71 protein-coding genes are annotated in these 52,653 nt (G+C 65.7%); 55 read left to right on the top strand and 16 right to left on the bottom strand.

Annotated elements, in window-relative coordinates:
• The first annotated feature begins 90 nt into the window (after positions 1-90).
• The 27 genes from Q8R75_RS14020 to Q8R75_RS13890 all read left to right on the top strand — a co-directional run bounded on the left by Q8R75_RS14020 (position 91) and on the right by Q8R75_RS13890 (position 16,552).
• Entirely contained in the window at positions 91-288 is a 198-nt protein-coding gene (locus tag Q8R75_RS14020) for a hypothetical protein (protein WP_305663762.1), read from the top strand.
• 9 nt (positions 289-297) lie between these two features.
• Positions 298-765, top strand: a complete 468-nt coding sequence (locus tag Q8R75_RS14015) for a head completion/stabilization protein (RefSeq protein WP_305663761.1) — start codon at positions 298-300, stop codon at positions 763-765.
• A complete protein-coding gene (locus tag Q8R75_RS14010; RefSeq protein ID WP_305663760.1) occupies positions 765-989 on the top strand; it encodes a tail protein X in 225 nt (74 codons plus the stop codon). The genes Q8R75_RS14015 and Q8R75_RS14010 overlap by 1 nt, the downstream gene beginning before the upstream one ends.
• 5 nt (positions 990-994) lie before the next feature.
• Positions 995-1,318 carry a hypothetical protein gene (locus Q8R75_RS14005; protein WP_305663759.1) on the top strand — a complete coding sequence of 108 codons (324 nt, stop codon included), beginning with the start codon at positions 995-997 and terminating at the stop codon, positions 1,316-1,318.
• A complete protein-coding gene (locus tag Q8R75_RS14000; RefSeq protein WP_305663758.1) occupies positions 1,315-1,659 on the top strand; it encodes a hypothetical protein in 345 nt (114 codons plus the stop codon). The genes Q8R75_RS14005 and Q8R75_RS14000 overlap by 4 nt, the downstream gene beginning before the upstream one ends.
• On the top strand, positions 1,656-2,162 hold the full coding sequence (locus tag Q8R75_RS13995) for a DUF5675 family protein (RefSeq protein ID WP_305663757.1): 507 nt from the start codon (positions 1,656-1,658) through the stop codon (positions 2,160-2,162). The genes Q8R75_RS14000 and Q8R75_RS13995 overlap by 4 nt, the downstream gene beginning before the upstream one ends.
• Positions 2,159-2,395: a hypothetical protein gene (locus Q8R75_RS13990; protein WP_305663756.1), complete on the top strand. Its 237-nt coding sequence runs from the start codon at positions 2,159-2,161 to the stop codon at positions 2,393-2,395. Before Q8R75_RS13995 ends, Q8R75_RS13990 begins: the two co-directional genes overlap by 4 nt.
• Entirely contained in the window at positions 2,392-2,967 is a 576-nt protein-coding gene (locus Q8R75_RS13985) for a hypothetical protein (RefSeq protein WP_305663755.1), read from the top strand. Before Q8R75_RS13990 ends, Q8R75_RS13985 begins: the two co-directional genes overlap by 4 nt.
• The gene (locus Q8R75_RS13980) at positions 2,964-3,161 is read left to right on the top strand and encodes a hypothetical protein (RefSeq protein ID WP_305663754.1); all 198 of its coding nucleotides are present in this window, start codon (positions 2,964-2,966) and stop codon (positions 3,159-3,161) included. The genes Q8R75_RS13985 and Q8R75_RS13980 overlap by 4 nt, the downstream gene beginning before the upstream one ends.
• Complete coding sequence (locus tag Q8R75_RS13975; RefSeq protein WP_305663753.1) at positions 3,155-3,649, top strand: phage tail protein; 495 nt, start codon at positions 3,155-3,157, stop codon at positions 3,647-3,649. The genes Q8R75_RS13980 and Q8R75_RS13975 overlap by 7 nt, the downstream gene beginning before the upstream one ends.
• A gap of 2 nt (positions 3,650-3,651) precedes the next feature.
• The gene (locus Q8R75_RS13970; protein ID WP_305663752.1) at positions 3,652-3,861 is read left to right on the top strand and encodes a hypothetical protein; all 210 of its coding nucleotides are present in this window, start codon (positions 3,652-3,654) and stop codon (positions 3,859-3,861) included.
• The gene (locus tag Q8R75_RS13965) at positions 3,858-4,316 is read left to right on the top strand and encodes a phage virion morphogenesis protein (protein WP_305663751.1); all 459 of its coding nucleotides are present in this window, start codon (positions 3,858-3,860) and stop codon (positions 4,314-4,316) included. Before Q8R75_RS13970 ends, Q8R75_RS13965 begins: the two co-directional genes overlap by 4 nt.
• A 68-nt stretch (positions 4,317-4,384) precedes the next feature.
• Positions 4,385-5,017 carry a phage baseplate assembly protein V gene (locus Q8R75_RS13960; RefSeq protein ID WP_305663750.1) on the top strand — a complete coding sequence of 211 codons (633 nt, stop codon included), beginning with the start codon at positions 4,385-4,387 and terminating at the stop codon, positions 5,015-5,017.
• Between the two features lie 14 nt (positions 5,018-5,031).
• Positions 5,032-5,379, top strand: a complete 348-nt coding sequence (locus Q8R75_RS13955; protein WP_305663749.1) for a GPW/gp25 family protein — start codon at positions 5,032-5,034, stop codon at positions 5,377-5,379.
• Positions 5,380-5,382: 3 nt separating this feature from the next.
• Positions 5,383-6,294, top strand: coding sequence for a baseplate J/gp47 family protein (locus tag Q8R75_RS13950; RefSeq protein WP_305663748.1), 912 nt, complete (start codon positions 5,383-5,385; stop codon positions 6,292-6,294).
• Positions 6,291-6,872, top strand: coding sequence for a phage tail protein I (locus tag Q8R75_RS13945; protein ID WP_305663747.1), 582 nt, complete (start codon positions 6,291-6,293; stop codon positions 6,870-6,872). Before Q8R75_RS13950 ends, Q8R75_RS13945 begins: the two co-directional genes overlap by 4 nt.
• Before the next feature lies 1 nt (position 6,873).
• Positions 6,874-7,761, top strand: coding sequence for a hypothetical protein (locus tag Q8R75_RS13940; RefSeq protein ID WP_305663746.1), 888 nt, complete (start codon positions 6,874-6,876; stop codon positions 7,759-7,761).
• Positions 7,762-7,774: 13 nt separating this feature from the next.
• Positions 7,775-8,296, top strand: coding sequence for a DUF4376 domain-containing protein (locus Q8R75_RS13935; RefSeq protein WP_305663745.1), 522 nt, complete (start codon positions 7,775-7,777; stop codon positions 8,294-8,296).
• 126 nt (positions 8,297-8,422) lie between these two features.
• A complete protein-coding gene (locus Q8R75_RS13930) occupies positions 8,423-9,595 on the top strand; it encodes a phage tail sheath protein (RefSeq protein ID WP_305663744.1) in 1,173 nt (390 codons plus the stop codon).
• 46 nt (positions 9,596-9,641) lie between these two features.
• A complete protein-coding gene (locus tag Q8R75_RS13925) occupies positions 9,642-10,148 on the top strand; it encodes a phage major tail tube protein (RefSeq protein WP_305663743.1) in 507 nt (168 codons plus the stop codon).
• Between the two features lie 24 nt (positions 10,149-10,172).
• Complete coding sequence (locus Q8R75_RS13920; protein WP_305663742.1) at positions 10,173-10,772, top strand: hypothetical protein; 600 nt, start codon at positions 10,173-10,175, stop codon at positions 10,770-10,772.
• 8 nt (positions 10,773-10,780) lie between these two features.
• Positions 10,781-11,875: a hypothetical protein gene (locus tag Q8R75_RS13915; RefSeq protein ID WP_305663741.1), complete on the top strand. Its 1,095-nt coding sequence runs from the start codon at positions 10,781-10,783 to the stop codon at positions 11,873-11,875.
• Between the two features lie 7 nt (positions 11,876-11,882).
• Positions 11,883-12,203 (top strand): phage tail assembly protein, encoded by a 321-nt coding sequence (locus Q8R75_RS13910; RefSeq protein ID WP_305663740.1) that lies wholly within the window; start codon positions 11,883-11,885, stop codon positions 12,201-12,203.
• 8 nt (positions 12,204-12,211) lie between these two features.
• Positions 12,212-12,328, top strand: a complete 117-nt coding sequence (locus tag Q8R75_RS13905) for a GpE family phage tail protein (RefSeq protein WP_305663739.1) — start codon at positions 12,212-12,214, stop codon at positions 12,326-12,328.
• Positions 12,329-12,374: 46 nt separating this feature from the next.
• Entirely contained in the window at positions 12,375-14,570 is a 2,196-nt protein-coding gene (locus tag Q8R75_RS13900; RefSeq protein ID WP_305663738.1) for a phage tail tape measure protein, read from the top strand.
• A gap of 6 nt (positions 14,571-14,576) precedes the next feature.
• On the top strand, positions 14,577-15,290 hold the full coding sequence (locus tag Q8R75_RS13895) for a phage tail protein (RefSeq protein ID WP_305663737.1): 714 nt from the start codon (positions 14,577-14,579) through the stop codon (positions 15,288-15,290).
• Entirely contained in the window at positions 15,287-16,552 is a 1,266-nt protein-coding gene (locus Q8R75_RS13890) for a phage late control D family protein (protein WP_305663736.1), read from the top strand. Before Q8R75_RS13895 ends, Q8R75_RS13890 begins: the two co-directional genes overlap by 4 nt.
• Positions 16,553-16,770: 218 nt before the next feature.
• On the opposite strand, the gene Q8R75_RS13885 is transcribed toward Q8R75_RS13890, so the two are convergent.
• Positions 16,771-17,016 carry a hypothetical protein gene (locus Q8R75_RS13885; protein ID WP_305663735.1) on the bottom strand — a complete coding sequence of 82 codons (246 nt, stop codon included), beginning with the start codon at positions 17,014-17,016 and terminating at the stop codon, positions 16,771-16,773.
• Between the two features lie 150 nt (positions 17,017-17,166).
• Here Q8R75_RS13885 and Q8R75_RS13880 point away from each other — a divergent pair, with 150 nt between their 5' ends.
• On the top strand, positions 17,167-17,424 hold the full coding sequence (locus tag Q8R75_RS13880) for a hypothetical protein (protein WP_305663734.1): 258 nt from the start codon (positions 17,167-17,169) through the stop codon (positions 17,422-17,424).
• On the opposite strand, the gene Q8R75_RS13875 is transcribed toward Q8R75_RS13880, so the two are convergent.
• On the bottom strand, positions 17,421-17,921 hold the full coding sequence (locus Q8R75_RS13875) for a helix-turn-helix transcriptional regulator (protein WP_305663733.1): 501 nt from the start codon (positions 17,919-17,921) through the stop codon (positions 17,421-17,423). The two genes, Q8R75_RS13880 and Q8R75_RS13875, sit on opposite strands and share 4 nt — an antisense overlap.
• Positions 17,922-17,985: 64 nt before the next feature.
• On the opposite strand from Q8R75_RS13875, the gene Q8R75_RS13870 reads away from it, so the two are divergent.
• The 20 genes from Q8R75_RS13870 to Q8R75_RS13775 all read left to right on the top strand — a co-directional run bounded on the left by Q8R75_RS13870 (position 17,986) and on the right by Q8R75_RS13775 (position 32,199).
• The gene (locus Q8R75_RS13870; protein ID WP_305663732.1) at positions 17,986-18,171 is read left to right on the top strand and encodes a hypothetical protein; all 186 of its coding nucleotides are present in this window, start codon (positions 17,986-17,988) and stop codon (positions 18,169-18,171) included.
• A gap of 55 nt (positions 18,172-18,226) precedes the next feature.
• Positions 18,227-18,709 carry a phage regulatory CII family protein gene (locus Q8R75_RS13865; RefSeq protein WP_305663731.1) on the top strand — a complete coding sequence of 161 codons (483 nt, stop codon included), beginning with the start codon at positions 18,227-18,229 and terminating at the stop codon, positions 18,707-18,709.
• 2 nt (positions 18,710-18,711) lie between these two features.
• Positions 18,712-18,993 carry an ogr/Delta-like zinc finger family protein gene (locus Q8R75_RS13860; protein ID WP_305663771.1) on the top strand — a complete coding sequence of 94 codons (282 nt, stop codon included), beginning with the start codon at positions 18,712-18,714 and terminating at the stop codon, positions 18,991-18,993.
• 92 nt (positions 18,994-19,085) lie between these two features.
• Complete coding sequence (locus Q8R75_RS13855) at positions 19,086-21,782, top strand: toprim domain-containing protein (RefSeq protein WP_305663730.1); 2,697 nt, start codon at positions 19,086-19,088, stop codon at positions 21,780-21,782.
• 5 nt (positions 21,783-21,787) lie between these two features.
• Positions 21,788-22,075, top strand: a complete 288-nt coding sequence (locus Q8R75_RS13850) for a hypothetical protein (protein ID WP_305663729.1) — start codon at positions 21,788-21,790, stop codon at positions 22,073-22,075.
• On the top strand, positions 22,072-22,932 hold the full coding sequence (locus Q8R75_RS13845; protein WP_305663728.1) for a DNA adenine methylase: 861 nt from the start codon (positions 22,072-22,074) through the stop codon (positions 22,930-22,932). The genes Q8R75_RS13850 and Q8R75_RS13845 overlap by 4 nt, the downstream gene beginning before the upstream one ends.
• On the top strand, positions 22,929-23,159 hold the full coding sequence (locus Q8R75_RS13840) for a hypothetical protein (protein ID WP_305663727.1): 231 nt from the start codon (positions 22,929-22,931) through the stop codon (positions 23,157-23,159). The genes Q8R75_RS13845 and Q8R75_RS13840 overlap by 4 nt, the downstream gene beginning before the upstream one ends.
• A 19-nt stretch (positions 23,160-23,178) precedes the next feature.
• Entirely contained in the window at positions 23,179-23,742 is a 564-nt protein-coding gene (locus Q8R75_RS13835; RefSeq protein ID WP_305663726.1) for a hypothetical protein, read from the top strand.
• Between the two features lie 47 nt (positions 23,743-23,789).
• The gene (locus Q8R75_RS13830; RefSeq protein ID WP_305663725.1) at positions 23,790-24,224 is read left to right on the top strand and encodes a hypothetical protein; all 435 of its coding nucleotides are present in this window, start codon (positions 23,790-23,792) and stop codon (positions 24,222-24,224) included.
• Between the two features lie 2 nt (positions 24,225-24,226).
• A complete protein-coding gene (locus Q8R75_RS13825; protein WP_305663724.1) occupies positions 24,227-24,628 on the top strand; it encodes a DUF2528 family protein in 402 nt (133 codons plus the stop codon).
• On the top strand, positions 24,628-25,101 hold the full coding sequence (locus Q8R75_RS13820; RefSeq protein WP_305663723.1) for a hypothetical protein: 474 nt from the start codon (positions 24,628-24,630) through the stop codon (positions 25,099-25,101). The genes Q8R75_RS13825 and Q8R75_RS13820 overlap by 1 nt, the downstream gene beginning before the upstream one ends.
• Positions 25,098-25,601, top strand: coding sequence for a hypothetical protein (locus Q8R75_RS13815; protein ID WP_305663722.1), 504 nt, complete (start codon positions 25,098-25,100; stop codon positions 25,599-25,601). The genes Q8R75_RS13820 and Q8R75_RS13815 overlap by 4 nt, the downstream gene beginning before the upstream one ends.
• Positions 25,598-26,020 (top strand): hypothetical protein, encoded by a 423-nt coding sequence (locus Q8R75_RS13810; RefSeq protein ID WP_305663721.1) that lies wholly within the window; start codon positions 25,598-25,600, stop codon positions 26,018-26,020. The genes Q8R75_RS13815 and Q8R75_RS13810 overlap by 4 nt, the downstream gene beginning before the upstream one ends.
• The gene (locus Q8R75_RS13805; RefSeq protein WP_305663720.1) at positions 26,017-27,948 is read left to right on the top strand and encodes a DNA cytosine methyltransferase; all 1,932 of its coding nucleotides are present in this window, start codon (positions 26,017-26,019) and stop codon (positions 27,946-27,948) included. Before Q8R75_RS13810 ends, Q8R75_RS13805 begins: the two co-directional genes overlap by 4 nt.
• Entirely contained in the window at positions 27,941-28,645 is a 705-nt protein-coding gene (locus Q8R75_RS13800; protein WP_305663719.1) for a hypothetical protein, read from the top strand. Before Q8R75_RS13805 ends, Q8R75_RS13800 begins: the two co-directional genes overlap by 8 nt.
• The gene (locus Q8R75_RS13795) at positions 28,642-28,965 is read left to right on the top strand and encodes a hypothetical protein (protein ID WP_305663718.1); all 324 of its coding nucleotides are present in this window, start codon (positions 28,642-28,644) and stop codon (positions 28,963-28,965) included. The genes Q8R75_RS13800 and Q8R75_RS13795 overlap by 4 nt, the downstream gene beginning before the upstream one ends.
• 286 nt (positions 28,966-29,251) lie before the next feature.
• Positions 29,252-30,490: a phosphoadenosine phosphosulfate reductase family protein gene (locus Q8R75_RS13790; protein WP_305663717.1), complete on the top strand. Its 1,239-nt coding sequence runs from the start codon at positions 29,252-29,254 to the stop codon at positions 30,488-30,490.
• A complete protein-coding gene (locus Q8R75_RS13785) occupies positions 30,487-30,864 on the top strand; it encodes an ASCH domain-containing protein (protein ID WP_305663716.1) in 378 nt (125 codons plus the stop codon). Before Q8R75_RS13790 ends, Q8R75_RS13785 begins: the two co-directional genes overlap by 4 nt.
• Complete coding sequence (locus Q8R75_RS13780; RefSeq protein WP_305663715.1) at positions 30,864-31,130, top strand: DUF4224 domain-containing protein; 267 nt, start codon at positions 30,864-30,866, stop codon at positions 31,128-31,130. The genes Q8R75_RS13785 and Q8R75_RS13780 overlap by 1 nt, the downstream gene beginning before the upstream one ends.
• 1 nt (position 31,131) lies before the next feature.
• Positions 31,132-32,199, top strand: a complete 1,068-nt coding sequence (locus tag Q8R75_RS13775) for a tyrosine-type recombinase/integrase (RefSeq protein WP_305663714.1) — start codon at positions 31,132-31,134, stop codon at positions 32,197-32,199.
• A 328-nt stretch (positions 32,200-32,527) separates the two neighbouring features.
• On the opposite strand, the gene cueR is transcribed toward Q8R75_RS13775, so the two are convergent.
• Both cueR and Q8R75_RS13765 read right to left on the bottom strand, forming a co-directional pair.
• Complete coding sequence (cueR, locus tag Q8R75_RS13770; RefSeq protein ID WP_336623625.1) at positions 32,528-33,007, bottom strand: Cu(I)-responsive transcriptional regulator; 480 nt, start codon at positions 33,005-33,007, stop codon at positions 32,528-32,530.
• Positions 33,004-35,457 (bottom strand): heavy metal translocating P-type ATPase, encoded by a 2,454-nt coding sequence (locus Q8R75_RS13765; RefSeq protein WP_305611367.1) that lies wholly within the window; start codon positions 35,455-35,457, stop codon positions 33,004-33,006. The genes cueR and Q8R75_RS13765 overlap by 4 nt, the downstream gene beginning before the upstream one ends.
• Positions 35,458-35,627: 170 nt before the next feature.
• Between Q8R75_RS13765 and Q8R75_RS13760 the strand changes: the two genes are divergently transcribed.
• Entirely contained in the window at positions 35,628-35,888 is a 261-nt protein-coding gene (locus tag Q8R75_RS13760; protein WP_305611369.1) for a heavy-metal-associated domain-containing protein, read from the top strand.
• A 302-nt stretch (positions 35,889-36,190) separates the two neighbouring features.
• On the opposite strand, the gene Q8R75_RS13755 is transcribed toward Q8R75_RS13760, so the two are convergent.
• Positions 36,191-36,361 (bottom strand): hypothetical protein, encoded by a 171-nt coding sequence (locus tag Q8R75_RS13755; RefSeq protein ID WP_305611371.1) that lies wholly within the window; start codon positions 36,359-36,361, stop codon positions 36,191-36,193.
• 121 nt (positions 36,362-36,482) lie between these two features.
• On the opposite strand from Q8R75_RS13755, the gene Q8R75_RS13750 reads away from it, so the two are divergent.
• Entirely contained in the window at positions 36,483-37,007 is a 525-nt protein-coding gene (locus Q8R75_RS13750) for a hypothetical protein (protein WP_305611373.1), read from the top strand.
• A 97-nt stretch (positions 37,008-37,104) separates the two neighbouring features.
• On the opposite strand, the gene Q8R75_RS13745 is transcribed toward Q8R75_RS13750, so the two are convergent.
• The 7 genes from Q8R75_RS13745 to Q8R75_RS13715 form a co-directional block, all read right to left on the bottom strand.
• Positions 37,105-37,317: a DUF6496 domain-containing protein gene (locus Q8R75_RS13745; RefSeq protein WP_305611374.1), complete on the bottom strand. Its 213-nt coding sequence runs from the start codon at positions 37,315-37,317 to the stop codon at positions 37,105-37,107.
• A gap of 307 nt (positions 37,318-37,624) precedes the next feature.
• Entirely contained in the window at positions 37,625-37,921 is a 297-nt protein-coding gene (locus Q8R75_RS13740; protein ID WP_305611375.1) for a hypothetical protein, read from the bottom strand.
• Positions 37,922-38,162: 241 nt separating this feature from the next.
• Positions 38,163-38,600 (bottom strand): DUF2846 domain-containing protein, encoded by a 438-nt coding sequence (locus Q8R75_RS13735; RefSeq protein ID WP_305611376.1) that lies wholly within the window; start codon positions 38,598-38,600, stop codon positions 38,163-38,165.
• 200 nt (positions 38,601-38,800) lie between these two features.
• Positions 38,801-40,321, bottom strand: a complete 1,521-nt coding sequence (rmuC, locus tag Q8R75_RS13730) for a DNA recombination protein RmuC (protein ID WP_305611377.1) — start codon at positions 40,319-40,321, stop codon at positions 38,801-38,803.
• 76 nt (positions 40,322-40,397) lie between these two features.
• Positions 40,398-40,850: a copper chaperone PCu(A)C gene (locus Q8R75_RS13725; protein ID WP_305611379.1), complete on the bottom strand. Its 453-nt coding sequence runs from the start codon at positions 40,848-40,850 to the stop codon at positions 40,398-40,400.
• Between the two features lie 70 nt (positions 40,851-40,920).
• Positions 40,921-41,466 (bottom strand): transcription elongation factor GreB, encoded by a 546-nt coding sequence (greB, locus tag Q8R75_RS13720; RefSeq protein ID WP_305611380.1) that lies wholly within the window; start codon positions 41,464-41,466, stop codon positions 40,921-40,923.
• 50 nt (positions 41,467-41,516) lie between these two features.
• The gene (locus tag Q8R75_RS13715) at positions 41,517-41,762 is read right to left on the bottom strand and encodes a hypothetical protein (protein WP_069037890.1); all 246 of its coding nucleotides are present in this window, start codon (positions 41,760-41,762) and stop codon (positions 41,517-41,519) included.
• Positions 41,763-42,001: 239 nt separating this feature from the next.
• Between Q8R75_RS13715 and Q8R75_RS13710 the strand changes: the two genes are divergently transcribed.
• On the top strand, positions 42,002-42,199 hold the full coding sequence (locus Q8R75_RS13710; RefSeq protein ID WP_305631375.1) for a DUF465 domain-containing protein: 198 nt from the start codon (positions 42,002-42,004) through the stop codon (positions 42,197-42,199).
• 15 nt (positions 42,200-42,214) lie between these two features.
• On the opposite strand, the gene Q8R75_RS13705 is transcribed toward Q8R75_RS13710, so the two are convergent.
• Complete coding sequence (locus Q8R75_RS13705; protein ID WP_305611382.1) at positions 42,215-43,066, bottom strand: endonuclease/exonuclease/phosphatase family protein; 852 nt, start codon at positions 43,064-43,066, stop codon at positions 42,215-42,217.
• A gap of 107 nt (positions 43,067-43,173) precedes the next feature.
• Between Q8R75_RS13705 and Q8R75_RS13700 the strand changes: the two genes are divergently transcribed.
• The 3 genes from Q8R75_RS13700 to Q8R75_RS13690 all read left to right on the top strand — a co-directional run bounded on the left by Q8R75_RS13700 (position 43,174) and on the right by Q8R75_RS13690 (position 46,047).
• Positions 43,174-44,301 (top strand): PQQ-dependent sugar dehydrogenase, encoded by a 1,128-nt coding sequence (locus Q8R75_RS13700; RefSeq protein ID WP_305611383.1) that lies wholly within the window; start codon positions 43,174-43,176, stop codon positions 44,299-44,301.
• Between the two features lie 72 nt (positions 44,302-44,373).
• A complete protein-coding gene (locus tag Q8R75_RS13695; protein WP_305626090.1) occupies positions 44,374-45,456 on the top strand; it encodes a 3-deoxy-7-phosphoheptulonate synthase in 1,083 nt (360 codons plus the stop codon).
• A 93-nt stretch (positions 45,457-45,549) separates the two neighbouring features.
• The gene (locus Q8R75_RS13690; protein ID WP_305612912.1) at positions 45,550-46,047 is read left to right on the top strand and encodes an SRPBCC family protein; all 498 of its coding nucleotides are present in this window, start codon (positions 45,550-45,552) and stop codon (positions 46,045-46,047) included.
• Between the two features lie 39 nt (positions 46,048-46,086).
• Here the strand turns inward: Q8R75_RS13690 and Q8R75_RS13685 are convergent, their stop codons facing one another.
• The 3 genes from Q8R75_RS13685 to acnB all read right to left on the bottom strand — a co-directional run bounded on the left by Q8R75_RS13685 (position 46,087) and on the right by acnB (position 51,167).
• Entirely contained in the window at positions 46,087-47,574 is a 1,488-nt protein-coding gene (locus Q8R75_RS13685; protein WP_305626089.1) for an FMN-binding glutamate synthase family protein, read from the bottom strand.
• 25 nt (positions 47,575-47,599) lie between these two features.
• Entirely contained in the window at positions 47,600-48,400 is an 801-nt protein-coding gene (locus tag Q8R75_RS13680) for a response regulator (protein WP_305612909.1), read from the bottom strand.
• 181 nt (positions 48,401-48,581) lie between these two features.
• Positions 48,582-51,167 carry a bifunctional aconitate hydratase 2/2-methylisocitrate dehydratase gene (acnB, locus tag Q8R75_RS13675; RefSeq protein WP_305626088.1) on the bottom strand — a complete coding sequence of 862 codons (2,586 nt, stop codon included), beginning with the start codon at positions 51,165-51,167 and terminating at the stop codon, positions 48,582-48,584.
• A gap of 326 nt (positions 51,168-51,493) precedes the next feature.
• Here acnB and murB point away from each other — a divergent pair, with 326 nt between their 5' ends.
• Positions 51,494-52,519 carry a UDP-N-acetylmuramate dehydrogenase gene (gene murB, locus Q8R75_RS13670; RefSeq protein ID WP_305612906.1) on the top strand — a complete coding sequence of 342 codons (1,026 nt, stop codon included), beginning with the start codon at positions 51,494-51,496 and terminating at the stop codon, positions 52,517-52,519.
• Positions 52,520-52,653 lie beyond the last annotated feature (134 nt).

The raw sequence follows: 52,653 nt of genomic DNA, 5'->3' as shown, positions 1-52,653 counted from the left end.
GCACTGGCGGCGGGCGCGGTCGCGCAGCGGAGTACTCCTCCTCTCGGACTGCAACACCGCGCCCCCACCGCCACCACAGGAGCACCAGCGATGAGCAATAACGCCCTGCCGCCGACCAACACCTTCCTCATTGAGTTCGATTCGAAGAACAGCGCCGGCTACATCAAGGGCGTGAAGGTCACCATCGAGGCAGACATTGTCGATGTCGACGAATCGGTGCGGATCGACCTTGCCGACCACCCGCTCTACCGCGCGCTGCAGCGCTACGTGCTCAACAACCCGCGCTGAGCCGCAACCATGAACGGATTCGTCGCCATCGGCGCCACGCCGACCGATCAAGCGCCCATCACCAGCGGTGCGTTCTGGCCCGCGGTCGATCCTGACGACGCGCTCAAAGACAAGCGCATCGACGGCACCGTCACCCCGCCCCGCCTGCGCGCGGCGCTCATCGACGCGATCGCCACCGTCAATCACGACCTCGCCGGCTGGATGGCTGCTCAGATCGCCCTCGGCTTCGACACCCTCGCCGAGGTGCCCGCCCCGGTGGTGGACGACGAATCCATCCACGTCCATCGCTACCGCCGCGCCGTCTATTGCCTGGCCGCCGCCGATCTCACCGAGCAGTACCGCAGCTTTGACGCCACCGACGCCGGCCACCAGTACGCCGACAAGCTCGAAACCCCCATCGGCGACCTGCGCCGCGCCGCGCACTGGGCACTCAGAGACATCCGCGGCGAGCAGCGCACCACGGTTGATCTCATCTGATGGCCGCCCGCGCCTCATCCACCGTTCGCACCATGCAGGGCGACACCGTCGACCTTGTGTGCTGGCGCTTCTACGGCCGCACCACCGGCGTCACCGAGCAGGTGCTCGAAGCCAATCGCGGCCTCGCACAGCTCGGGCCGGTGCTGCCCGCCGGCACCGCTGTGGTCATGCCCTCGATCGCCGTCGCACCCGAAACGCAGCAGCGCCTGCAGCTCTGGAACTGAAGCCCATGACAGAACCGACCACCGCCTCCATCGTCAAGCTGCTCGGCGCACTGCTGCCGGGCGCAGTGGGTTCGGCCATCGCGCTGCGCTTCAACACCACCGACGCCCGCGCCCTCGATCGCCTGCTGGCCTTCATGGGTGGCGTGGCCCTCGGGCACTACGGCGGCGGTGCGCTCGCCCACTGGTACGGCGTCGACGGCGTGCTGGCTGACGCCATGCGTGTCGCCTCCGGCCTCTTCGGTCTGGCGCTGGTCGCCAACGTCATGGCCGAACTTCCCTCCCTGATCGCCGCTGCGCGACGTCGCATCTTCGGAGATACCCCCCAATGATCACGCCCACCGCCCTGCTGGTGATCCTCTGCCAGATCATCGTTTTCGCCCTGTCCGTCTGGTGCCAGCTCAACCCAAGGCTGCGCACCGGCAGCATTGCGACCCTCGCCCTGGGCTGTCTTGCCATCGCAGCCCTACTCGGCTTGCACCAGCCGGCCGACACCGTGCTGCACCTCGCCTTCTGGCTGGCCGCTGCCGCCCTGCTCATCTTCATCGCAGCTCGTGGGCGGGTACCGCCTGGCATGTCGCACATCGACGATCTGCGCTGGCCACCGCCACGCGAGCACCGGCGATCCACTCAACACCGCGCCACACATGACGCATCAAGGAGCCACCAGTGATCAAACTTCAGCTCGTGCGCACGGCCTACCTGAGCACCTGCGTTCTGGGCACGCTTTACGCCGGTGATGCGGCCTTCGCGACGATCGAACGGCCATGGTTGCCCGATCCGGACGGCATCGGTGGAGTACGCCGCGAGTCGTGCATCCCGGACGGCGACTATCAGGTCTCGAAGCACTCTTCGCAGAAGTTTCCCGACGTCTGGATACTGAGCAATCCGGATCTGGGTGTCTGGGGCATGCCCGGCGAAATACCCAAAGACCAAAAGACGGGTCGATCGGCCGTGCTCATTCACGCCGGAAACCGTGTGCGAGACGTGATCGGCTGCATCGCGGTCGGGCTCAAGCACGGCTCGATGGAAGGCGAGCATGCGGTGATCTCCAGCCAGATCGCGCTCAAGGACATGCGCTCCATTCTGGGCACCGGAAACCACGTCCTTAGTATTCGAACCACGCCTGGCGCATCGCGCGAGCGCCTTCCTTTCGAGAAGGTTCTGCGGCCATGACCGACGTGGTCCCGCACCTGATTTACAACTGCGAAGATCAGCTCAAGGTGCTGGGCCGCTCGCGTGGCAGCAGCTACATCCGCCGCCAGCTCGCGCACTGGCGCAGCCACTACGGTGCCATCGCGGCCGACCGCGTCGCCGCGTCATTGAGCGGCAAGTACGACCTCACCCCACAGCCCGAAACCCCGATGCAGCCCATTCCACGGCCGCGTCAGATCCGGAGCCACCCATGAGCGTGCGCGCACTGGTCATCATCCTGCTGCTCTGTGCTGTCAGCTACGGCGCCTTCACCTGGTGGGTGACTGCAGGCGGCAACCCATCGCAGCCAACGACTGTCGCTGCGCCTGCAGCACCCGCCGCACAGGTCAAAAACGCCGGTTACGAGTTCATCGTCATCACCGAGCCCGTGAAGGCCCGCCCTGCCGCGACCAAGCCCAAGCTCAAGCTGCCGCCCGCCATCGCGGCCGATCCGACCAAGCACGTCATCGACGCCACCACGGTGCCGGCCGGCGAGCGGCCCGTCACCGTCATCCCGGTCATCGACCAGGTCACCGGCGAAACCCAGATCTACACGGTCGCCGAGCCCTTGCCGTGGATCGACACCACCCAGCGCGGTGACGCCGGCCTCTACCTCGGCATCAAGCGCGGCGAACCCGTGCTGCGCGCCCAAGCGCGCCAACAGCTGGTGCAGGTCAAAGCCCTGAAGCTGGGCGCGCTGGCCAGCCTCGACGTACCGCTGCACAGCCGCCCGGGCGGGTCAGACCTCGACGCCTTCGTCGGTCTGGGCGCCTGGGTGAGCTGGTGAAGCGCACCCAGCTCCACCGCGCCATGGTGTTCGCCGTCGCCCTGCACTGGTCGGGTACGCGAGACCGCATCGCCGAAGTCATCCTCATCCTCGCCGCCGAAGTGCGCCGCCTGCGCCGCGACAACGAGCGTGTGCGAGCCGATCGGGCCATCTATCGACGCATGCTCATCGAAGAGAAAAAACGCAAATGCTGAAACCCGAATCGCTGCGCCGCCACCTCGAAGCCACCGCGCCGTGGGTCGCCGCCCACCCCGACCGCCTGCTCACCTTCATCGACGAAGGCGACGTCCGCAGCACGCTGCGCGCGGGCCTGAGCTTCGAGTACCGCTACACCCTCAACCTCATCGCCACCGACTTTGAAGGCCATGCCGACACCCTCATCGTGCCCATCTTGCTGTGGCTGCGCCGGCATCAGCCCGAAATGCTGCAGAACCCCGAACTCATGCGCGCCGGCTTCGCCTTCGAGGCCGACATCCTCACCCACCAGACGATGGACCTCTCCATCAAGCTGCAGCTCACCGAGCGCGTCATCGTCAGCACCGTCGACGGCGCCATGCGCGCCACCCACGCCGATGAACCTGCGCTGGATCCATATGAAGGCGTGGTCGACACCTGGGAGTTGATCAACACCCAGCCCAACACCGCGCCGGACTGGACGGTGCCGATCCCCACACCGGTCTAACCATGGTTGCGCCGATCGACATCTGTTCCGACAAGGCTCTCACCGGCCGCGCGCGCGTCCGCATGGGCTTCCGGCGTCGTCTCGTCCTGCAGGTCGAAGTCACCGTCGTGGTGTATCGGTACTTCAAGCAGGTTGGCGAACGCACACGCTGGCGCGACGCCCGGCCCGAAGACGCTATCGGTCGCACCCTCACGTTGGTGCCCTACGAGTGAGCTACACCGCCCCGCTTGAAACCTGGCTGCAGGCGCTGGTCGCCAACACCCGGCCCGAGGCCCGCCGCCAGTTGGCCTGGCGCGTGGCGCAGCAGCTGCGCAAAGCACAGATCGACCGTGTCCGCGCGCAGCAGAACCCTGACGGCACGCCTTTCGAGCCGCGAAAGCCTCAACCGCCCGCCTTCCGCGACAAGAAAGGCCGGGTGCGCCGGCTCATGTTCGCGCGCATGGCCACGGCCAAACATATGCGCATCAGCGCCACGCCGGCCGCCGCCACCGTCGAGATCAAGGGCCGCGCGGCACGCATCGCCCGCGTGCATCAAGAGGGCCTTGAAGATGGCGTCAATCGCCGAGGCCTGCGCGTGCGATACCCCATCCGGGAAATACTCGGCTTCGCCCGCGACGACGTCGAGCAGATCGCCGCAGCCGTGCTCGACCACATCGACCCGGCTTGATGTAGTAATCCCCTACCGCACAACCCGCCACATCCCAACACCCGCGCGCGCGCGGCACTCTGCCGGGCATGCACACCGCGCCCACTCCCGACGTCGTTGAACTCGCCCGCCGGCTCGACAACCTGATCCGGCCCGGCACCGTCCATTCCGTGAACCACGCCGAGGCGCGCTGCCGCGTGCAGTCCGGCGAACTGGTGAGCGACTGGCTGCCGTGGCTGGCCCCGCGCGCCGGCACCACCCGCGAGTGGTCGCCGCCCACGGTCGGCGAACAGGTGCTGCTGCTCTGCCCCAGCGGCGACCCCGGCGCAGCCTGGGTGCTGCCCGCCGCCTACAGCGACGCCCGGCCCGCCCCCAGCGACAGTGCGAGCGAACACCTCACCATCTATCCGGACGGCGCGGCCGTGCGCTACAACCACAGCACCGGCGCCCTGTCGGTCACAGGCGTGCAAACCGCAGTGATTCAGGCCGAGGTGCAAGTCACCATCGACGCCCCGCACACCCACGTCACCGGCACCCTGACGGTCGACGACCTGCTGAGCTACCACAACGGCATCGCGGGCGACGGTGGCGAAAACGACAACCTGATCAACGGCACCTTCAGCCACGCTGGCGGCACGCTGAGCAGCAACGGCATCGTGCTGCACACCCACACCCACACCGGCGTGCAGCCCGGCAGCGGCAACACGGGCGGGCCGACCTGATGAACGCGACCGGAATGAGCGCCACAACCGGTCGCTCGCTCGGCGGCATCGACCACGTGCGCCAGAGCATCCGCGACATTCTGAGCACCCCCATGGGCACCCGCGTCATGCGCCGCGACTACGGCTCCGAACTGCCCGAGCTGATCGACCAGCCCATGCACCGCGCAACCCTGCTGCGCCTGGCCGCCGCCAGCTACCTCGCGCTGATGCGCTGGGAGCCGCGCCTCAAGGTCACCCGCATCGCCGTGCTGCCCGATACCGCTCAACACGGCCGGCTCACCATCGACCTGCAGGGCAGCTACGCCATGAGCGACGGCAACACCACGCAAGTCGCCCTCACCCTGCCGCTCACCGGAGCCTGACGCATGCCCGCACTGATCGACATGTCGCTGTTGCCCGCGCCGGCCGTCGTCGCGCCGGCCGACTTCGAGGCCATTCTTCTGGCACGCAAGGCGCGCCTGCTCGCGCTCTACAGCGAAGCCGAGCGTCCTTCGATCGCGCTGGCGCTCGCGCTCGAATCCGAGCCCATCGTCAAGCTGCTCGAAGAGTCGGCCTACACCGAGCTGCTGCTGCGCGCCCGCATCAACGACGCCGCCCGCGCCGTCATGCTGCCGTGGTCCACCGGCACAGATCTGGACAACCTCGCCGCGTTCTACGACGTACCGCGCCTGGTCATAACCCCGGCCGACCCCGACGCCATCCCACCCGTGCCGGCGGTGCTCGAATCCGACGCCGACTTTCGCCGTCGCATCCAGCTCGCCCCCGCCGCCATGACCAACGCCGGCACGCGCGATGCCTATCTGTTCCACGCCCTGTCGGCCGATGGCGAGGTGAAGGGCGCCCATGTCGCAAACCCAGAGCCCGGCGAAGTGCTCGTGACTGTGCTCTCCCGCGAGGGCGATGGCGCCGCGTCGCTTGACCTGCAGGGCGTGGTCTATGCCCGGCTGAACGCTGACGACGTTCGCGCCCTCTGCGACAGCCTGGTCGTGCAGAGCGCCACCATCGTCGACTACACCGTTGAGGCCGTCATCGATGTGCTGCCCGGCCCCAGCCCGGCCGCCGTGCTCGAAGCTGCCACCGCAGCGCTCACCGCGACCCTCGCCGATCTGCATAACCTCGGTCGCAATATCACCCGCAGCGCATTGTTCGCCGCCCTGCACCAGCCCGGCGCGCAGGGCGTGAGCCTCACCAGCCCGGCCGCCGACATCGATATCGCCGACGACGAAGCCGGCTACTGCACCACCGTCACCGTCACCCTCGGGAGCATCGGCCTGTGAGCCTGCTGCCGCCCAGCACCACCGAAACCGAGCGCCGCCTTTCGGCCGCGCTCGCCCTCTCGGCGCTGGGCGCGGCGGCTGACCAGGTCGCTCGCCTGTGGCACCCGGACACCTGCCCAGCGCAGTGCCTGCCGGCCTTAGCCTGGTGCCTCCGGGTCGATGAATGGTCTGACGCGTGGCCCGAAGACGTGCGGCGCAAGGTCTGTCGCGACGCCATCTACCTGCACCGACGCCGAGGCACCCGCGCATCGGTCGTTCGCGCCCTGCGATCGGTCGGCCTCATCAACGAGTTGCTCGGCTACGAAGCACATATTGTCGAGGGCATCACCGCGCTGCGTCGCGACGCCACGGCCGTGCGCGACGGCACCCGATCGCGTGGCGAAACATCGAGCTGGGCCACCTACGAGGTGTTGCTCAACCGCCCCATCACCATCGCTCAAGGCCAGAGCGCTCGCCGGGTGCTCGAAGCCACCGCGCCCGCTCGCTGCACCCTGGCCCTGCTCGACTTCTCTGAAACCGCATTCACGCGCGACGGCTCACGCCTGCGCGACGCCACCATCAGCTACGGAGCAACCTGACATGGCAAATCTGACCGAAGTCGAGGAATACACCGAAGGCATCTATCAGTTCGAAGAGACCGACCCGGTGCAAGGTGGCCCCGGCGGCATCGACAACCTGCCAACCAAGCAGCTTGCGAACCGCACCAAATGGCTGAAAGCCAGTTACGACGCGCTTGCCGATGCGTTTTCGGCGATCGACTTCGGGCTCTTCGCACCTAAGGATTCGCCCGCGCTCACCGGCAACCCGCTTGCGCCGACCCCCACACAGTTCGATTCAGACACGTCGATCGCAACAACCGCGTTTGTTCAACGCGCGCTGGGCAACCGGGCCGGGCTGATCGGCATCGAAACAACGCCCTACAACCTGCTGCCAGCCGATGCCGGGAAGTTCTTTTACGGATCGAGTGCGGCGTCTGTCGTGAATCTGCCGTCCGTGTCATCTGTGCCGGCGGGCGCCACTTACACCATCCAGACAGCGGTACCCATCGTCGTTCAGCGCACAGGCAGCGACACGATCTTTGCGAACGGGGGCGGACAGACCTCTATCACGCTCCCCGCGAATACAACTGCGACCTTCACCAAAGGTCCGAACGTGAACAGCTGGGCCGTCGACGGTTCCGCGCGGCTACCGTTCGATGGCAACTTTGTTTCCGCGCTGGGCAGTTCGGGCTATCAGCGTCTGCCCAGCGGATTGATCATCCAGTGGGGCGGCACCACTGCCGGCACCAGCGGCACCATCACATTCCCGATCGCGTGGCCCAACAGCATGATGGCCATCGCCGCGGCCAATCAAATCACTGTCGGCACGCCGACCGATTCGGTCGTGTTCCGCGCCGCCACCACGAGCCAGATTCCGTGGGTGCGCAGTTCCGCCACTGCGTTCCTGTGGATCGCGCTCGGTTTCTAGGGAGGGTATTCACATGCTGTATTCCGCTCAAACCGGTGGCTTCTACAGCCGCGCGATCCATGGCGCGAACGTGCCGAGCGACGTGGTCGAGATCACGCCGCAGCAACACACCTCGCTCTTGCAGGCGCAAGCGCAGGGGCAGCGAATCGTGCCGGGTGTCGGCGGGTTTCCGTCCGCCCAGGCCCAGCACGTCACCATGACCGAATTGCGCGAGTCGAAGATCCGCGAGATCGACGCCGCCCGCGACGCCGCTGCACGCGGCGGCTTTCTGTATGCCGGGGTGCGCTACGACAGCGACACACAATCGATCCAGCGCATCAACGGCGCCGTCACGCTGAGCCTGCTGGACCCGACCTTCGAAACCCCGTGGATCACCGAAGACAACAGCGTGGTCACCCTCGATGCCGAGGCGCTGCGCGGCCTCGGGCAGGCCGCGGGCGAGCATGAGGCGCAGCAGATATTCAAAGCCCGCGCGTTGAAAGACGCCGTGCTGGCCGCCACCACCGAGGCGCAGATTGCCGCGATCGAGTGGTGAATTCGGGTGGATCAACGCGCCGTGATGTAACGCGGCCGCAGACAACCCGCTGAGCACCACGCAGCCGCGCGCGCGCGGCATGCTCCACCCACATCAGCCGGCACCCCCGCCCACCAGGAGCCCGACATGCCCGACACCTACCACCACGGCGTACGCGTCATCGAGATCAACGAGGGCATCCGCCCCATCCGCACCATCGCCACCTCGGTGATCGGCATCGTCGCAACCGCACCCGACGCCGACGACGACGTCTTCCCGATCAACACCCCGGTGCTCGTCACCAGCGTGCTCACCGCCATCGGCGCGGCCGGTGCAACCGGCACGCTCGCCAAGGTGCTCGACGCCATCGCCGACCACGGCAACGCCTTCGTCGTCGTCGTGCGCATCGAGCCCGGCGTCGATGCCGCGGCCACCACCGCGAACGCCATCGGCACTGTCACGGTCGGGGGCCAATACACGGGCCTCAAGGCGCTGCTCGCGGCCGAAGGCAAAGTGGGTGTGCGCCCGCGCATCCTCGCCGCGCCCGGGCTCGATACCCCAGCCGTGGCCGCCGAGCTGGCGATCATCGCTCAGAAGCTGCGCGGCTTCGCCTACATCGCCGCCCACGACTGCGACACGAAGGAAGAGGCCGTCACCTACCGCGACACCTTCGCCGCCCGCGAACTCATGCTCATCTACGGCGACTTTCAGGCGTTCGACACCGTCACCGAAGCCAACGCCACGGCGCTCGCCACCGCCCGCGCGGTCGGCCTGCGCGCCTACATCGACCACACGGTGGGCTGGCACAAGTCGCTGTCGAACGTCGCCGTGCAGGGCGTCACCGGCCTCACGAAAGATGTCTACTTCGACCTGCAGGAAACCGCGACCGACGCCAACTTCCTGAACGGCAGCGACGTCACCTGCCTCATCCGCCGCGATGGCTTCCGCTTCTGGGGTTCGCGCACCTGCAGCGACGATCCGCTGTTCGCGTTTGAGCCCTACACCCGCACCGCCCAGGTGCTGGCCGACACCATCGCCGAAGCCCACATGTGGGCCGTCGACAAGCCGATGCACCCGCAACTCGTGCGCGACATCATCGACGGCGTGAACGCCAAGTTCCGCGAGCTGAAGGGGCTGGGCTACATCATCGGCGCGGAGGCTTGGTACAACGAAGAGATCAACGACCCGGTCACCCTGAAGAGCGGGAAGCTGTACATCGACTACGACTACACCCCCGTCCCGCCGCTCGAAACGCTGCTCTTCCAGCAGCGCATCACAGACCGTTACCTCATCGACTTCGCCGCTCGGGTCAACGCCTGATTGAGCGCCTGACCGCCCGCGCCCGCACTGACCGGAGACCACCACCATGGGACTGCCCAGCAAGCTCAAGAACTTCAACTTCTTCAACGACGGCAACAGCTACGTCGGTATCTGCCCCGAGGTCGTGCTGCCCAAGCTCATGCGAAAGACCGAGGAGTACCGCGGCGGCGGCATGAACGGCGACGTCACCATCGACCAGGGCATGCAGGGCATGTCCATGGAGATCACCACCGGCTTCATGCCGGAGATCTACCGCAGCTTCGGCAGCGCCAACATCTCCGGCCGGCAACTGCGCTGGGTCGGCGCCTACCAGCGCGACGACACCGGCGTGGTCGATGCCGTTGAAGTCAGCGCGCGCGGCCGCTTCACCGAGATCGACCCCGGCAATGCAAAGGCCGGCGAAGACGCAGGCATGAAAACCACGGTGCCGCTGACCTACTACCGGCTCACCATCAACGGCCGCGTCGAGATCGAAATCGACCTGCTGAACTTCATCGAAACCATTGACGGCGTTGATCGGCTCGCCGAGCAGCGCAAGGCCATCGGCGTTTGACGGTCGTCACAACAGGAGATTGAGATGAGTAATTCACGTGCGCGCACCGGTGTCACCCCGGACAAGCTCCCGAACTGGAAGCCTGAAGCAAAGAACCAATCCGCCAACAGCAACGTGCATCGACAGGTGACTTTCGGTCCCGCATTTTCGACGCTCGGAAACACCACAACGCCGAGAAAGGTTGCACAGGTTCTTGTGGATAAAAAGCTGTTGGCCAGAGACGGCGATGTGATTCGAGTTCACTTCGGCATAAAAAAGAACGGCGTCACTGACAACGCTTTCGCTCTTTTTTATTTTGGAACGACCGGCGAGATCGCCACCGACGTGGCTGTCAACAGTTCTGCGACCACGGCACTGAGCGGAGCGACGGATGCAGGCTCTGGCACCCTTGACTTCATGCGGGTCAGCGCAACCAGTATCCGCCGGCTCGGCAACGGCACCCTGCTGAACACATTGTCCGGGAACGGCGCTCCGGACATCCCCGCCGATTTCACTGTCCCGAACATGAATCAGAACGACCTGTTCCTCACGCTCGGTGCCTACACAGCGACGGCGGGCGGTGTTGCTTCGGCAGAGATCGCAACCATCACCTCGTTCGAGGTCGAAAAGCGCCCTTTTCGGTAGGCGGCGAATTGAAGTGGTCCGGATTCGTCGCCGTACCCGAGGACTTTTTCGGTATCAACGTTCATCGGTGGCCGAACGGCTATCCCACGGACACCGCCGAGCCATCGTTCGGCTATAAGACCTACCGCATCTGGGATCACAAGACGGCGGACAACAAATATCTGCTGTGGGTCACCCAGAACCCTTCAGCGGGCGTGTACGACTGGACTCAACTCGACATCATCGTTGCCGAACTCGAAGCTCGCGGTATTCAAGGCTGGTATGTATTGAGCGGCACCCCTGCCTTTGCACGTCTCGGAGGTGCTTTTTCCGATCCGTACGGCAACCCAAGTGGCGCATCGCCTGCTGATCCGGCTTTCGTGACTGCATTCGTCACAGCGCTGCTACAACGCTACAACGCGGGCGGACGTCGTTTCTTTCGGTACATCGAACCTTGGAACGAACCCGCATGGGACGGCAGCAGCGGTTTCTATAAGGGAACCGCGGCTCAGATGGCGGCGATCTGCCGCGCCGTCTACATCGCGGCGAAAGCAGTGGATCCTGAAATCGTGGTCACCACACCCAGCGACTGGAGTGCCGCGGGCCACTTAGCCGGTCTGTTCGCGGCCAGTGACGGGGCCGGCGGCACGGGAAAGGATTGGCTGGATGCGGTGTGTGTTCACCCGTACTACCGGTGGTGGGACGATGACCCGTTCCTGCGGACAGGTCAGGGTACAAACGTCGGCGTTTACATGCGTGCTCTTCGTACCAACCTCGCGGCCGCCGGTGTTTCCGGCAAGCCGATCATCTGGGGCGAAACAGGTTATGCATCGTCACCCTCATCGCCCGAACACATCGCGATTTCCAGCAGCCCAAACAAAGATCAGTTGTATGCAAAGTGGGCTTTTAGACAGGCGCTGGGCTGCATCATCGAGGGTGTGAGTGCGATGCTGCTCTACGATTACGACGGGCCCCTTGCGCTGTCGGGAAACCCGGTCACTTCGCCCGTTATCTCGCAGGCGTGGGACGCGATCAACAAGCTGTGCGGTACGAACATGCTGGAAGTTCGTCTCGTCGACGGGCAATACGTGGTCAGAACATCCAAAGGTTTCATTTACGCGTGAGCACCTCATGAACATCGCCCTCGAAACCCCCATCCCCCGCGGTGACACCCGCATCACCGCCATCACCCTGCGCAAGCCCGCTGCCGGCGAGCTGCGCGGCCTGGTGCTCTCTGACCTGCTGCGCATGGAAGTCGGCGCGGTCATGGCGGTGCTGCCGCGCATCACCGAGCCTGCGCTCACTGCGCCTGAGGTGGCGAACATGGACCCGGCTGACCTCATGGCCTGCGCGATGGAGATCAGCAGTTTTTTACTGCCGAAGTCGCTGCTGCCGGCCGACTCGCCGGGCGCAGCAGCGACGACGACGGGATTGGTTGCCCCGCCCGGCTAGAAGACGCCATGGCCGACATTGCCGTGGTGTTCCACTGGCCGCTGTCGGACATGTGCGCGCTCAGCCTGGCCGAGCTGCTCGCCTGGCGTGAGCGCGCGAGGGTCCGGACGCAGCCGGATCAGTGATCACGCGGGGCGGCTTCGGCCGCCCCGCATGCTTTGAGGTGCCACCATGTCATCTGACCGTTCCCTTCGCCTGCAGGTCATTCTCGACGCGGTCGACCGCGCCACCGCGCCGCTCAAGCGGGTGCTCGAATCGTCAAACGGGCTCTCGAAGGCGGTGAAGGGCGCGCGCGACCGGCTGCGCGAACTTGAGCAGCAGCAGAAGAAGCTTGAATCGTTCCGCACCACCACACGCGACTTTCACGCCACCGCTGGCGCGCTGGCCAACGCCCAGGCGAAGGTGAAAGAACTGGCCACGGCCATGAAGGCGACCGAGGCACCGACCAAGGCGCAGACCCGCGCCTTCGAAGCCGCGCGCCGAGAAGCCGCACGGCTGAAAGATGCGCACGCCACGCTGGCCGAGCGCCAGCAGCGCACCCGGCTCGAGCTGGAGCGTGCCGGCATGCCCACGGCCAAGCTCGCCACGCACCAGCGCGAACTGAAGGGCCGCATTGACGCCGCCAACCAGGCCCTTGCACAGCAGACGGCCCGGCTCAAGACTCACGGCGAGCAGATGGCCCGCGCCCGCGCGGCGCACGAACGTTACGACCAGGCCATGAGCCGGCGCAACGCGCTGGCCGGCGCTGGCGCCAGCGGTGCAGCAGCCGGTGTGGCCATGGGCCTGCCGATACTCAACATGGTCAAGAACTACGCCACGTTCGAAGACGCCATGCTCGGCGTGGCGCGGCAGGTCGAGGGCGCGCGCGACGCCAACGGCCGCTACACCCAGACCTACTACGACATGGCCGACGCGATTGTGGCCATGTCGCGCCGCATCCCGATGGCGACCACCGAGATTGCAGCGCTGGTGGAGGCTGGCGCGCGCATGGGCATACAGGGCAAGGCCGATCTGCTCGCCTTTGCCGACACCGCCGCCATGGCCGCCACGGCGTTCGATGCCGCCGCCGGCGAGATCGGCGAAAACATCGCCCGCATTGCCAACCTCTACAAGATCCCGATCGCCAGCATCAGCCAGCTCGGCGACACCATCAACTGGCTCGACGACAACGCGCAGTCGAAGGGTGCGGACATCATCGAGGTGATGCAGCGCATCGCCGGCATCAGCCAGACGGTGGGCATGTCGTTCAAGGATGCCGCGGCGCTTGGCTCGACGTTCCTCAGCCTGGGCGCCTCGGCCGAGGTGGCCGCCACCGGCGCCAACGCGCTGATCCGTGAGCTGGCCATCGCCGGCAATCAGCCGGCGAAGTTTCAAGCCGCGCTGCACTCGATCGGCCTGTCGCCCGACGCCGTGCAGACCGGCATGATCAAGGACAGCACCGGCACCATCCTGCGCGTGCTCGAAGCCATCAAGGCCCTGCCGCGCGAGCAGCAGCTGGGCGCGGCGGTCGGCCTCTTCGGCAAGGAATACGGCGACGACGTCGCCAAGATCGCCGAGAACATGGGCGAGTACCGCCGCCAGCTCGCGCTGGTGAATGATGAGCAGGCGCGCGGCTCGATGGCGCGCGAAGCGGACGCCCGCAACACGACCTTGTCGGCTCGCTGGCAGATGACGCTCAACCGCCTGTTTGCAGACAGCGCGCAGGGCGGCAGTGTGCTCAAGAGCGTGCTCTTTTCGCTGCTCGACACCGTCGACACCATGCTCGACGGCCTTCACCGGTGGATGCAGGCGAATCCGGGCCTCACCCAAGGCATCGTCACGGGTGCAGCGGCCATCGCCGCGCTGGTGACCGGCGTGAGCGCTCTCGCACTGGGCATTGCCGCAGTACTTGGCCCTCTGGCGCTGGTCAAGCTGGGCCTCGCGCTGGTAGCGCCGGTTGTGGTCGCAGTGGTCGGCGCGGCCGGGCCGATGCTCGCTGTGCTGACGGCCATCGGCATCGCCGCCTTCACGATCTACAACAACTGGGACCGCATCAAGAGCGCCTTCGTCGACGTGTTCCGCTTCATCGCCGATGGCATCGAGCGGTTTTTCGTCTCGAAGATCACGTGGGTGCTCGATAAGGTGCGCGCCGCGCAAGAGCTGGCGGCGAAGTTCGGCATCGGCAGCGGTGCATCATCCGCCGCTGCCGCGCCGCTGATGGCCGGCGGTGGCGGCAGCGTCACCTACGCCACCAGCGCGCCCATCACCCTTGTGCAGCAGCCCGGCCAGTCGCCGCAGGACATGGCGGCCGAAGTGCAGCGCCAGCTCGAACAGCGTGAGCGCGCCACCGCCGCGCGCGGCCGCAGCCGCCTCACCGATATGGAGTAGCCCATCATGATGCTCGCCCTCGGCCTCTTCGTTTTCGAGCTGCGCACCCTGCCCTTTCAGGAGATGCAGCGCGCCATGTCGTGGCGCCACGCCGAGCAATCGCGTGTGGGCGAGCGCCCGGCGCTGCAATTCACCGGCCCCGATGCCGACACCATCACCCTCACCGGCGTGCTGCACCCGGAACTCACCGGCGGCCGGCTCTCGATCGACATGCTCGAAACCATGGCCGACCAAGGCGAAGCGCTGCCGCTGGTAGAGGGCTCGGGCTGGATACACGGCATGTTCGTCGTTGAATCGCTGCAGACCACGCGCACCCTGTTTTTCGACGACGGCGCCGCGCGCCGCATCGAATTTTCGATATCGCTCAAGCGCGCCGACGTGCCCTTGGGGCTGATGATCGATCAGGCCCAATCCGTCGCCGATACACTGCTCGACAAGCTCGGCACGGTGATCGGCGCTGACCTGATCGACGGCTTCGGCGGCCTCACCGACCTCGCCGAGCGCGTAGGCCTCACCCTGCCCACGCTGCCCGACCTCACCGACCTGCAGCTGCCGCCGCTACCCGACCTTTCGGCCATGGGCGACCTCATCACCGCCGTAGCCACCTTCCCCGATCTCACCGCCCTCGGCCTGCCCAACCTCGCGCAGTTCGAAGACCTGGCCAGCATGCCGGCGCCCGAGCTGCGCAACATCCTTGACCTGCTGGTGCGCCCGGCATGACGGCGCGCCAGCCCGCATACCGCCTGCGCGTCGATGGCGAAGACATCACCGACCGCATCCGCCCACGGCTGGCCAGCCTCACCCTCACCGACAACCGCGGCTTCGAAGCCGACACGCTCGAAATCGACCTCGACGACACCGATGGCCTGCTCGCCCTGCCGCCGCGCGGCGCACGCGTTGAACTGTGGATCGGCTGGAAGGGCGAGGCGCTGACCGACAAGGGCAGCTACCTGGTCGATGAGCTGGAACACAACGGCCCGCCCGACGTGCTCACCCTGCGCGCGCGCAGCGCAGATCTGCGCACCGGGTTATCCACCAAGCGCGAATGCAGCTACTTCGACGTGACGTGCGGCGACGTGGTGCGCACCATCGCCGAGCGCAATGGCCTCACGCCGGCCATCAGCGGCGATCTCGACACACTCGCGATCGAGCACACCGACCAGACCCATGAGAGCGATGTGAACCTGCTCACGCGCATGGCGCGCGACCTCGACGTCATTGCCACCGTGAAGGCCGGCCGGCTGATCTTCATGCGTGCCGGCCAGGCCACCACGGCCAGCGGTCAGACGCTGCCCACCGTGATCATTCAGCGATCGAGCGGCGACAGCCACCGCTTCGCCGTGGCCGACCGCGCCGGCTACACCGGCGTCGTCGCCCACTACCACGACGTGCGCGCCGCCGAGCGATCGCACGTGTTCGTCAGCGACGATGCGCCCTACCTGCCAGGCGACGGCAGCGGCCCGGTGGGCGGCGTGAAAACCCTGAGCCACACCTACGTATCGAAGAAGAACGCCGAGCGCGCCGCGCGCGAGGAGTGGCAGAAAATACAGCGCCAGGGCAACCGGCAGGACTACACCGGCGTGCGCGCGCAGTACTGGAAAGACAAGGCCCGCACCAAGAAGGCCAGCGTGCTGGCAGGCGTCGATTCACCCAAGCCCGCCGCCCCGCCGCCCACCGAGCCCAGCGGCGAAAACAACAAGGTGCTGCGGCACGTGTACGCCAACCGCACCAACGCCCTGCGCGGCGCCGACGCCGAATGGAAGCGCCTCAAGCGCGGCATGGCGACCTTCACGCTCACCCTCGCCGAAGGCCGCGCGGACCTCTTCCCCGAGCTGCCGGTCACCGTGCGCGGCTTCAAGCCCGAGATCGACAGCACCGGCTGGATCATCACCCGCTGCCGCCACACGCTCGACAACAGCGGATTCGTCACCTCGGTAGATCTGGAAATAAAGCCGGCGGTCGGGGTGTCAGCGGCGGACTGAATCCGCCCGGGTACCGTTTTTGCCACCGGAATCAGTGCCATGCTCCGCGGGGTTACACACTTTCTGCGAGCCGCTCAAGCGTCCGTTCTTGCACACGAAACGATCGCCATGACAGTGCGAAATACCGCCTGCACCGCGGTCGCACGGCTGACGGCCGTTGCCCCGCGAGAGCACCGTAGGGGTAGCGATTGCCAGCGCGACGGCGAACAACAGTAACCTCATGGCTTAGGCATTCGGTGCGCTTGCGAGGCCGCGGCCGCGCCCAGGGCAGCGAGCACTACCGCTATCACCCACCAGCCCCCGCCCGCCACGGCGGTGCCGAACGCCACAATCGCCGCGATCGAGGCAACCACGCCGGCGAGCACGTTTCGAACAAAGAAACCTCGGCCTTGCTGCGCGCCGCGCACCGCGCCCGCATGCCAGAAGCCGATCAGGGTGATCACTGAAACGCTGAACTCTGGCATTGCCTGCCCTCCATGTCCTGGTCGTATGTCTTTGTGCATAGTCCTTTTGGACTAAACGTGACGCCTACACGCCCGTTTAACAGCGATTTGCAATCTACGAGCATCTGAGCCTAAAGAATGCCTCAACGACAACGTCACGAGGCAATGGCAATGCGCGGCACTTCACAGCGGATCGTTCTTCCCTTTTCCTCGCCCGCCGCACGCGAGACCGAGCGCGGATTTGAACTGCTTGCCAAAGCAGCCGAGCGCGGCGAGATCATCGGGGCGGCTTACACCGTGATCACCCCGGAAATGCTCACCCGACAGGGATGGTTCGGCGCCGCGAACGCACACCCGGCGCTGACCTACTACGGCGTGCAGCAGCTGGCCCAGATGCTGCTGTGGCCTGACGAAGAGCATTCGCGCTAGACCGTGCGCTTGCGCCCCGCGCTGGTACGCCCGAGCTTTACACGCTCGCCAGGCAAGGCCTGCTTACGGTCGAGTGCCACGTCATGCAGTGTGGCCGCGGAGGCGGACTCGGGCCGTGCGTCATAGACGGCCGTCGCACTACCGGTCGGCATGGCACGCGGCGCCCAGCCGTGCCACGCGTCGACCATGGCCCGCAACATGCGGCGGGCGCGATCGTCCATGCCGCGCACATCATCCAGCAGCTGCGATTCGTCACGACTGAGCAACTCTGGCGAACGATCGCCGGTGAGCAGAAACACGACGTCGAAGCCGCGCGCTGCGAGTAGATCCAGCTCGCGGGCGTCAGGGCTGGTTTCGCCGCGTTCCCAAGCCGCCCACGCCTGCCGCCTGCGGTTCACGATGAGCGCCGCGTCGTCCTGATTCAGCTCAAGGCGCTTCCGCTCTTCCTCCAGCCGTTCAGAAAATGTTTGCTCTACCGAACATCTGTTGCTTGACATGTACGCTTTTTCATACAATAGTGTGGTCATAGTGTGCTTTAACGTACTTCGGAGCATAGACGACATGAACGCCGCCGCAAAACCATCAGCCGCGCGCACGCCCAAGGGCAAGGGCACGCAACCCCGCGTGGCCGTGGTGCTGCAGGCTGAAGAAAAACGCCAGTTGTCAGAGCTGGCGCAGCGCGAAGGGCGCAGCCTGGCCAACATGGCCCGCACGCTGCTCATCAACGCGATGAGTGAGGCCGCCTGATGTCATTCTCGGGGCACATCCAGTTGCATACACCATGCGAATGCAGGGGCCGCGCATGAACAGCGTGCTCCGCGCCTTCCACGGCACCGTGCACCGCTACCCCGGCGGGGCAGACGCCCTTGCCGTGGTGCTTACCCAGTTCGGTCACCCGATCAAGGGCGGCGTGCTGCGCAACAAGGCCAACCCGGAGTTTCCCGGCAACTCGGCCTCTCTCGCCGATGCCGACGCCACCATGGCCGTCACGAGCGACTACGCCGTGCTCCATGCGCTGTGCGCAAACCACAGCCATGTCGCGATACGCGTCGACGCCGACGTGCAGCCCAGCGATCTGGCGGTGCTCGAAATGATCACGCACGTCTGGCTCAGCCACGGCCAAGTGGGCGCGGCGATCGACGCCGCCCTTGCCGACCAGCACATCGAGCACTCGGAAATGGCCGAGATCGACCAGGCGATCTACCGCCATGAGCAGGCGCTGCACGCGCTGAAGGCTCGGCTCAAGGCGCTGGTGCAGCCCTCACGCGGACGGAGACGGCCGTGAGCATGCCCTGCCCGATCTGCGGCCACACCGCGCACATCCGCACTTCACGCCCGATGTCCGACGTGAGCCGCGAGCAGTACTACCACTGCACCAATGGCCGGTGCAGCCACATATTCGTGGCGATGATCAGCATCGTTCGCACCGTAGGCGACAGCCTGCTGCCCAAAGAAAAGCAGTCGGGCTGGCCGTTCAACTACGCGATCACCCGAAGCAAGAAATTGCAGAACGCGCCATGCGATGAACTGCAGCTTTCACTGATCGAAACCGGCCCTCCGAGCGGCTGACAGCCGCCGCCCGAAACCCCTGAAAACACCACCCGCCGCTCGGCCATTTCGCCGCGCGCAGGGACCCTTTTTGCCAAAAGAAATACAAAGACATGGATTCCAGGCTGCACGCCGACATCACCGCCCGCCTCGACAGGGACTACGCGTTCAAGCCACGCGACAAGCACCTGCGCGAGGGTGTGTGCCCCCAGTGCGGAAAAAAGAGCCTCTGGACATGGCAGGAATCGCCGTGGGTGTTGAAGTGCGACCGCCTCTCGAAGTGCGGCGCCGAGTACCACGTGAAAGAGCTGTACCCCGACCTGTTCGAGCGCTGGACCGAGCGCCACCCGGTCACCCCTGAAAACCCGTACGCCGCCGCCGACGCGTATCTCAAGATGGCGCGCGGCTTCGATCTGGCGCGCATCAAGGGCTGGTACACACAAGAGACCTACTTCGACCCCTCGATCAAGGCGGGCAGCTCAACGGTGCGCTTCGCGCTGCAGGGTGGCGGCTACTGGGAACGCATCATCGACCAGCCCGGCCGCTTCGGGAGCCGCAAGGCCACATTCCGCGGCAGCTACGCGCACACTTGGTGGGCGCCGCCGGGCATTGACCTGACCGACATCAAGGGCAACCGCGAGCTGTGGATCGTCGAGGGCATCTTCGACGCCATCGCGCTGCTGCATGTCGGCATCACTGCGGTGTCAGCCCTGAGCTGCAACAACGATTGCGCCGCCAGCCTGGCCGCGCTGGCCGAGGCCTGCGCGGCAGCAAAGGTCGATCGGCCGAAGGTGATATGGGCGCTCGACGCCGACAAGGCGGGGCGCAGCTTCACGCGCAAGTGGGTCAAGGCATCGCAGGAGGCGGGCTGGACAACCATCGCCGCGCAGATCCCGCAGACCGGCCGGGCAAAGCTCGACTGGAACGACATGTTCCAGCGCGACCGGCTCAAGCCCAGCGACATCGACACCTACCTGTACCACGGCGCGCTGCTCACCGCGCAATCGGCGGGCGACAAGGCGCTGCTGATGTACCAGCGCGGCGCCGGCAGCAGCTTCCCGTTCGAGTTCGGCAACCGGCTCTACTGGTTCAAGCTCGACCTCGAGAAGTACACCGCCGCCTCCAATGCGATCGAGGAGGAAGACGGCGAAAAGAAACTCTCGAAGCAAGAGGTGCGCGAACGCGCGCTGGCCAACGCGCACGCGGTGAACGAGATCGCGACCTGCTACCCGCAGGCGCTCTACTACCAGCGCGACAGCGTCACCGATGACAGCTGGTACTACCTGCGCGTCAGCTTCCCGAACGACACGGCGCCGGTGAAAAACACCTTCACGTCGGCGCAGCTGGCCAGCGGTGCCGAGTTCAAGAAGCGGCTGCTCGGCATGGCGCAGGGCGCCATCTACACCGGCAGCACCGGCATGCTCGATGCGCTGTGGAAGCAACAGCTCAGGTTCATCACCAGCGTTGAAACGATCGACTTCATCGGCTACAGCCGCGAGCACACCTGCTACGTCTTTGGCAACGTGGCGGTGTCGAAGGGCCGCACCTATGAGCTGAACGACGACGATTACTTCGAGATCGGCCGCCTCTCGGTCAAGAGCCTCAACGGCTCGGTCGGTCTGCAGATCAACCCCGACGCGAAGCGCTTCACCACCGAGTGGGTCGACGCCATATGGGAGGCCTTCGGCGCCAAGGGCGTGGTGGCGCTGGCCTTCTGGTTCGGTGCGCTGTACGCCGAGCAGATCCGCGCGCTGGCCAAGAGCTACCCCTTCCTCGAGGTGGTGGGCGAGCCGGGCGCCGGCAAATCAACGCTGATCGAGTTTCTGTGGAAGCTCTGCGGCCGGCTCGACTACGAAGGCTTCGACCCCTCGAAATCGACGCTGGCCGCGCGGGCGCGCAACTTCGCCCAGGTGAGCAACCTGCCGGTGGTGCTCATCGAAGCCGACCGCGGCGACGACTCGAAGAAGGGCGGCTTCGACTGGGATGAACTGAAAACCGCCTACAACGGCCGCAGCGTGCGCGCGCGCGGCGTGAAAGACGGCGGCAACGCGACCTACGAGCCGCCGTTCCGAGGCGCGGTGGTGATCAGCCAAAACGCAGATGTGAATGCGAGCGAGGCCATCCTCAGTCGCATCGTGCATCTGCACTTCGACCGCAGCGCCCAGACGCCGCAGTCACGCGCTGCCGCCGAGCAGCTCGAACGCACCGAAATGGAAAGCGTGAGCGGCTTCATTTTGCGCGCGGCGCAGCGTGAAGAAGAGGTGCTCAAGTGCTTCGTGGAGAAGGTTGCCGAGGCCGAGAAAGCCCTGTCGGCCGTGCGCGAGATACGCAACGTGCGCGTGATCAAGAACCACGCACAAATCATGGCGCTGGTGTTGTGCCTGGTGCGCATCGGCATCCTGCCGAAGCACTACGCCGCCGCCGGCTGGAACCAGTTGATCGAGTGCGCCAAGGCACGCCAAGAGGCGATCAGCGCCGACCACCCGTTGGTCGCCGAATTCTGGGAAATCTTCGATTACCTCGAAGACGGCGGCGAATTTAGCGACGGCCTGCTCAACCACAGCCGCGACACCAGCGTGATCGCCATCAGCCTGCCGCACTTCGAGCAGGTGTGCGGCGACCGCAAGCTGAAGTTCCCGCCGATCCCTGACTTGAAGCGCGTGCTGCGCACCAGCCGGCAGCACAAGTTCATCGACGTGCGCACGGTGAATTCGCGCCTGCATGAGGCCTACAACAAGCGCGTGCATGTGAACAGCAGCAACCCGGTGACCAAGCCGCAGTCGGTCAAGTGCTGGTGTTTCGAGGCTTGATGGCGATGGCAAACACCTTCAACGCCCCCGAGCAGCACTACGGCCTGCGCATCTGGCGCCACCTTCACGCGCCGGTCTGGGTCGCCCACTTCCCGGCCGTGCCCGGCGTGCATCGCGGCAAGTACTGCGCCTACCGCTCAACCACGCCACCGAAGAACCCGTGCCAGCCGTGGTGCAGCGACAACGCGTGCATCGGCACCGAGCGCGGCTTCCAGACACTGGCAGAGGCGAAATCGGCGGCAGAGAAGGTCGCACGGAAGGCAGCGCCGGCCGCCAGAAGGGTGCGCGCATGAACGCCCCGCTGCCGACCATCACCAGCCCGGCGCTTCGCTACCACGGCAGCAAGTTCCGGCTCGCGCAGTGGGTGATGCAGTTCTTCCCGGCGCATCAGACCTACACCGAGGCATTCGGCGGTGGCGCTGGCGTGCTGCTGCAAAAGCCGCGCGCCTATGCCGAGGTCTACAACGACCTGGACGGCGAAATCGTCAGTTTCTTCCGCGTGCTACGAGATCCGGATATGCGCGCCCGGCTGATTGAACAGATCACCCTCACGCCGTACGCGCGGGCCGAGTTCGAACTGTCGTGGGTGCGGTGCGCTGACCCGGTCGAGCAGGCACGGCGCACAGCGGTGCGCGCCTTCATGGGCTTTGGCAGTGGCGGCGCCACGAAGAGCAGCACCGGGTTTCGCATCGACACTAAGCGCCTGAACTCCACCGCGCAGCACGTCTGGGCACGCTATCCGCAGACCATTGCGATCGCTGGCCAGCGGCTGTGCGGCGTGCTCATCGAGAACCGCCCGGCGATCGAGGTGCTGCAGCAACACGACGGCGACGACGCGCTGCACTTCGTTGATCCGCCCTACGTCTTCGGTACCCGACAACTCAGGGGCTCGAACGGCTGCTACCGGCACGAAATGACCGACGCCGACCACGGCGCGCTGCTGGAAGTGCTGCGCACCCTGCGCGGTTACGTAGTGCTGTCGGGCTACCCGTCGCCGATGTACGAAGAGGCGCTCGGCGACTGGACGCACTGCTCGACCCACGCCCGCGCATCTGCACATCGCGGCACGGCACGCCGCACCGAGTGCGTGTGGATCAACCCGAAAGTACTGAACGCACTTTCGACTCACCCGGCGGGGCTTTTCGCATGACCGCCCGCGCCCCCATCACCCGCGACGAACTGCAGGCCGCCTACGCAACCACCGGCTGGCGCTGCAGCTTTGAAGACGCGCTCGCCGCGCCCGACCTTCACGCCCTGCTGTGCCTGGGCGCCCTCATGCGCCGCCGCCGTGCCGCCCGCTGGGCAGGCATGCGCACGCGCGTCGAGCTTTCCCACCCCGAGGCCGCCGCCTCGGCTCGCTGCTGCACCCCTTGCTGACCCACCGGAGGAGATCGCCATGCCCTTGCCCGCCCCCCTGCTCAACCCGCACAGCCGCCGGCTCATCCGTGCCGCGGCCACGGTGCAGCAACTGCTCGACGCCGGCCGCCTGCTGCTGCGCGTAGATCCCGCCCGCCCCGGCGTGGTCGAGGCCTTCGACGAACTCGACGCCGCCCGCCTTGAAGCCGACAAGTTTCACCTCACCACGGTGAGCCTCTCGCCCTTCATGCGCTACCAGCTCGACATCGCGCTCAGCGAGCCGCTGACCATGCTGGTGGCCCACCTCTACACCTCGCGCTGGGCGGTCGACCTCGACGCCCTGCTGTGGGCCAGCACCGGCAAAACGGCCTTGATCGCCGTCGAGCTGATGGAGTGGTACGCCCGCCGCGGCCCGAACGACGCCTACTTCCAGCGCCTGGGCGAAAGCATTCACGCCGAACTACTGGCCGCCGAATCCGCCCGCGCCGCCGCCGAACCCGCGCCCTCGCCCACCGTGCTCGACCGCCTGCTCTCGATGCTGCCTCGCCGCGCCGCCAAGCCGGTCGTCGATGGCCTCGGCATCTTCCCGGCCCGCCACGGCTGACCGGCACAACCGTTTTCACCCACCACCTCAACCGAGAGGAGAGAAGCATGCAGACCACAGCACCCGCAACCACGGCCGCACCGGCGGCCGCACCCGAGCCCAGCGCCGAGACGTGGGCGATCGTCGATCTGTTCGGCCACACCAAAGTGGCCGGACGGCTGAGCGAACAGCAGATCGGCGGCAGTTCGTTCGTCCGGCTCGACATTCCCGAGGTCAAGAGCGACTCCATTCACATCGCGCCTCATACCCGGTTATTCGGCGCAGCCGCGATCTACGGGATCACGTTCGTCGACCAGGCCACTGCAACCATGGCCGCGCGCGACATTCGCAGCGAGCCGGTTTCGATGTGGTCCCTCAAGGGCGCGCTGCAGCAGATGCCCGCACACGAGCGCATGCGGTTCATCGGCGTCGACGTGGGCGCGCCGGGCGGTGACCAGACCGTGCACGTCACTGCCTTATCCCCCTTCAATCCGGAGGACTGATCATGCTGCGCACCTACAAGCTGAGCACGCAAGACTACGAAATGACGGTCGAGATCGACACCGACCTCATTACGGAAGAGAAGCTTCACGAGATCAATCAGTTCTGGGGCGACGCCGACTACCGGTTGATGCGCCACGGCGGCGATGTGAGCCGCGCTGTGCTGGACCAGTTGTTCAACACGGTCCGCAACCTGCAGAGCGCTCGCCCGCGCACCTTGTGCGGCGTGGTCTATGCCTTCGCGTGGGAGGACTTTCGCGGCAACTACAAAGACGGCATCGAGGGCTGGCCGGCGATGGATGGCCGCGATGGCATCACCATCGTAGCCTGCTGGCAGGGCCTGCAGCTCGACGACAGTCTCTACATCGAGCCGATCGGCGAAACCGCTGACAGGAGGGCCGCCTGATGGAAGCGCTCGCCCCCCTGCCCCCCGAGCAGTTCATGACCTCGATCGAGGATCCTGACGCGATGCAGACCGTGTCGATGACGGTACGCCGGCGCGACGTGCCGCGCCTGTATCAGTTCATGGACCTGGCCACCATCGAAGAAGCCGAGCAGCTTCGCAAGGCGAACATGCACACGCAGATCGATTCGCTCGCCGAGCTGGTGCACATCGCACTCAGCCACTGCGGCACCAGCGGCGGCCGGCGCGTCGCCACCCTGCTGGCCAGCATGTACAACGGCAACCGGGTGAAGTTCGACGCGAGCGACCTGCGCTGCATGGACGTGACGCTGTTCGAGCACTGCATGAACGCCATCCGGCTGTGCACCGAAAACAATCGCGAGCCGCACCAGTTCTTCAACAACGGCGGCGCCGCTTTCGAAGAGATCATCCGGCGCTGGGGGCTGGAGAAGAAGCGTAAGGGGGTGCGGTCATGATGCGGCTGGCGGCCTTCATCGCCAGCCGCGGCTGGCTGGTGGGCGCATTGCTCGGTTTCGCACAGCGCACGCCCTATTTCCACATCCACGGCCGCGACGGCTCTCTTTACATGGGCCGCTGGTGGCTTCTACGCGGCCGCGTGGCGGAGGACCAGTGCCCCTGGTGGCTGCGCTGGCTACCGATCGCCGTGCGCATCCACTGGATCGTGCGCCCGGACAACGACCGACATCTGCACGACCACCCTTTCGACTACTGCACGGTGATCCTGCGCGGGTGGTACGTCGAACAGGACGTGTTCGGTGTGCGCCACTTCCGGAAGGCGGGCGACATGGTCAGCGCCCGGGCGCAAACCTTCCACCGGATAGCAGAGGTGAGCCCCGGCGGCGTCTGGACGATGTTCATCTGCGGTCGGCGCCGGCACACGTGGGGATTCCTGGTCGACGGCCACAAGGTGGATTACCGGCGCTACCTGCGACTTTCCGATGAGGTGAAATCATGACCCGCAAGCGCGGCGCCTACGTTCGCCATTTCGCCGTGCTGCCCGGACGGGCGCGCAACACGGTGCAACTTCAGACCGGCCACTGGATGGCGCTGCAGCTGCTCGGCACGCCCAACTTCAAGCAGCACCACCTGTGCGAGCTGGCGACGCCGGCGCACATGGTGCGCGCCATGCCCGGCACCCCGCCCAACGTGCTGCGCCACGCCGATGCGCTGATCCGGGTGCTCAACGTTGTCATCACCCGCGCCGAGCAGATCGGCCGCATTGAAGTGGCCACCTACGAACAGGCCGCCATTTGCGCCAGCGCACCACCCGTCTTCAACGCGCTGGCCGCCGCCAGCAATCTCGACATCGCCCGCGCCGCACTCGCCGTCAAGGCGCTGCAGGCGCGGTACATCAGGGAAGGACAGACAACATGAAACGCGATGCCTTCACCACCGCGCCCGACGACGTGCGCGATATCCGTCACTTTCACCTGTTCTGTGGCCTCGGCGGGGGCGCGCGCGGCTTCAACGCGGCCAGCGCCCGTGTCGGCTCAATGACCGGCCGGTTCCGGTGCATAGGCGGCATCGACGTCGACCCGGCATCGATCAGAGACTTCGGCAGGCTCGCCGGCGTACCGGGCACGGTGCTGGATCTGTTCGATCGAGATCAGTACTGCGCCTTCCACGGCGCCGAACCGCCGGCCGGCTGGCGCGAGTCGACGACGGCTGACATCCACCGCGCGGCCGGAGGCGAGCGCCCGCACATCGTGTTCCTGAGCGCGCCGTGCAAGGGATTCAGCGGCCTGCTCGCCGAGGGCAAGAGCCGCACCGACAAGTACCAGGCGCTCAACCGCCTCACCTTGCGCGGCGTGTGGCTGATGCTCGAAGCGTGGTCGGACGACCCGCCTGAGCTGATCCTGTTCGAAAACGTGCCGCGCATCGCCACGCGCGGCAGGCACCTGCTCGACCAGATCACGGCACTGCTGCGGCAGTACGGCTACGCGGTGGCCGAGACCACGCATGACTGCGGCCAGCTCGGCGGTCTCGCGCAGAGCCGCAAGCGCTTCCTGCTGGTGGCGCGCCACATGGCCAAGGTGCCGCCCTTCCTGTACGAGCCGGCGATGAAGCGGCTGCAGGGTGTCGGCACGGTGCTGGGCCGTATGCCGCTCCCGGGCGATGCCGCAGGCGGTCCGATGCACCGCGTGCCGGCGTTGATGTGGAAAACATGGGTGCGGCTGGCGTTCGTCGAGGCCGGTAGCGACTGGCGCAGCCTGAACCGGCTGGCGATCGAGGGCGGCAACCTGCGCGATTACCTGATCGTGCCGGAGATGTTCCGAGGCGCCCTCGGCGTGCGCCGGTGGGACGAAACAACCGGCGCCGTCGCCGGCGAGTCACTGCCGATGAACGGTGCCTTCTCGGTCGCCGATCCGCGCTTCGAACAGTCCGCGAAGTGGTCGGACGGCCAGGCTTACGGCGTGCGCAAGTGGGACGCGCACACCGGGACGGTCAGCGGCAAGACGATGCCTGGGCAAGGTGCATTCGCGGTGTCCGACCCGCGCATGCCGCCGAGTGATACTCGGCACTACAACATGTTCCGCGTCATTGACTGGCGCCACCCGTCGAACTGCGTCACCGGCTCGCAGCAGATCGGCAGCGGCGCGATGGCGGTGAGCGACCCGCGCCCGGCCGGCGAGCTGTTCGGCAAGTACGCGGTCACCGACTGGACCGACGCGGCCGGAACCGTGATCAGCGGCAGCACCACAGGGCAGGGTGCCTATGCCGTGGCCGACCCGCGCCCAGGCATGCAGCGCCAGCGCGGCGATCACTACCTGACCGGCGGTCACTACGGCGTCGTGCCGTGGTCGAGCAGCTCCGGCGCTGTGTCTGCGTCCGCGTGCCACGACAACGGGCCGTGGTCGGTGGCGGATCCGAGATTAGAGCCCACGGGGGCAAAAACCACCCCTTACGATTTTCAAGAATGGCGTCCAGATGCGGTTTTCGGGATGGGTCCAGGGGCCTTTCAGACCCCCCAGATTCCTGGATCTAATGACCGCGTCGTTGCAGTAATCCGAGCCGAGGACGGCACGTGGCACAGGCCCTTCACGACACTCGAACTCGCCGCGCTGCAGTCGCTGGTCGATCCGGAAGAGCAGCTGGAACTGGACGGTCTGAGCGACAGCGACTGGCGCGAGCGCATCGGCAACGCTGTCCCGCCGGACGCTTCTCAGGCCATCGCCAGCGAAATGGGCCGCACGCTGCTGCTGGCGTGGTCGGGCGAGACCTTCACCCTTTCATCCGCGCCAATCTGGGTGCAGCCGGCGCTGGCTGCGCTGACTGTGGCGCAGGGAGACCTCAATGTCTGATACCTACAACACCCATCAACCGCCCTGGGCCACTGGCGTCGCCCGCGGCTACCTAGAAGTCGGCGCCCAGCTTTGCACCCGCGATGGCCGGCGGATCGGCAACGCCGTCGTGCTGCAGGTGATGTCCACCTGCAAGGGCACCTCCGCCCAGATCTGGACGGACGCCTGCAACGACCTGGTGCTCAACGAAGCCGAGCTGGCCGAACTTTTCCACGAGCCGGAATGGCTCAGGGACCCGGCCAGTTCGCCCGGCATGACCGCCTTCGCAGCTCACCGCGCCGTGTCCTACCTCATCACGCGCATCCGCACCGAGCCGCGCGTTGCGAGTCTGATCGGTGAAGGCACGCAAGCCTTCGACCTGCTCGCCGCGGCGTGGTGCTTCAAGACGGGCATGCCTGACGCCGACCTGCGCGAGCTGGCGCAGATCAGTTCGGCATCACATCAAGTCGAGACAGATGGCGATGAGATTTCCGAACACCTTCACCTTCTGCCGGAAGAACACCCACTCAGGAACACGCCGCTGATCGAGATCGGCGCCCAGCGGCGATGGAAGAAAGGCGGCGAGTGGAAGGACGTACAAAAGCACTGGGGCATCGCCAACAGTACCTACAACAACCTCGCCGAACACGCCTGGAAGCGGTACGACGATTGGCGCGCGACGAAACCATCGCCGAAGGCAGGGGAGCAAGGCGCATGAGCACAGAAATCCCTCTTTTCCGCCCATCGAACGGCACACAGGGCGAGAGCTTCATCGCCGGCTGGTGCGGACGCTGCAAGCGCGACCGGGTCATGAACGGCGATGTAGATGCGGACATGGCCAGCGAACAGGACTGCTGCCCGATCATCGGCGCCACCTACGCGTACGACGTCACCCACCCGGAATACCCACGAGAGTGGCGCTACGACGATGACGGCGACCCGGTCTGCACCGCGTTCGAGCCTGTCGACGCGCCGGACGGCCCGAGCTGCGCCACGCGTGACGCCCACACCGTGGATATGTTCGAGGTGAGTCCATGAATCTGAAATTCCTGATCGCGGAGGCCGCTGCGCTCGGTGGGGCGGACCTTTGCGCAGCCGGGCACGCCTTGGTATCCATAGGCGGGCGGCATTGTCCGCACGACTTCACAGACAACTGCTCGCAGCCCGTTTTCGAGTGTGCGCGCTGTGGGGCCGTTGATTACGGTGACAAGGGCGGCCCCGGATATAAATCGTGCGAGGCATCCTGCAAGCATGGCTGGCATGCGCTGAAGAGAAGCTACGTAGTGCGTGAATCATCAGCCGGCGCACTGCGGTGGAGAAAGCCATGACCATACGCGACCTGCATCTCTTCGAAGGCGGAGCACGCCTGCAGATGAACGAGTCCATCGAACTGACCATGCAGAGCCTGCAGGCCTACGGCCCTGCACACGAGCATTGGGTCGTTGCGTGGTCCGGTGGAAAGGACAGCACAGCCACGCTGACGCTGATCGTGTGGCTGATCAACACCGGCAAGATTCGGGCGCCGAAGCGCCTGACCGTGCTCTACGCTGACACGCGTCAGGAACTGCCGCCGCTGGCCATCGCTGCCGAGGCGATCATGGACGAGCTGGCCGAACGCGATATCGAATGCCGGATCGTCCGCGCGCCGCTCGATAAGCGCTTCCTGGTCTATATCCTCGGCCGCGGCGTGCCGCCGCCGAACAACAACACGCTGCGCTGGTGCACTCGACAGATCAAGGTTGATCCGATGGCCGCCGCCATCGCTGAGTCGATCGGCGACGGCACAGCATTGACCATCACCGGCGTCCGTCAGGGAGAGAGCGCGATTCGCGACCGACGAATCGAAATGAGCTGCGGAAAGGATGGTGCCGAGTGTGGACAGGGTTGGTATCAGCAAGTTCTGCCAGAGAGCCGGAGCGTGCGCGGCCGCATCGCCACGTTGGCGCCACTCTTGCACTGGCGTGTCTGCCACGTCTGGGAATGGCTCCGCCACTGGGCGCCGCGCGAGGAGTTCGGTGGATGGTCAAGCGAGCTGATCGCCGACGCCTACGGTGGGGACGAAGCCGAGGAAACGAACGCGCGCACCGGGTGCATCGCATGCCCGCTGGCGCAGGAGGAAAAGGCCCTCAACAGCATCCTTGCGATGCCGCGCTGGCGTCACTTGGCCCCACTGCATGAACTCAAACCGATCTACCGCTGGCTTCGGGAACCAGCCCAGCGCCTGCGCAAGTCTGGCATTGAGCGCCTGAAGGATGGCTCAATCGGCAAGAACCCGCAGCGCATGGGACCACTCACGTTCGAGGCGAGGCTTTCTGCTCTCGATCAGATTCTGGATATTCAACATCGGGTGAATCTTGGCGCCATAGGCAACGGGTGGAAGGGCGACGTGTTCGAGCTGATCAACGCTGAAGAAGAGGCCCGCATCCGTGCTCTGATCGCCACCGAAACGTGGCCAGATGGCTGGAACGGGGATGAGCCTCACGCCGATGAATGGTTGCCGGTGACCATCTACGGTAACGGTGCAGAACAGCACGATCTCTTCGGGCTCGAGGAGGCTTCATGATCGCCCTGTCTATCCGCCAACCGTGGGCCTGGCTCATCGTCGCCGGCCACAAAGACATCGAGAACCGCGACTGGCCAACCACTTTTCGCGGCGATTGCCTGATCCACGCCAGCAAGTCGGCCACCCGCGCCGACGTCGAGCAGATCCGCGACAGCCTGATCGCCGAGTTCGGTACAGACTTCGGTCTGCCCAGCTTCGACGATCTTCCGAAAGGTGGTCTGTGCGGCATTGTCACCATCACCGGGTGCGTGACGGCGAGCAGCTCGCAATGGTTCGTGGGTGAGCATGGCTTCCTGCTGGAGCGGCCACGGCCAATACCCTTCCAGCCCTACAAGGGCCGGCTGCAGTTCTTCAACGTGCCGGAGTACGACTGATGGACATGTTCCTGACCGACGCCGAGATATCGCGGATCTGCGAGCCGCTGGTGCAGGCCGCGGCACAGGTTCGCTACCTGCGCGAACTTGGCCTGACGGTGACGACGAAGCCAAACGGCCGGCCGCTGGTTGTGCGCAGCCATGCGGAAGCGGTATTGTCCGGCCGACCGATCGACCAATTGCCTGCATTCGACGTCGAACGGAAGTCCCCCGGCCCCAACCGGGAGCGTTTTCTTGCTTCTATCGCCCGGGACCGGGCCGCATGACATGGGCCGACGCCGCAAGAACAACCCGCTGGACCTTCCCGACCGCGTCTATGCGAAGCACGGCGCGTTCTACTTTTTCCATCGCCCGACAGCTGACTACCCGTCCGGCCGATGGGAGCACCTGGGTACAGACGTCGCACAGGTGAAGGAACGCGCGCGGCGGATCCGGCAGCACCAAGACGACGGATTCGGGACGGTGGCTTATTGGCTGGACGAGTTTCTTGTTTGGTGCAAGAAGAGAGTGGCTGTCGGTGACATGGCGCCGCGCACGCTTGAGGACTACACGGCCAATGCAAAAAAACTGAAGGATTACTTCGGTGACATGTACCCGCTCGGCGTAGGGCCGAACGACGTCGGCGACTATCTGGACACCAATCTGGAGTCGAAGCGCGCCGTGCGGGCGAACCGCGAGAAAGCCTGCTTGTCGTCGATGTTCACGTGGCTGATCCGTAAGGGCCACGCCGGCGTGAAGACGAACCCCTGCATCGGTGTTCGCCGCAACACGGAAACGAAGCGCGATCGCTATGTCGAGGACGACGAAATGCAGCGCGCGCTGGCCAGCGCTCCGCTGATGGTGTGGGCGCTGGCGCACCTCGTGTATCGCACGCTGCAGCGGCCGGAAGACATCATCACCTGGACCGAGCGCGACATCGTGAAGCGCCGCCTGCCTGACGGCCGCGAGGTGCGCGTGATACGAAACGACCAGGCCAAGACGGGCGCCGTGGTCGACATTGAGGTGACACAGGAAGTCGACGATATCCTCGATCGCCTGAAGGCCGGCGCCGGCAAGCTGCGCGGCATGACGCTGCTGCATCGTCGCGATGGCCAGCCCTACACCTACGACGGCCTGTGCGCGATGCTCAAGCGCCGCCAGGCCGCCGCGAAGGTGCCCAGCTTCGGGTACTACGACCTGAAGGGCAAAGGCGCAACCGACATGTGGCAGTCAGGCGTCCAGCTCGAGAAGATTCAGGTGCTGTGCGGCCACGATTCCATCACAACAACCGAGCGCTACGTGAAGCAACGCTGGCGCGGCGTTGTTCAGCCGAATCAGGTCAAGGCCGCCGTCTAATAGAGCCGCCTGAACCACGGCCAGATGCGCCTTTCCGGACACGTTCCAGCGGTGAAATATTAGACACCGCGATGCCCTATCCCTTGCCAGACGCGGGTTTCCGGTCAGTCCGACAACGGACTGTTAATCCGTAGGTCCCTGGTTCGAGCCCAGGTCGGGGAGCCAAAGAACCGCGTTGAAAATCAAGGCCTTCGAAAGAAGGCCTTTTTCGTGTACTCGTCAAATGAGGCCCCTTGGCGAAACGCGACGCCTGATGCAGATGGCACCACAAAGCGCGCTGGGCCTGCTCGCGCTGGCGCGTCCCGTCCGCACTCATCACCTGTTTATGTCAGCCCTCCCTTCGTCGCGCCCGGCCCGGCTGGAGCCCGGCGGTCCTTCCGCGCGCGCGATGTTCCGCAGCGGCCGGTGCGATTCCTTCGTGAGCGAGTGTTTCGATGATGGGGCAGTCAGGACGATCGTCTCCGTGGCAGCAGTGAACGAGATGCTCCAGCGTGGCCTTCATCGCGTGCAGTTCCTTCAACTTTTCTTCGAGTTCCGCGATATGCGCCTGCGCCAGCGCGCGCACCGTCCGGCTTGGCCGCTTGCGGTCCTGCCACAGGCCGAGCAACGCGCGAATCTGTTCGATTGAGAAGCCCAGGTCGCGCGACTGCCGAACAAAGCGTAGCGTGCTGACTTCTCTGGCGGTGTACTGCCGGTAGCCGGACGCCGTTCGCGCCGTCTCCGGGAAAAGTCCGACGCTCTCGTAGTGGCGAATCATCTTTGTCGACACCCCGGAGGCCTTTGCGGCTTCACCGATGTTCATGCTCATCGCTGCTCTCCCTTGACGGCCCCGCTTCGGATCTGCCGGTTTGCAGACTTCACCGCGCGTCCGTCGGCAACACCCTGCCACCTGCGCAGCGTCAACGCGTTCAGCACCACGCTGACGCTGCTGAAGGCCATTGCGGCACCGGCAATGATCGGGTTCAGCAGACCCAGCGCCGCCAGCGGAATACCCAGCACGTTATAGCCGAAGGCCCAGAAAAGGCCCTGCTTGATTTTGGAGTACGTGCGGCGGGATACATCAAGCGAGTCGGCCACCAGGCGCGGATCACCGCGCATCAGCGTGATGCCGGCGGTCTCGGTGGCCACGTCGGCGCCGCCCGCCATCGCATAGGACACCGAAGCGGCTGCCAGTGCCGGCCCGTCGTTCAAGCCGTCGCCGACGAAGGCGACCACCTCGCCAGCGTCGCGCAGTTCCTTGACGATGGCGGCCTTGTCGCCCGGCAGCAGCCCGGCACGCAGGTCGGTGATGCCCACTTCCTTCGCGACCGCATCGGCCGCACCACGGTTGTCACCCGTCAGCATGACGGTCCGGATGCCAAGTTGGTGCAGCCGCGACACCGCCTCCGCCGCTGTTGGTTTCACCGTGTCGCCGAAGGCCAGCAGGCCCAGCAGACGACGCTGGCCCGGATCGGACCGGACCAGCCAGGACACGCTCCTGCCCTGCCGCTCCAGCTGATGCGCTTCGGCGTGCAAATCGCCTTCCACAAGACCCAGTTCGTGCAGCAGGCGCGTGCTGCCCAGGGTCAGCGTCTGGCCACCCACGACACCCTGGACCCCACGCCCCGGTAGCGCCTCGGCCGTGTGCGCCTCGGGCACCGGCAGGCCCTCGTGCCGCGCCAGGTCCATCACGGCCACGGCCAATGGATGGCTGCTCGACTTCTGCAGCGCGGCGGCCAGGCATAGCACCTCGTTCCGGGTGTAGCCCTCGGCCGCCCGCACGGCAGCGAGCGAAGGCTTGCCTTCCGTGAGCGTGCCGGTCTTGTCGAACGCGACGACGGTGACAGCGTGCGCGACCTCAAGCGCTTCGGCATCCCTGATCAGGATGCCGTGGCGCGCCGCGACACCGGTACCGGCCATGATGGCGGTCGGCGTGGCCAGCCCGAGCGCACAGGGGCAGGCGATGACCAGCACGGCCACCGCGTTGATGAGCGCCTGCTCCCAATCCCCCGTTAAGCCGAACCATCCAGCGAAAGTTGCCAGCGCAATGAGCAGCACCACCGGCACGAACACCGCACTCACGCGGTCGACGATGCGCTGGATGGGCGCCTTCGCGGCCTGCGCCGACTCGACCATGCGGATGATTCGGGCCAGCGTCGTCTCGGCGCCGATGGCGGTCGTGCGGACTGTCAGCGCACCTTCGGCATTGATGGCGCCGCCGGTCACCTTGTCGCCGCCCCCCTTGGCCACCGGCAGGCTCTCGCCCGTGATGAGCGATTCGTCGACATGGCTGCGGCCTTCCACGATGTCGCCATCGACGGCTACGCGGTCGCCAGGACGCACGATCACGAGGTCACCCACCTGCACCTGATCCACCGGAACATCCGCCTCAACGCCCTCTCGACGCACGCGGGCGGTGCCTGGGCGCAGCGCATTCAGTGCCCGGATGGCGTCGGCCGTCTGCCGCTTCGCACGTTGCTCGAGCCACTTGCCCAGCAGCACCAGCGTGATCACCGCCGCGGAGGCCTCGAAGTACAGGTGCGGCATGCCATGGTCGGCATGCCCGAACAGCAGGTAGGCCGACAGCCCGTAAGCCGCCGAGGTGCCCAGGGCCACCAGCAGGTCCATGTTGCCGGTCTTGGCCAGCACGGCCTTCCAGCCGGCACGGTAGAAGCGCCAGCCGAGCCAGAATTGCACCGGGGTCGCCAGGGCCAGTTGCAGCCAGCCGTCCGGCATCCAGTCGATGCCAAAGAGCTGCAGCAGCATCGGCATCACCAGGGGCAGCGTCAACGCGCCGCCCACGGCGACGGGCCACCAGGCAGGAAGACGAGGCGCGGACTGCGGCTTTACATCCTGGAGCTCCTTCGCGACATAGCCGGCCTTCTCGATGGCGGACTTCAGTGCCGTGACCGGCACCGCAGACAGCGCATGGATGCTCACCTTCTCGGTCGCCAGATTGACGGTGGCTGCGGAAACGCCGGCCACCCTGAGCAGAGCCTTCTCGACACGCCCTGCGCAAGAAGCGCAGGTCATGCCTTCGACCCGCAGCGTGATGTCGGTCGTCGCGACGTCGTAGCCCGCCTTGCGCACAGCGGCGGCCAGAGTGTCTGCAGTCACTGCAGTCCCGGCGCTCACCGAGGCCTGTTCGGTCACCAGGTTGATGCGGGCCCGCCTGACACCGGGGACAGCCTTGAGCGACTTTTCGACGCGCATGGCACAGGATGCACAGGTCATGCCCGTGACCTGCAGCGTGATATCGGACAGTGCGTTGGCGTTCATGGATACCTCGGAGCGTTGTTCGAAGTTGCACATCGTCAAGGTTCCGACGATGGCAATGTCAACACCGGCAGTTGCGCCTGGAGGCCTCATGGATTTCTGCCCGGATTGCTTGACCTTGCAACAGTGGGAGGGCGGACAGTCAACTCACCAACAACCCGATGGAGTAGAAAATGATTGCTTTCGAAGTCAAAGACATGACCTGCGGCCACTGCGTCAGCATCATCACCCGCGCGCTGAAGGCGACCGACAAGGACGCCGGGGTTCGGATCGACCTGGCCACGAAACGCGTGCACGTCGAGCCGGTGTCGGCGGACGCGGACGACATCGCGGAAGCGATTAGGGATGCTGGCTACACGCCCGTGTCGGTTGCGACGGGGCACGGCGAAGTTGCCGCGCCGGAGCGCGGATCCTGTTGCGGGCACTGCCAGTGATGGCGTGCTGAACCGCCCTTCGGCGTCGGTGGCTGGCCACTCGGGCCAGCCTCGTGGAGCGCGTTTTCAAGCTGTGACCTGGCGGCGTGTGCCCATAGTTCAGGTCTGCCCCCGGTCCGATGCGTGGTGGTCTGTCAGCAGGAGTATCGCCAGGGCCACTGTGTCGGGCCTGTCAATGCCGATAAAAACTGACACGCTTTTCACCTGTTTGCCGATTTAAGACTGATACACCCACATTACATTTGCATGCTCGTGGATCGCGCCCCGCAGTGAGGGCCGAAGGCCAGAACGCAGGGGCGCGATCAACGAGCGTCACCCATTCCTTTGCCGGGCGCGGCGGCGCCGATCTGCACCATGCCGGCCTCGCGTTGGTGCTTGAGCCGATAGCTCTGCCAGGCCAGCGTCAAGCGCCAGCTGCCGCGTCTGATCGAACACATCCAGGCGGGCCGCATCGAACCGCGCCGGATCATCACGCACCGCATTCCGCTGGAAGAAGTGTCCGACGCCTGCTACCTGTTTGCCAACAAGCTCGACGGCTGCATCAAGACGGTGCTGATCCCGCCGGGTGTCACGGTCTAGCCCGAGGGAGACGTCATGAACAACGACCTGGATGAACACCCGATGGCAGACCAACACCGGCCGCTCGACCGCGCACGATTTGCGCACATCCCCGGCTGGGGCATCGATCTGCCGCGCTCGCGCCGGCCGGCCGTGCCGATGGAGCGCCAACCGCCCCGTCTCGACTTCCAGCCGCACCCCCCCAGTCAGCAGGCGGTGCTGGTCGAAATCCAGCACTCCAACGAACGCCCCGGCATCACCCCGCTGTTCGGCAGCACCCTGCCGCCCAAGGGACTGAGCGGCGCGATCCGGCGGCAGGCCTCTCAGCACAGCGAGAACGATCTGCGCCATTGGCACATGCTGCTGGCGGCGGACCGCGTCGACATGGTGGAAGGTCTGGCTGGCGACCTGATGCGCAGCCATCTGCCGCGCATCTATGCCGAGACGGGCGGCCGCGCGGAACTGCGCCATCGGCCGGCGGCGGCGGCACGCAAGGCGGGCACCCTGCTGGTGGTGGTGGGCGTTGTGTGCTGGATATGGAAGCGGCGCGCGCGGCCCTGAGCACCCGGTTCGGTGCGCGGCGTCGCGTACGCCCAGGATGCGCAGGCGACTGGAAAGACGCACAGCGGCGCCCGCGACGAAAGAGCTCTGCGGGTCATCACCCTCCAGGGCCCGATGGGACTGAACCACTCGGGTCAGGTGCGCTTGCGGGATTTCTGTCTGCCTTGCGCGCTTCTGCCGAGCCGATCGCCACCGCCTGCTTCGGGTCCTTCACCGGCTTGCCGGTGCTGCCGTTCTTGAGCTTGCCCTCTTTGAACTCGTGCATCACGAGTTCCACTTTGCGTGAGCTTTTGTTGCCTACCTTGGCCATCTCGTTGCTCCGTCGAACGGGAAAGCCTGTTGTGGCAAGAATGCGGCCCGCGTCGATGGTCCGTCGATGTTCATCGGGCGATCAGTTCATCGAGCTGCTGCCCTGCTCCGACACAGAACTGCGCCGCACAGACCTGTCCGGCCGATCCGTGCGCGGCGGCGTTCCCAGCATTGCGGCAAGACTTGCTGCACGACGTGCATCGCCGGCGTCAATCGGCGTAGTCCGAACCCGCGTGGATATGAAGGTAAACGGCGACGGGCCGCCCAACCGCCGGTGGCGGCGGGCGGCCCGCGCGAACCCTCAACCGTCAGTTGCGGGGCTCGGGGGTGGTCTGGCCTTCCGGGCGGCGTTCGCGTTCATCCGCACGGTCGGACGCCTTCTGCTTGGTGTCGCGGTCGCGCACCACTTCATTGGCGTGCTCGCTCGGATACTGCGTCGACTTGCGAGCCTGATCCTGTTCCGGCTGGTACTTCTTCTGACTTTCGGATTGCTGCGCCTCCGGCATCACCTCCTTCTGGTGCTTGCTCGGATACGTCGGCTGAGCGCTGAGCGACACGGAAAATGCGGCTACCGCAATTGCAAGGGCTGTACGGGCTAAAGTCATGGTGGACCTCCATCTGGGTGGCAGGCATCAAATGGATGCCCATGACTGCAGCCTAGTGCTTGCGAACAGGTTCACTGTAGTCGGGCGCCCACAGCCTGTAGGACCCGCGACGGAGAACGATCGGCCCAATCCTCCAGGGTGCCCGCACAGACAGCTCAGAGGCGCGCCGACGCGGATCCTGTCCATGCCGTCCGGGCAAGCCGCTGTAAGACTGCAGCGACTTCCGACACCGTGCGACCCCTCAGCGGGAGACAGCGAGCTTCGTGGTGCGCACCGCACGTGCGCCGTCGTCCGGGTGCACCTTGCGCAGCCGGGTGTGCACCTGAAGGTAGCCCAGCCAAAGGTCCTGCCGCACGTACACGATCTGGCCCGGCTTGGCGTCGAACTCGAGCTTCGACGTGAATTGAAGCCGTGAGCCCAGGGTGTGCCGGCCAGGTTCGATTTCCTTGAACAGATGGGTTTGCGACACGGTCGAGCCGATCGGCTCACCATCGAGCAGCACGTCGATCGGCAGCGCCGGAGCGCTGTAGCTGGTACGGAACACATAGACGCCCGCCTTGCCCGGGCTGACCTCGGCCACGCCGGGCGGCGTACCGGCGTCGGTTCGATACTGCGGGACGGCGGCGCAACCAGCGAGCACAGCGGTCGCGGCGATGAGGGCAAACATCCGGTACTTCATCGGGGATCTCCTGATCTGTCGCGCATGGCGAACGCGCCGAAGGGGCGTCCTGCGGTCTGCCCGCCATGCTGCAGACCTCGGCCGCGCAGGTCTGCGGACGCTGTCCGAACAAACCACTCAAGGCATGCCGCTGCTGCTTTGGCCGCGAATGGCGCTTCAGGTTTCGCGCGTGCCCAGATAATGGATGGCGCCCGCGCGCGTCAGCCCGGATGTTCCAGATCCGGCGGCGGTTCTTCGAGAGCCACCTCATCGGGCAACAAGCCAGCGCGCAGTTGCCGGGCCGGCTTTACGCCCAGCCGGCGCAGGTTCTCGACCTGCCGCACCAGGTTTCCACGCCCTGACGCGAGCTTGCCGTGTGCATCCTGATAGGCCTTCTGCGTCTGGTCGATGCGCTTGCCGATCTCTTCGAGGTCTTCGACGAAGCCGACGAACTTGTCGTACAACCGTGCTCCCTGTTCGGCGATCTGCTGGGCGTTGCGGCCCTGGCTTTCCTGCCGCCAGACATTGGCCACCATGCGCAGTACCGCCAGCAGCGTGCTCGGACTGACCAGCAACACATTGCGCGAGAACGCGTCCTCGAACAATGTGTTGTCGCTGGTGGCAGCCAGCATGAACGCCGGTTCAACCGGCACGAACATCAGCACGAAATCGGGCGCTTTCAGTCCGTCGAGCATCGGATAGTTCTTGTCCGACAGCCCCTTGATGTGGGCGCGGATCGACTGCACGTGCTCGCGCTGCGCCAGGGCGCGTGCGGCGTCGTTGTCGGCACTGCAATAGCGCTCGTAGCCGAGCAGCGACATCTTGGCGTCGATGATCATGTGGCGGCCTTCAGGCAGCTGGATGACCACGTCCGGTCGGCGCCGGTTGCCGTCGTCGGCGGCATAGCTCTCTTCGGCGACATATTCGTGTCCGCGACGCAGGCCGGACGATTCAAGCACCTTTTCCAGCACCATTTCGCCCCAGATGCCCTGCGACTTGTTGCTGCCCTTGAGCGCCTGGGTGAGACTGACCGCGTCTTCGCTGATCCGGGTATTGAGCAGCGCGAGCCGCTCGATTTCGTTCTTCAGCGTCAGCCGCTCCTTCGATTCCCGGTCGTAGGTCTGTGCCACCTGATCCTGGAAGGCCTTGATCTTCTCGTTCAGCGGATTGAGCAGCAGCCCGAGATTGTCGTGGTTCTGCTGGGTGAAGCGCTGGCTCTTCTCTTCCAGGATGCGGTTCGCCACCTCCTGGAACTGCAGAGCCATCTGCTCGCGCGCCGCGTCGAGCAGCGCGAGCTTTTGGGTCGTCTGGCTGCGTTCGGCGTCGAGCTGGGTGCGCAATCCGGCCACGGCCTCGGCCAGCGCCTGGCGTTGCGCCGCGCCTTCGGCCAGCGCCCTGTCGTGGGCGAGCCGGGAGTCGGCCAGCGTCTGTTCGAGCGCCGGCAGCCGCTGTGCCTGCGTTTCGGCACGCACGCGCGCAGCCTTCTCCTGCTGCAGCTGAAGGTCGAGCGTGGCGCGGTCGGCACCGCTCACTTTCAGTTCGGCGCGCAGGCGATCGATGTCGAGCGATGCGGCGCGCAGCCGTTCCTGCGCCATCAGCAGCTGCGCCGCACGCTCGGCCTGCGCACGTTCGGCCACCAGCTCGTTGCGGCTGCGCAGCCAGATGGCGCTCAGCACACCGCCGAGCAGTGCGGCCGCCAGAAGCGCGATCAGGATGGCGGGGTCGGTCAGGCTGACGGGCATGCGATGCGCGATCCGGTTCGGAAAGCCGGACTATAGCCGGCCTCGCTCGGGCGCCGCGCGATCTGCGACGCCTCGCTCAGTGCTTGTGATCCATCGCACCGCTGGCGCCAAGGGCGCGCGCGGTCGCCTTGATCACGATGGTTTCGCGCTTCTTGTCCGCACCTTCGATGACCAGTGTCACGGGCACGTCCTGCCCTTCGGTGATCGGGGCCTTCAGGTCCATCAGCATGACGTGATAGCCGCCCGGCTTGAGCTCCACCGCCTTGCCGGCCGGCAGGTCGATACCCGGGATGGCGCGCATGCGCATGATGTCCTTGTCCATCGTCATCTCGTGGATTTCGGTCACGCCGGCCACCGGAGAACTGGCTTCGACCAGTCGGGCGGCTTTCGGCGCGGTGATCTGCATGAAGGCGCCGGTGGCCTTCTGCTGCGGCACGGTGGCGCGGACCCAGGCATCCTTGACGGTGAGTTCGGCCATGGCCGGTGCGGTGATCAAGGCAAGCAGTGCGGCAGTCATTAAGCGACGCATGATGATTTCCTGTGTTTGAAAAAGGGGGGCGGTTGTGAAGTGAGCGGTGCGGCAACGTTCGTGGAGGAGCTTAGCGGTAGGAAATCGCGGTGACTTCGATCTCGCGCAACCCGGACGGGCTTTGCACGCGGACCGTGTCGCCTTCACGCGCCTTGAGCAAGGCGCGGGCGAGCGGCGATATCCATGAAATGCGTCCTTCCGACGCATTGGCTTCGTCGACACCGACGATCTGCACCATCTGTTCGCTGCCATCTTCGTCCTCGTAGCGCACGGTGGCGCCAAAGAACACCTGGTCGGCACTCTGCTGGTCCTGCGGATCGACAACGGTGGCGGATTCGAGGCGCTTGATCAGGAAACGGATGCGCCGATCGATTTCGCGCAAGCGCTTCTTGCCATATATATAGTCGCCGTTTTCCGAGCGGTCGCCATTCGAGGCGGCCCAGGCGACTGTTTCCACGATGCGCGGGCGCTCGTCGCGCACCAGTTGGTCAAGCTCGGCCCGCAGTCGGCCGTAGCCGGCGAGCGTCATGTAGTTCTTGCTGCCAGGCGGCAGCGCGGTGACGACTTCGGGGTCTTCTTCCTCGGTGTCGGTTTCCTTCGTGAAGGCCTTGTTCATCCGGATGTCAGTGATTGCGTGCTCGTTGGACGAGCACGCATCTTACCGAATCAGTGATAGATCGCCGGTTGGGTCAGCAATGCCTCCCACGGCACCATGAAAGCGTCGAACGCTTCCGCGCCGACTTCATGATCGACCTCGTGGTCGACCAGCGCCTTCAGTTCCTCGCGGAAGCGCTTCGCTGCGTCGTCACGGATCAGCGCGCCGCGCCCGACCCGCTTGTCGATGACTTCGACCGCTTCCAGCCCCGCATACTCGACCACGTAAACCAGCGGATTGTTGAACATGATGTGCATGATGTATCTCCTTGGCTTGTGCGGCTCACCAGCTTGCAGCCTGACGGTTGTCCGGCTGTTCGATACGGCACTGCAAGCACCTGTATTGCAGGTGGGGCAATCCTGCCGTCTTTCAAGTGATTTAACGGCCGCATGGCCCGGCGCTGAAGGGAGCTTGCACCGGTTGCAACACGCTCCTAACATCCACCATCCCTTAACGGCGCAGGCCGCGCGCCGGTTGTCACGATTCGGTCCCGCACATGGAAGATGACGAACTGCGCGCATCGCTTGAGCTGCTGCGCATCGAGCACCGCGACCTCGATCAGGCGATCGCCGATCTCCACGCTGCCCCGGCCGGCGACGAATTGCTGCTGCGCCGCCTCAAGAAACGCAAACTCATGTTGCGCGACCGCATCGACCAGATCGAACGGATGCTTGAACCGGACGATCTGGCCTGAGCGCGGCTCAGCGAATCAGTCGGCGAGGGTGATCCAGACCGGCTGGTGGTCCGACGCCGCGGTGGATTGATCGACCTCGACCGCTTGCACCCGCGGCAGCAGCGGCGACGTGGCCAACGCAAAATCACAGCAGAAGCGACGCCCGGGCCAGTCGCAGCCATGCAGTCCGACCGTGTCGGCATGCGCCACCGCGCCATGACAGTGCGACCACAGATCGTGCCAGCGCGCTTCTGGCGACGCACCGGGCGCAACCAGACGCACGAATTCTTCGCTGCCCGGCTCGCAGTTGAAGTCGCCGCACAGCAGCGCGGCGGCCGGCCGCAGGATGGCGGCGAACGCACCGCCCGACGCCTTCGCCGCCGGCGGCGCGACCGCATGGGCCTGCGCCTCTGCATTGAGCGCGCGCAACGCCTCGATCTGCCCCATGCGCTGCAAGCGTGAGTAGTACTCGAGGTGGGTGTTGAGCACCCGCAATCCGCCGGCCGGGCCGTCCAGCACGACTTCCACGCACGCGCGCTGCATGCTCGGGACCGCGCCGTCCGCCGGCCAGGGCAGCAGATGTCGCCAGGCGGCAAGTACCGGCAGTCGACTGAGCGTGAGATTGCCGAACTGCCGGCGCGTGCCATCCCGGCGCAGACTGTCGGCACCGGGTGCGAAGATCGGCGCATGATCGGGGAAAAGCGCGGTGAACTGCGCGACCTGGTCTTCACCCTGAAGACCGGGCAGATCGTCGTAGCCGCGCGCGACTTCCTGCAGGCAGATCACGTCGGCGTCGCCGAAATCGTTCAGCGCGCGTGCGATGCGTGCGGTGCTGACCCGACCGTCGCAACCGCGCGCCCACTGGATGTTCCAGCTCACCAGATTCATGATTTGCCTTTCTGCCTCCGTTGTCGGCAGCGTCCTGGTTTGGAACGCCTGACGACCGAACCGGTCGATCCGGTTGAACTGACCCGATTGAGTTTCAGGAGAAACGGATGATACGAACCCTGCTGACCGCCTGCGCCATTGCATTAAGCCCGGTCGTCACTCAAGCGCAGCAAGTTCCGCAGCATCTCAGCGTGCCACCCGGCTTCGGCATCGAGCTGTGGGCCAAGGTCGACAACCCGCGTGCAATGACGCTCGGCGAGGCGGGCCGGCTTTATGTCGGGTCGCGCAAGGGTCACGTCAGCGCGATACCTTACGACAGCACGACGATGGCAGCAGGCACTGCAGTCAAGGTGGCCAGCGGCCTGAACATGCCGGTCGGCGTGGCCTGGCGCAAGGGCGACCTGTACGTGTCCGCGGTCGACCGCATCGTCAAACTGCCGGGTATCGACAAGCGGCTCGACGCGCCGCCGGCACCGGTACTGGTCAGCGACCGTTTTCCGTCGGACAAGGCGCACGGCTGGAAATTCATCGCTTTCGGCCCGGATGACAAGCTGTACGTGCCGGTCGGCGCGCCGTGCAACATCTGTGACCGGGACAAGGATGGCTACTCAAACATCATGCGCATGAATGCGGATGGCAGCGGGCTCGAGGTGTTTGCGCGCGGCGTGCGCAATACGGTCGGCTTCGACTGGCACCCGAAAAGCGGCGAACTGTGGTTCACCGACAATGGACGCGACTGGATGGGCGACGACACGCCGCCTTGCGAACTGAACCGCGTCGCGAAGGCAGGCCAGCACTTCGGCTATCCCTACTGCCACGGCGGCACCGTGTCCGATCCGGAGTTCGGACAGGGCAAGTCGTGCGGCGACTACACGGCACCCGCGCTGAACCTGGGTGCCCATGTGGCACCGCTCGGCATGCGTTTCTACAGCGGCCAGCAATTTCCGGACGAATACCGCAACGCTTTGTTCATCGCCGAGCACGGCTCGTGGAACCGCAGCAAGCCGGATGGCTACCGGGTGATGATGGCGCGCCTCGACGGCAACAAGGTGGTGAGCTACACCCCTTTCATCGAAGGTTTCCTCGGCCTCAACGATGCCGTGTTCGGCCGCCCGGCCGATGTGCTGGAACTGCCCGACGGCAGCCTTCTGGTGTCCGACGATCATGCGAACGCGATCTACCGCGTACGCTGGAACGGCACCCGCACCGCGGCCGGCGACGCTGCACTGAACTGACGCCGCGGCATGGCCGATTGACTTGAGGCGCGCGCGGGCGTTCACTGTCCGGTGCTACCGAGGAGAACGGACATGGACAGCGACAGCTCACTGGAAGACGGGCGCATCGAAAGTTTCGGCGTGATGGCGGCACCGGTCGACATCAAGAACGACCTGCCGCTGAGCGCCGCCGCCGCACACAGCGTCAACGAGGGGCGCGCCGCCGTGCGCGGCGTGCTGGAACGCAGCGATCCGCGGCTGCTGGTGGTGGTGGGCCCGTGTTCGATGCACGATCCGGTCGCCTGCATGGAATATGCGCGGCGCCTGCACGTTCTGGCTGCAGATCTGGCCGGCAGCCTGCTGCTGGTGATGCGCGTCTATTTCGAAAAGCCGCGCACCACGACCGGCTGGAAGGGCTACATCAACGACCCCTTCATGGACGACAGCTTCCGCATCGAGGAGGGCATGCGCCGCGCTCGCCGCTTCCTGCTCGACGTCGCAGAACTGGGCCTTCCGGCCGCTACCGAAGCGCTCGATCCGATTTCGCCGCAGTACCTGGGCGATCTGGTGTCGTGGACGGCGATCGGCGCGCGCACCTCCGAATCGCAGACACACCGCGAAATGGCCAGCGGCCTGTCCACGCCGGTCGGCTTCAAGAACGCAACCGACGGCGATGTGAATGCGGCGATCAACGCCATCATTTCGGCGTCGCGGCCGCACAGCTTCCTCGGCATCAGCCGCTACGGACGCTCCAGCATCATCCGCACGCGCGGCAATCCGCACGGTCACCTGGTGCTGCGTGGTGGTGCCGGGCGGCCGAACTACGACTCGGTCAGCATCAAGCTGGCCGAACAGTCGCTGATCCGGGCGGAGCTGCCGCCCAACATCGTCGTCGATTGTTCGCACGCGAACTCGTTCAAGAAGCCCGAAATGCAGCCGCTCGTGCTGGCGGACGTCGCCGCACAGATCCGCGATGGCAATCGCTCCATCGTCGGCGTCATGATCGAAAGCCATCTTGAAGCGGGCAACCAGCCGATTCCGGCCGATCTTTCGCGACTGCGCTACGGCTGCTCTGTCACAGACGCCTGCGTGGACTGGGCGACCACCGAACGGATGCTGCGCGAACTCGCTGCAACGACGGCCGACGCGCTGCAGCGACGCAGGCTCACCGCCTGACCGGAATAGTTCGGCGTGATACCGCGGATGCAGCCGATAATCCGCGGCAGCGCCCTGCGGCGCTCCGATCCGAACTTCAAAAAGGAACAACTGATGAACGCTTTTCGCACATTCGTCGCCGGCAGCAGCCTGATGCTGATCGCCTCCGTCAGCGTGGCTGCCGGCAAGTTGTCAGTGGAACGCGAAGCCACGGTCGATGGTTCGCCCGACACCGTCTGGAAACTGGTGGGTGATTTCAACGGGCTCGATGTGTGGCACCCGGCGGTGGCCTCCAGCACGATGAAGGGCGCCGGCATCAAGGCCGGCGCCACGCGCACGCTGACGCTCGGCAACGGCGGGAAGATCGAGGAAAAACTGACCGCCTACAGCGGCGTCAAGCACACCTACACCTACACCATCCTGAGCAGCCCGCTGCCGGTGAAGAACTATGTGGCGACGCTGGCGCTGAGCCCGGCCGGCGAAGGCAAGACGCGGGTGAAGTGGTCATCGACCTTCGACGCCAGCGGCGCCAGCGACGAAGAAGCGAAGAAGGTGATCAGCGGCATCTACGAAGGCGGTCTTGAACGCGCAGGCAGCACGCTGAAGAAGTAAGTCGAAGGCGCGCGGCGGGCTGATGCGCCCACCGCGTGTTCAGGCGGTACGCGCCACAGGGTAGGGATACAGCATGTTCAGCGCCGTGCTCTGGCCGTTCGGCTGCACGATGCGCGTGTGCTCGCGACGGAATTCCCGCGCATGGCGCAGCCCGCACGAGTGGGCAATCATGTCGATCTCCTGATTCATGTTGAGGCAGTAGTTGGCCACCCGGGCCGCCTTGTCCGCGACGTCGAGCCCGCGGTGCAGCTTGGGGTTGTGCGTCGTGATGCCGGTTGGACAACTGTTCGAATGGCAGCGCAGGGCCTGGATGCAACCAAGCGAAAACATGAAGCCGCGCGCCGTGTTGACGAAGTCCGCCCCGGCCGACAGCGCCCATGCGGCGCGGGCCGAGGTCACCAGCTTGCCGGCGGCAATCACCTTCACCCGCTCGCGCAGACCCGCTTCGATCAGTGAATCGACCGCACGTGGCAGTGCTTCGTCGATCGACAGCGCGACGTGATCGGCCAGCGCCTGCGGCGCCGCCCCTGAACCGCCCTCGCCGCCGTCGATCGCGATGAAATCCGGCGCGGCAGCGATGCCGCGGCGCAGGATCGCCTCGCACAGATCGTTCATGAAGTGCCAACCGCCGAGCGCAGTCTTGATGCCGACCGGCTTGCCGGTGACATCACGGATCAGCGCGATGCGGTCGAGCAGTTGTTCGACGTTCGACACTTCCGGATGACGGTTCGGGCTGATCGAATCGACACCCTGCGGAATGCCGCGTATGCGCGCGATCTCCGCGGTCACCTTGGCCGCCGGCAATACGCCGCCCTTGCCCGGTTTCGCACCCTGCGACAGCTTGATCTCGAACGCGCGCACCGATTCGATCGCCGCCAGCTCGCGCAGCCGCGCCTCCGACAGCAGGCCCTGCGAATCGCGCACGCCGTACTTGGCGGTGCCGATCTGCAGGATGACGTCGCAATTGCCTTCCAGGTGATACGGCGACAGCCCGCCCTCGCCGGTACTCATCCAGCACCCTGCCTGGGCTGCGCCGCGCGACAGTGCCTGCACGGCAGGTGCGGAAATCGCACCGAAACTCATGCCGCTGACGTTCACGATGGAGCGCGCGGTGAAGGGCTTGTCGCAGAACCCGTTACCCAGGATCAGCGGCGGCGTGTTCTCGCGGTCCTCGTCGAGCACCGGAAACGGCGCATTGACGAAGATCAGCGCGCCGGGCTCGTGCAGCGAATAGGTCGAGCCGAAGCCGATGATGCCGCCCTCGTTCTTCGCCAGCCGGTACACCCAGCCGCGGGTGGCGCGATTGAACGGCATCTCTTCCCGGTCGCCGAGAAAGAAGTACTGCCGGAAGTATTCGCCAAGCTGTTCGAAGAAGTAGCGCAGGTGACCCACGACAGGGTAGTTGCGCAGGATGGTGTGCTGGGTCTGCGTGCTGTCCTGGATGTAGCGATACAGCAGCAACAGCACCAGCCCGATCACCAGGGCTACGCCCAGGCTGACCTGGAACACCGACATCAAGGTTTCCATCGAATTCTCCGGTAGGACGGTGCCGTCAGGCTGGCTGCAGCAGAGCGCGCCGCAGCAGTGCGCGAATCGACGACGCTTCGAACGGCTTGTCGCAGATGCCCGACACGCCTGCTTGCTCGACGGCAGCGAGCCGGCTCATGTCCGATTCGCTGGTGACCATCAGGATAGGCACGGACGCCTGCCAGCTTTGCTGGCGCACGTACTCGACCAGCGCGCGGCCATCCATTTCCGGCATGTTGTAGTCGGTGACGATCAGGTCGAACATCGTCTGGTCGAGATGGGCGACTGCCTCGCGCCCGTTCGCCGCCTCGACGAAGTCGCGCAGGCCGATGTTCTCGAGCACCCTGCGCATGAAGCGACGCGCGTTCCCGCTGTCGTCGACCAGCAGCACGCGCAGCGACTCGAAATCGATGTCGGCATCGTCTGTTTCGCCCTCGGCAAGGAAATCAACCGTCGCTTCGAGTACGCGCCGCAACTGGGCGTCGGAGAACGGCTTTGGCAGGATGCCGCAGACACCGGACTGGCGCACCGGATCGAGCGCCTGCGGCCGTGTTTCGCTCGACACAAGCACGAATGCCACGTGCTGCAGCGCCTCGGTCGCGCGCATCGTCTGCACCAGGTCCGTGCCGTCACCATCGGGCAGATAGAGCGCGCTGATCACCACATCGGGCAATTTGTGCTGCATCGCGACGAGCGCCGACTGCAGCCCGTCGGCTTCGCGGATCTGCACGATGCCCAGGCCGCCGGCACGTTCACGGATGATTCTCATCTGCGTCGATGAAGGTTCCACCAGCAGCACGTCGAGGTGCAGGAAATCGGGAGACATGGCAGGCCCGGTCGAAGCCGTAAGGAATGCGATCACCCGTTAGCGGCTCCGTCGCAGTGCAACATGAGCGTCGCGCCGACCGGGCATGCGCCGCTTCGTGTCCGCACGCACGTATGCACCATGAAAAAGGCCCGCCGGATGTCCGGCGGGCCTTCGGTCAGTCACTGCGCCGGGCGCAGGATCAGGCAGCCACTTCCTTCGCGGTTTCCGCGTATTCCTCGATCTGGTCGAAGTTCATGTAGCGGTACACCTTGTCGCCGTCCTTGTTGATGGCACCCATGTCGGCGTGGTACTCGGCGACGGTCGGGATGCGGCCGAGCTTCGAGCAGATCGCGGCCAGTTCGGCGGAGCCCAGATACACATTGGTGTTCTTGCCGAGACGGTTCGGGAAATTGCGGGTCGAGGTCGACATGACGGTCGCGCCTTCGCGCACCTGTGCCTGATTGCCCATGCACAGCGAGCAGCCGGGCATTTCGGTGCGTGCACCTGCGGCGCCGAACACACCGTAATGCCCTTCCTTGGTCAGTTCGGCGGCGTCCATCTTGGTCGGCGGAGCGATCCACAGCTTGACCGGGATGTCGCGCTTGCCTTCGAGCAGCTTGGATGCCGCACGGAAGTGCCCGATATTGGTCATGCACGAGCCGATGAACACTTCGTCGATGGCCTGACCCTGCACTTCGGACAGGAACTTCGCGTCGTCCGGGTCGTTCGGGCAGCAGACGATGGGTTCCTTGATGTCGGCCAGATCGATTTCGATCACGGCGGCGTACTCGGCGTCGGCGTCACCTTCCAGCAGTTTCGGGTCGGCCAGCCAGGCTTCCATCGCCTTGATGCGGCGGGCCAGCGTGCGGGCGTCCTGATAGCCGTTGGCAATCATGTTCTTCATCAGCACGATATTCGAATTCATGTACTCGATCATCGGCTCCTTGTTGAGCTTGACCGCGCAGCCGGCGGCCGAACGTTCGGCGGACGCGTCCGACAGCTCGAATGCCTGTTCCACCTTCAGGTCCGGCAGGCCTTCAATTTCCAGGATGCGGCCGGAGAAGATGTTCTTCTTGCCCTTCTTCTCGACCGTCAGCAGGCCGGCCTTGATCGCGTACAGCGGAATCGCATGCACCAGATCGCGCAATGTGATGCCGGGCTGCATCGTGCCCTTGAAGCGCACCAGCACCGATTCCGGCATGTCGAGCGGCATGACGCCGGTGGCGGCGGCAAAGGCAACCAGACCGGAACCGGCCGGGAAGGAAATGCCGATCGGGAAGCGGGTGTGCGAGTCGCCGCCGGTGCCGACGGTGTCCGGCAGCAGCAGGCGGTTCAGCCACGAGTGGATGACGCCGTCACCCGGACGCAGCGCTACACCGCCGCGCGTGCTGATGAAGGCCGGCAGTTCGCGATGCATCTTCACGTCGACCGGTTTCGGGTAGGCGGCGGTGTGGCAGAAGGACTGCATCACCAGGTCGGCCGAGAAGCCGAGGCAGGCCAGATCCTTCAGTTCGTCGCGCGTCATCGGGCCGGTGGTGTCCTGGCTGCCGACCGTGGTCATCTTCGGTTCGCAGTAGGTACCCGGGCGCATGCCTTTCCCTTCGGGCAGGCCACAGGCGCGGCCGACCATCTTCTGCGCCAGCGAATAGCCCTTGCCGGTATCGGCCGGCACCTGCGGCAGGCGGAACAGTGTCGACGGAGCAAGACCCAGCGCCTCGCGTGCCTTGGCCGTCAGGCCGCGCCCGACGATCAGCGGAATGCGGCCGCCGGCGCGTACTTCATCGAACAGCACGTCGGACTTGACGGTGAATTCGGCAATCACCTGGCCGTCCTTCAGTGCCTTGCCTTCATAAGGACGCAGTTCGATCACGTCGCCCATGTCCATCTGGCTCACGTCGAGTTCGATCGGCAGCGCGCCGGCGTCTTCCATCGTGTTGTAGAAGATCGGTGCGATCTTGCTGCCCAGGCACACGCCGCCGAAACGCTTGTTCGGCACGAAGGGAATGTCTTCGCCGGTGAACCACAGCACCGAGTTGGTGGCCGACTTGCGGCTGGAGCCGGTGCCCACCACGTCGCCGACGTAGGCCACGAGGTTGCCGCGGGCGCGCAGTGATTCGATGAACTTGACCGGGCCGCGCTTGCCATCTTCTTCCGGCGTGATGCCGGGGCGGGCATTCTTCAGCATGGCGAGCGCGTGCAGCGGAATGTCCGGGCGGCTCCATGCGTCCGGTGCCGGCGACAGGTCGTCGGTGTTGGTTTCGCCGGTCACCTTCAGGATGGTCAGCGTGATCGACTTCGGTACTTCAGGGCGGCTGGTGAACCATTCGGCGTCGGCCCAGCTCTTCATGACGGCAACCGCGTTGGCGTTGCCGGCATCGGCCTTGTCCTTCACATCGTGGAACTGGTCGAACATCAGCAACGTCTTCTTCAGGCCTTCGGCAGCCACGGCGCCCACTTCGGCGTCGTCCAGCAATTCGATCATCGGGCTGATGTTGTAGCCGCCGAGCATCGTGCCCAGCAGTTCGGTCGCCTTGGCACGCGAAATGAGCGCGCACTTTTCGATGCCGTGCGCCACGGCGGCCAGGTAGCTCGCCTTCACCTTGGCGGCGTCGTCCACGCCGGCCGGCACGCGGTGGGTGATCAGTTCGACCAGCGTGGCTTCCTCGCCTGCGGGCGGCGCCTTCAGCAGTTCGATCAGTTCGGCAGTCTGCTTCGCAGTCAGCGGCAGCGGCGGGATGCCGAGCGCGGCGCGTTCAGCAACATGGGCACGATAAGCTTCAAGCACGGTGGTTCCTCCGGTGGACGGGTATTTCGCATCATAGAACGACACACCGGCTCGATGGTGCGTCGCACGAAGACACGGACAGAAAATCCGCGGCCTGTACCGATGCGAACCGGCCGCCACACGGCGATACCGTGCGCTGCGGCCATTCGCAAACCCGCATGGCGCACTGCAATAGCGTCGCGCAAGCGGGAGGTTCAAGTCTTATATATGATATCTTTTATTCGATTGACCGCCAAGGAGGTCCGTGAGTCCATGCGGCGGGGCTTGGCTACGGGCTTGGCTACGGGCTTGGCTATACTCGCGCTGCCCTTTTCGCCCGGCGCCCCATGATCCAGCCCCTCCAGACCGACGCCGACCTGCGTAACCTCAATACCCTGCACCTGCCGGCTCGCGCTGCCCGGCTGCAGCCGGTCGACGATGCAGCCGATCTGCCGGTGCTGACCGACGCGGCGCTTGACGTCGGCGGCCCGGTGCTGGTGCTCGGCGGAGGCAGCAACATTGTGTTCGGACGGGATGTCGACGGCACGGTGCTGCACATGCGCACGCGCGGCATCGACGTGCTGGGTCGCACAGGCAACGACGTGCTCGTATCAGTCGCAGCGGGCGAAAACTGGCACGACTGGGTCGCTCACGCGCTGGCGCAAGGCTGGCACGGACTCGAGAACCTCGCACTGATTCCGGGCACTGTCGGCGCCGCACCCGTGCAGAACATCGGGGCCTACGGCGTCGAACTGATCGACTACCTTGACCACGTCGACGCCTGGGACATGACCGACCGCCGATGGCTGCGGCTGGGCGCCGATGAATGCCGGGCCGGCTATCGAGACAGCGTGTTCAAGCGCGAGTTGGCGGGCCGCGCCGTCATCACGCGCGTCGCCTTCCGGCTGGGCACACGGCCCGAAGTGCGCTGCGACTACGCCGACCTGCAGCGCGAACTTTCATCGCGCGGCGTCACGCAGGTGACGCCGCAGCACGTGTTCGACGCGGTGTGCGCCGTGCGCCGCGCCAAGCTGCCCGACCCCGCCGTGCTCGGCAACGCCGGCAGCTTCTTCCGCAACCCCGTACTGCCGGCCGATGCCGCTGCAACGCTGCTCGCCGCCCACCCCGACGCGCCGCATCATCCGGCGGCCGACGGAGCAGTGAAATTCGCCGCTGCGTGGCTGATCGATCATTGCGGCTGGAAAGGCGTGCGCCGCGGCGAGGCCGGCGTACATGACAGGCAGGCACTGGTACTGGTTAACCATGGCGAGGCCTCCGCCACCGACCTGCTTGACCTTGCCGCCGACATCCGGGCCAGCGTACACGCGCGCTTCGGCGTGACGCTCGAACCCGAGCCACTGATCCTGCGCTGAGCGCGCGGTCCGGTGGACCGCCTGTTGCCTGTTGGGCATCGCTGCGCTCACCCCAACCTACCTCGAGCCGCGGGGCGCGGCCGGAAACGACATCGCGTTGCCTGTTGGGCATCGCTGCGCTCACCCCAACCTAC

It is taken from the genome of Methyloversatilis sp. (assembly GCF_030696805.1).
In the GTDB taxonomy this organism is placed as follows: Bacteria; Pseudomonadota; Gammaproteobacteria; order Burkholderiales; family Rhodocyclaceae; genus Methyloversatilis.
Note: the sequence above shows the minus strand (reverse complement) of the source record. Positions and strands in the feature narration are given on the sequence as shown.

Coding starts and splice junctions, on each gene's coding strand:
- Q8R75_RS14020 (WP_305663762.1), top strand. CDS start 91: ATGAGCAATAACGCCCTGCCGCCGACCAACACCTTCCTCATTGAGTTC.
- Q8R75_RS14015 (WP_305663761.1), top strand. CDS start 298: ATGAACGGATTCGTCGCCATCGGCGCCACGCCGACCGATCAAGCGCCC.
- Q8R75_RS14010 (WP_305663760.1), top strand. CDS start 765: ATGGCCGCCCGCGCCTCATCCACCGTTCGCACCATGCAGGGCGACACC.
- Q8R75_RS14005 (WP_305663759.1), top strand. CDS start 995: ATGACAGAACCGACCACCGCCTCCATCGTCAAGCTGCTCGGCGCACTG.
- Q8R75_RS14000 (WP_305663758.1), top strand. CDS start 1,315: ATGATCACGCCCACCGCCCTGCTGGTGATCCTCTGCCAGATCATCGTT.
- Q8R75_RS13990 (WP_305663756.1), top strand. CDS start 2,159: ATGACCGACGTGGTCCCGCACCTGATTTACAACTGCGAAGATCAGCTC.
- Q8R75_RS13985 (WP_305663755.1), top strand. CDS start 2,392: ATGAGCGTGCGCGCACTGGTCATCATCCTGCTGCTCTGTGCTGTCAGC.
- Q8R75_RS13975 (WP_305663753.1), top strand. CDS start 3,155: ATGCTGAAACCCGAATCGCTGCGCCGCCACCTCGAAGCCACCGCGCCG.
- Q8R75_RS13970 (WP_305663752.1), top strand. CDS start 3,652: ATGGTTGCGCCGATCGACATCTGTTCCGACAAGGCTCTCACCGGCCGC.
- Q8R75_RS13960 (WP_305663750.1), top strand. CDS start 4,385: ATGCACACCGCGCCCACTCCCGACGTCGTTGAACTCGCCCGCCGGCTC.
- Q8R75_RS13955 (WP_305663749.1), top strand. CDS start 5,032: ATGAGCGCCACAACCGGTCGCTCGCTCGGCGGCATCGACCACGTGCGC.
- Q8R75_RS13950 (WP_305663748.1), top strand. CDS start 5,383: ATGCCCGCACTGATCGACATGTCGCTGTTGCCCGCGCCGGCCGTCGTC.
- Q8R75_RS13940 (WP_305663746.1), top strand. CDS start 6,874: ATGGCAAATCTGACCGAAGTCGAGGAATACACCGAAGGCATCTATCAG.
- Q8R75_RS13935 (WP_305663745.1), top strand. CDS start 7,775: ATGCTGTATTCCGCTCAAACCGGTGGCTTCTACAGCCGCGCGATCCAT.
- Q8R75_RS13930 (WP_305663744.1), top strand. CDS start 8,423: ATGCCCGACACCTACCACCACGGCGTACGCGTCATCGAGATCAACGAG.
- Q8R75_RS13925 (WP_305663743.1), top strand. CDS start 9,642: ATGGGACTGCCCAGCAAGCTCAAGAACTTCAACTTCTTCAACGACGGC.
- Q8R75_RS13920 (WP_305663742.1), top strand. CDS start 10,173: ATGAGTAATTCACGTGCGCGCACCGGTGTCACCCCGGACAAGCTCCCG.
- Q8R75_RS13910 (WP_305663740.1), top strand. CDS start 11,883: ATGAACATCGCCCTCGAAACCCCCATCCCCCGCGGTGACACCCGCATC.
- Q8R75_RS13905 (WP_305663739.1), top strand. CDS start 12,212: ATGGCCGACATTGCCGTGGTGTTCCACTGGCCGCTGTCGGACATGTGC.
- Q8R75_RS13900 (WP_305663738.1), top strand. CDS start 12,375: ATGTCATCTGACCGTTCCCTTCGCCTGCAGGTCATTCTCGACGCGGTC.
- Q8R75_RS13895 (WP_305663737.1), top strand. CDS start 14,577: ATGATGCTCGCCCTCGGCCTCTTCGTTTTCGAGCTGCGCACCCTGCCC.
- Q8R75_RS13890 (WP_305663736.1), top strand. CDS start 15,287: ATGACGGCGCGCCAGCCCGCATACCGCCTGCGCGTCGATGGCGAAGAC.
- Q8R75_RS13885 (WP_305663735.1), bottom strand. CDS start 17,016: ATGCCAGAGTTCAGCGTTTCAGTGATCACCCTGATCGGCTTCTGGCAT.
- Q8R75_RS13880 (WP_305663734.1), top strand. CDS start 17,167: ATGCGCGGCACTTCACAGCGGATCGTTCTTCCCTTTTCCTCGCCCGCC.
- Q8R75_RS13875 (WP_305663733.1), bottom strand. CDS start 17,921: ATGTCAAGCAACAGATGTTCGGTAGAGCAAACATTTTCTGAACGGCTG.
- Q8R75_RS13870 (WP_305663732.1), top strand. CDS start 17,986: ATGAACGCCGCCGCAAAACCATCAGCCGCGCGCACGCCCAAGGGCAAG.
- Q8R75_RS13865 (WP_305663731.1), top strand. CDS start 18,227: ATGAACAGCGTGCTCCGCGCCTTCCACGGCACCGTGCACCGCTACCCC.
- Q8R75_RS13860 (WP_305663771.1), top strand. CDS start 18,712: ATGCCCTGCCCGATCTGCGGCCACACCGCGCACATCCGCACTTCACGC.
- Q8R75_RS13855 (WP_305663730.1), top strand. CDS start 19,086: ATGGATTCCAGGCTGCACGCCGACATCACCGCCCGCCTCGACAGGGAC.
- Q8R75_RS13850 (WP_305663729.1), top strand. CDS start 21,788: ATGGCAAACACCTTCAACGCCCCCGAGCAGCACTACGGCCTGCGCATC.
- Q8R75_RS13845 (WP_305663728.1), top strand. CDS start 22,072: ATGAACGCCCCGCTGCCGACCATCACCAGCCCGGCGCTTCGCTACCAC.
- Q8R75_RS13840 (WP_305663727.1), top strand. CDS start 22,929: ATGACCGCCCGCGCCCCCATCACCCGCGACGAACTGCAGGCCGCCTAC.
- Q8R75_RS13835 (WP_305663726.1), top strand. CDS start 23,179: ATGCCCTTGCCCGCCCCCCTGCTCAACCCGCACAGCCGCCGGCTCATC.
- Q8R75_RS13830 (WP_305663725.1), top strand. CDS start 23,790: ATGCAGACCACAGCACCCGCAACCACGGCCGCACCGGCGGCCGCACCC.
- Q8R75_RS13825 (WP_305663724.1), top strand. CDS start 24,227: ATGCTGCGCACCTACAAGCTGAGCACGCAAGACTACGAAATGACGGTC.
- Q8R75_RS13820 (WP_305663723.1), top strand. CDS start 24,628: ATGGAAGCGCTCGCCCCCCTGCCCCCCGAGCAGTTCATGACCTCGATC.
- Q8R75_RS13815 (WP_305663722.1), top strand. CDS start 25,098: ATGATGCGGCTGGCGGCCTTCATCGCCAGCCGCGGCTGGCTGGTGGGC.
- Q8R75_RS13810 (WP_305663721.1), top strand. CDS start 25,598: ATGACCCGCAAGCGCGGCGCCTACGTTCGCCATTTCGCCGTGCTGCCC.
- Q8R75_RS13805 (WP_305663720.1), top strand. CDS start 26,017: ATGAAACGCGATGCCTTCACCACCGCGCCCGACGACGTGCGCGATATC.
- Q8R75_RS13800 (WP_305663719.1), top strand. CDS start 27,941: ATGTCTGATACCTACAACACCCATCAACCGCCCTGGGCCACTGGCGTC.
- Q8R75_RS13795 (WP_305663718.1), top strand. CDS start 28,642: ATGAGCACAGAAATCCCTCTTTTCCGCCCATCGAACGGCACACAGGGC.
- Q8R75_RS13790 (WP_305663717.1), top strand. CDS start 29,252: ATGACCATACGCGACCTGCATCTCTTCGAAGGCGGAGCACGCCTGCAG.
- Q8R75_RS13785 (WP_305663716.1), top strand. CDS start 30,487: ATGATCGCCCTGTCTATCCGCCAACCGTGGGCCTGGCTCATCGTCGCC.
- Q8R75_RS13780 (WP_305663715.1), top strand. CDS start 30,864: ATGGACATGTTCCTGACCGACGCCGAGATATCGCGGATCTGCGAGCCG.
- Q8R75_RS13775 (WP_305663714.1), top strand. CDS start 31,132: ATGGGCCGACGCCGCAAGAACAACCCGCTGGACCTTCCCGACCGCGTC.
- cueR (WP_336623625.1), bottom strand. CDS start 33,007: ATGAGCATGAACATCGGTGAAGCCGCAAAGGCCTCCGGGGTGTCGACA.
- Q8R75_RS13765 (WP_305611367.1), bottom strand. CDS start 35,457: ATGAACGCCAACGCACTGTCCGATATCACGCTGCAGGTCACGGGCATG.
- Q8R75_RS13760 (WP_305611369.1), top strand. CDS start 35,628: ATGATTGCTTTCGAAGTCAAAGACATGACCTGCGGCCACTGCGTCAGC.
- Q8R75_RS13750 (WP_305611373.1), top strand. CDS start 36,483: ATGAACAACGACCTGGATGAACACCCGATGGCAGACCAACACCGGCCG.
- Q8R75_RS13745 (WP_305611374.1), bottom strand. CDS start 37,317: ATGGCCAAGGTAGGCAACAAAAGCTCACGCAAAGTGGAACTCGTGATG.
- Q8R75_RS13740 (WP_305611375.1), bottom strand. CDS start 37,921: ATGACTTTAGCCCGTACAGCCCTTGCAATTGCGGTAGCCGCATTTTCC.
- Q8R75_RS13735 (WP_305611376.1), bottom strand. CDS start 38,600: ATGAAGTACCGGATGTTTGCCCTCATCGCCGCGACCGCTGTGCTCGCT.
- rmuC (WP_305611377.1), bottom strand. CDS start 40,321: ATGCCCGTCAGCCTGACCGACCCCGCCATCCTGATCGCGCTTCTGGCG.
- Q8R75_RS13725 (WP_305611379.1), bottom strand. CDS start 40,850: ATGCGTCGCTTAATGACTGCCGCACTGCTTGCCTTGATCACCGCACCG.
- greB (WP_305611380.1), bottom strand. CDS start 41,466: ATGAACAAGGCCTTCACGAAGGAAACCGACACCGAGGAAGAAGACCCC.
- Q8R75_RS13715 (WP_069037890.1), bottom strand. CDS start 41,762: ATGCACATCATGTTCAACAATCCGCTGGTTTACGTGGTCGAGTATGCG.
- Q8R75_RS13710 (WP_305631375.1), top strand. CDS start 42,002: ATGGAAGATGACGAACTGCGCGCATCGCTTGAGCTGCTGCGCATCGAG.
- Q8R75_RS13705 (WP_305611382.1), bottom strand. CDS start 43,066: ATGAATCTGGTGAGCTGGAACATCCAGTGGGCGCGCGGTTGCGACGGT.
- Q8R75_RS13700 (WP_305611383.1), top strand. CDS start 43,174: ATGATACGAACCCTGCTGACCGCCTGCGCCATTGCATTAAGCCCGGTC.
- Q8R75_RS13695 (WP_305626090.1), top strand. CDS start 44,374: ATGGACAGCGACAGCTCACTGGAAGACGGGCGCATCGAAAGTTTCGGC.
- Q8R75_RS13690 (WP_305612912.1), top strand. CDS start 45,550: ATGAACGCTTTTCGCACATTCGTCGCCGGCAGCAGCCTGATGCTGATC.
- Q8R75_RS13685 (WP_305626089.1), bottom strand. CDS start 47,574: ATGGAAACCTTGATGTCGGTGTTCCAGGTCAGCCTGGGCGTAGCCCTG.
- Q8R75_RS13680 (WP_305612909.1), bottom strand. CDS start 48,400: ATGTCTCCCGATTTCCTGCACCTCGACGTGCTGCTGGTGGAACCTTCA.
- murB (WP_305612906.1), top strand. CDS start 51,494: ATGATCCAGCCCCTCCAGACCGACGCCGACCTGCGTAACCTCAATACC.